The 56621-nt window shown below is 71.8% G+C and carries 56 protein-coding genes and 1 pseudogene (1 of these 57 cut by a window edge); 25 read left to right on the forward strand and 32 right to left on the reverse strand.

Annotated features, from left to right (window positions below; genetic code table 11):
* Positions 1–123: 123 nt before the first annotated feature.
* Entirely contained in the window at positions 124–1416 is a 1293-nt protein-coding gene (locus tag ABZS40_RS14155; RefSeq protein WP_354943690.1) for a hypothetical protein, read from the reverse strand.
* Between the two features lie 166 nt (positions 1417–1582).
* Here ABZS40_RS14155 and ABZS40_RS14160 point away from each other — a divergent pair, with 166 nt between their 5' ends.
* A complete protein-coding gene (locus ABZS40_RS14160; protein ID WP_354943691.1) occupies positions 1583–2110 on the forward strand; it encodes an SRPBCC family protein in 528 nt (175 codons plus the stop codon).
* 12 nt (positions 2111–2122) lie between these two features.
* On the opposite strand, the gene ABZS40_RS14165 is transcribed toward ABZS40_RS14160, so the two are convergent.
* The gene (locus ABZS40_RS14165) at positions 2123–2827 is read right to left on the reverse strand and encodes a DUF2786 domain-containing protein (RefSeq protein ID WP_354943692.1); all 705 of its coding nucleotides are present in this window, start codon (positions 2825–2827) and stop codon (positions 2123–2125) included.
* A gap of 129 nt (positions 2828–2956) precedes the next feature.
* Here ABZS40_RS14165 and ABZS40_RS14170 point away from each other — a divergent pair, with 129 nt between their 5' ends.
* Positions 2957–3397 carry a hypothetical protein gene (locus tag ABZS40_RS14170; protein ID WP_354943693.1) on the forward strand — a complete coding sequence of 147 codons (441 nt, stop codon included), beginning with the start codon at positions 2957–2959 and terminating at the stop codon, positions 3395–3397.
* Between the two features lie 57 nt (positions 3398–3454).
* Here the strand turns inward: ABZS40_RS14170 and ABZS40_RS14175 are convergent, their stop codons facing one another.
* A complete protein-coding gene (locus ABZS40_RS14175) occupies positions 3455–3844 on the reverse strand; it encodes a hypothetical protein (RefSeq protein WP_354943694.1) in 390 nt (129 codons plus the stop codon).
* A gap of 156 nt (positions 3845–4000) precedes the next feature.
* Here ABZS40_RS14175 and ABZS40_RS14180 point away from each other — a divergent pair, with 156 nt between their 5' ends.
* Positions 4001–5344: an ABC transporter substrate-binding protein gene (locus ABZS40_RS14180; RefSeq protein WP_354943695.1), complete on the forward strand. Its 1344-nt coding sequence runs from the start codon at positions 4001–4003 to the stop codon at positions 5342–5344.
* Positions 5345–5412: 68 nt separating this feature from the next.
* On the opposite strand, the gene ABZS40_RS14185 is transcribed toward ABZS40_RS14180, so the two are convergent.
* Both ABZS40_RS14185 and ABZS40_RS14190 read right to left on the reverse strand, forming a co-directional pair.
* Entirely contained in the window at positions 5413–6156 is a 744-nt protein-coding gene (locus ABZS40_RS14185; protein ID WP_238678742.1) for an enoyl-CoA hydratase/isomerase family protein, read from the reverse strand.
* Positions 6157–6264: 108 nt separating this feature from the next.
* The gene (locus ABZS40_RS14190; RefSeq protein ID WP_354943696.1) at positions 6265–7122 is read right to left on the reverse strand and encodes a 3-hydroxyacyl-CoA dehydrogenase family protein; all 858 of its coding nucleotides are present in this window, start codon (positions 7120–7122) and stop codon (positions 6265–6267) included.
* 177 nt (positions 7123–7299) lie between these two features.
* Here ABZS40_RS14190 and ABZS40_RS14195 point away from each other — a divergent pair, with 177 nt between their 5' ends.
* Positions 7300–7587, forward strand: a complete 288-nt coding sequence (locus ABZS40_RS14195) for a hypothetical protein (RefSeq protein ID WP_354943697.1) — start codon at positions 7300–7302, stop codon at positions 7585–7587.
* A gap of 49 nt (positions 7588–7636) precedes the next feature.
* Here the strand turns inward: ABZS40_RS14195 and ABZS40_RS14200 are convergent, their stop codons facing one another.
* Positions 7637–8416, reverse strand: coding sequence for a class I SAM-dependent methyltransferase (locus tag ABZS40_RS14200; RefSeq protein WP_354943698.1), 780 nt, complete (start codon positions 8414–8416; stop codon positions 7637–7639).
* A gap of 54 nt (positions 8417–8470) precedes the next feature.
* On the opposite strand from ABZS40_RS14200, the gene ABZS40_RS14205 reads away from it, so the two are divergent.
* The gene (locus ABZS40_RS14205) at positions 8471–8860 is read left to right on the forward strand and encodes a PPOX class F420-dependent oxidoreductase (RefSeq protein ID WP_124853500.1); all 390 of its coding nucleotides are present in this window, start codon (positions 8471–8473) and stop codon (positions 8858–8860) included.
* 86 nt (positions 8861–8946) lie between these two features.
* Here the strand turns inward: ABZS40_RS14205 and ABZS40_RS14210 are convergent, their stop codons facing one another.
* Positions 8947–9156, reverse strand: coding sequence for a BldC family transcriptional regulator (locus ABZS40_RS14210; protein WP_007073996.1), 210 nt, complete (start codon positions 9154–9156; stop codon positions 8947–8949).
* 250 nt (positions 9157–9406) lie between these two features.
* Positions 9407–10246, reverse strand: coding sequence for a hypothetical protein (locus ABZS40_RS14215; RefSeq protein ID WP_238678788.1), 840 nt, complete (start codon positions 10244–10246; stop codon positions 9407–9409).
* Between the two features lie 193 nt (positions 10247–10439).
* On the opposite strand from ABZS40_RS14215, the gene ABZS40_RS14220 reads away from it, so the two are divergent.
* Positions 10440–11522, forward strand: a complete 1083-nt coding sequence (locus ABZS40_RS14220) for a Glu/Leu/Phe/Val dehydrogenase dimerization domain-containing protein (protein WP_354943699.1) — start codon at positions 10440–10442, stop codon at positions 11520–11522.
* Between the two features lie 300 nt (positions 11523–11822).
* Positions 11823–12038: a DUF3073 domain-containing protein gene (locus tag ABZS40_RS14225; protein WP_354943700.1), complete on the forward strand. Its 216-nt coding sequence runs from the start codon at positions 11823–11825 to the stop codon at positions 12036–12038.
* Between the two features lie 135 nt (positions 12039–12173).
* Here ABZS40_RS14225 and amcA read toward each other — a convergent pair whose 3' ends face one another.
* From amcA to ABZS40_RS14250, 5 genes are all read right to left on the reverse strand, one after another.
* Positions 12174–12401: a multiple cyclophane-containing RiPP AmcA gene (gene amcA / locus ABZS40_RS14230; protein WP_354943701.1), complete on the reverse strand. Its 228-nt coding sequence runs from the start codon at positions 12399–12401 to the stop codon at positions 12174–12176.
* Complete coding sequence (gene amcB / locus ABZS40_RS14235; RefSeq protein ID WP_354943803.1) at positions 12370–13473, reverse strand: cyclophane-forming radical SAM peptide maturase AmcB; 1104 nt, start codon at positions 13471–13473, stop codon at positions 12370–12372. The genes amcA and amcB overlap by 32 nt, the downstream gene beginning before the upstream one ends.
* Before the next feature lie 130 nt (positions 13474–13603).
* Positions 13604–14758 carry a phosphoribosylformylglycinamidine cyclo-ligase gene (gene purM, locus ABZS40_RS14240; RefSeq protein ID WP_354943702.1) on the reverse strand — a complete coding sequence of 385 codons (1155 nt, stop codon included), beginning with the start codon at positions 14756–14758 and terminating at the stop codon, positions 13604–13606.
* A gap of 57 nt (positions 14759–14815) precedes the next feature.
* Complete coding sequence (gene purF / locus ABZS40_RS14245; protein ID WP_354943703.1) at positions 14816–16354, reverse strand: amidophosphoribosyltransferase; 1539 nt, start codon at positions 16352–16354, stop codon at positions 14816–14818.
* Between the two features lie 168 nt (positions 16355–16522).
* Positions 16523–16876 (reverse strand): sterol carrier family protein, encoded by a 354-nt coding sequence (locus ABZS40_RS14250; protein WP_354943704.1) that lies wholly within the window; start codon positions 16874–16876, stop codon positions 16523–16525.
* 161 nt (positions 16877–17037) lie between these two features.
* Here ABZS40_RS14250 and ABZS40_RS14255 point away from each other — a divergent pair, with 161 nt between their 5' ends.
* A complete protein-coding gene (locus tag ABZS40_RS14255) occupies positions 17038–19059 on the forward strand; it encodes a hypothetical protein (protein ID WP_354943705.1) in 2022 nt (673 codons plus the stop codon).
* Between the two features lie 173 nt (positions 19060–19232).
* On the opposite strand, the gene ABZS40_RS14260 is transcribed toward ABZS40_RS14255, so the two are convergent.
* From ABZS40_RS14260 to purS, 4 genes are all read right to left on the reverse strand, one after another.
* Complete coding sequence (locus ABZS40_RS14260; RefSeq protein WP_354943804.1) at positions 19233–19988, reverse strand: 2-phosphosulfolactate phosphatase; 756 nt, start codon at positions 19986–19988, stop codon at positions 19233–19235.
* 4 nt (positions 19989–19992) lie between these two features.
* Complete coding sequence (purL, locus tag ABZS40_RS14265; protein ID WP_354943706.1) at positions 19993–22662, reverse strand: phosphoribosylformylglycinamidine synthase subunit PurL; 2670 nt, start codon at positions 22660–22662, stop codon at positions 19993–19995.
* A 67-nt stretch (positions 22663–22729) separates the two neighbouring features.
* Positions 22730–23413, reverse strand: a complete 684-nt coding sequence (gene purQ / locus ABZS40_RS14270; protein WP_091396055.1) for a phosphoribosylformylglycinamidine synthase subunit PurQ — start codon at positions 23411–23413, stop codon at positions 22730–22732.
* The gene (gene purS / locus ABZS40_RS14275) at positions 23410–23673 is read right to left on the reverse strand and encodes a phosphoribosylformylglycinamidine synthase subunit PurS (protein WP_350854676.1); all 264 of its coding nucleotides are present in this window, start codon (positions 23671–23673) and stop codon (positions 23410–23412) included. The genes purQ and purS overlap by 4 nt, the downstream gene beginning before the upstream one ends.
* A 358-nt stretch (positions 23674–24031) precedes the next feature.
* Here purS and ABZS40_RS14280 point away from each other — a divergent pair, with 358 nt between their 5' ends.
* Both ABZS40_RS14280 and ABZS40_RS14285 read left to right on the forward strand, forming a co-directional pair.
* Positions 24032–24712, forward strand: a complete 681-nt coding sequence (locus tag ABZS40_RS14280; RefSeq protein ID WP_354943707.1) for a trypsin-like serine protease — start codon at positions 24032–24034, stop codon at positions 24710–24712.
* A 24-nt stretch (positions 24713–24736) separates the two neighbouring features.
* Positions 24737–25300, forward strand: coding sequence for a YbjQ family protein (locus ABZS40_RS14285; protein ID WP_354943708.1), 564 nt, complete (start codon positions 24737–24739; stop codon positions 25298–25300).
* A 67-nt stretch (positions 25301–25367) separates the two neighbouring features.
* Here the strand turns inward: ABZS40_RS14285 and purB are convergent, their stop codons facing one another.
* The 5 genes from purB to ABZS40_RS14310 form a co-directional block, all read right to left on the reverse strand.
* The gene (gene purB, locus ABZS40_RS14290; protein ID WP_354943709.1) at positions 25368–26792 is read right to left on the reverse strand and encodes an adenylosuccinate lyase; all 1425 of its coding nucleotides are present in this window, start codon (positions 26790–26792) and stop codon (positions 25368–25370) included.
* A 110-nt stretch (positions 26793–26902) separates the two neighbouring features.
* Positions 26903–29311, reverse strand: coding sequence for a hypothetical protein (locus tag ABZS40_RS14295; protein WP_354943710.1), 2409 nt, complete (start codon positions 29309–29311; stop codon positions 26903–26905).
* Positions 29304–30335, reverse strand: coding sequence for a glycosyltransferase family 2 protein (locus tag ABZS40_RS14300; RefSeq protein ID WP_354943711.1), 1032 nt, complete (start codon positions 30333–30335; stop codon positions 29304–29306). The genes ABZS40_RS14295 and ABZS40_RS14300 overlap by 8 nt, the downstream gene beginning before the upstream one ends.
* A 184-nt stretch (positions 30336–30519) precedes the next feature.
* Positions 30520–31248 (reverse strand): GntR family transcriptional regulator, encoded by a 729-nt coding sequence (locus ABZS40_RS14305; protein ID WP_354943712.1) that lies wholly within the window; start codon positions 31246–31248, stop codon positions 30520–30522.
* Positions 31249–31259: 11 nt separating this feature from the next.
* Positions 31260–31802 (reverse strand): UTRA domain-containing protein, encoded by a 543-nt coding sequence (locus tag ABZS40_RS14310; RefSeq protein WP_354943713.1) that lies wholly within the window; start codon positions 31800–31802, stop codon positions 31260–31262.
* 201 nt (positions 31803–32003) lie between these two features.
* On the opposite strand from ABZS40_RS14310, the gene ABZS40_RS14315 reads away from it, so the two are divergent.
* Both ABZS40_RS14315 and ABZS40_RS14320 read left to right on the forward strand, forming a co-directional pair.
* Positions 32004–32351, forward strand: a complete 348-nt coding sequence (locus ABZS40_RS14315) for a hypothetical protein (RefSeq protein ID WP_354943714.1) — start codon at positions 32004–32006, stop codon at positions 32349–32351.
* The gene (locus ABZS40_RS14320; RefSeq protein ID WP_354943715.1) at positions 32348–32836 is read left to right on the forward strand and encodes a hypothetical protein; all 489 of its coding nucleotides are present in this window, start codon (positions 32348–32350) and stop codon (positions 32834–32836) included. Before ABZS40_RS14315 ends, ABZS40_RS14320 begins: the two co-directional genes overlap by 4 nt.
* A gap of 263 nt (positions 32837–33099) precedes the next feature.
* Here the strand turns inward: ABZS40_RS14320 and ABZS40_RS14325 are convergent, their stop codons facing one another.
* Positions 33100–34392 carry an acetyl-CoA C-acetyltransferase gene (locus ABZS40_RS14325; RefSeq protein WP_354943716.1) on the reverse strand — a complete coding sequence of 431 codons (1293 nt, stop codon included), beginning with the start codon at positions 34390–34392 and terminating at the stop codon, positions 33100–33102.
* 55 nt (positions 34393–34447) lie between these two features.
* On the opposite strand from ABZS40_RS14325, the gene ABZS40_RS14330 reads away from it, so the two are divergent.
* The 7 genes from ABZS40_RS14330 to ABZS40_RS14360 all read left to right on the forward strand — a co-directional run bounded on the left by ABZS40_RS14330 (position 34448) and on the right by ABZS40_RS14360 (position 41504).
* Positions 34448–35818 carry a 3-oxoacyl-ACP reductase gene (locus ABZS40_RS14330; protein ID WP_354943717.1) on the forward strand — a complete coding sequence of 457 codons (1371 nt, stop codon included), beginning with the start codon at positions 34448–34450 and terminating at the stop codon, positions 35816–35818.
* Positions 35818–36684, forward strand: a complete 867-nt coding sequence (locus ABZS40_RS14335; protein ID WP_354943718.1) for a MaoC/PaaZ C-terminal domain-containing protein — start codon at positions 35818–35820, stop codon at positions 36682–36684. Before ABZS40_RS14330 ends, ABZS40_RS14335 begins: the two co-directional genes overlap by 1 nt.
* Positions 36685–36759: 75 nt before the next feature.
* Positions 36760–37515 carry an NUDIX domain-containing protein gene (locus tag ABZS40_RS14340; protein ID WP_354943719.1) on the forward strand — a complete coding sequence of 252 codons (756 nt, stop codon included), beginning with the start codon at positions 36760–36762 and terminating at the stop codon, positions 37513–37515.
* Positions 37512–38483: a serine/threonine protein kinase gene (locus ABZS40_RS14345; RefSeq protein ID WP_354943720.1), complete on the forward strand. Its 972-nt coding sequence runs from the start codon at positions 37512–37514 to the stop codon at positions 38481–38483. The genes ABZS40_RS14340 and ABZS40_RS14345 overlap by 4 nt, the downstream gene beginning before the upstream one ends.
* 9 nt (positions 38484–38492) lie before the next feature.
* Positions 38493–39452, forward strand: a complete 960-nt coding sequence (locus ABZS40_RS14350; protein ID WP_354943721.1) for a hypothetical protein — start codon at positions 38493–38495, stop codon at positions 39450–39452.
* Positions 39449–40711: an adenylosuccinate synthetase gene (locus ABZS40_RS14355; protein ID WP_354943722.1), complete on the forward strand. Its 1263-nt coding sequence runs from the start codon at positions 39449–39451 to the stop codon at positions 40709–40711. Before ABZS40_RS14350 ends, ABZS40_RS14355 begins: the two co-directional genes overlap by 4 nt.
* Before the next feature lie 160 nt (positions 40712–40871).
* Positions 40872–41504 carry a DedA family protein gene (locus tag ABZS40_RS14360; RefSeq protein ID WP_354943723.1) on the forward strand — a complete coding sequence of 211 codons (633 nt, stop codon included), beginning with the start codon at positions 40872–40874 and terminating at the stop codon, positions 41502–41504.
* A 6-nt stretch (positions 41505–41510) separates the two neighbouring features.
* Here ABZS40_RS14360 and ABZS40_RS14365 read toward each other — a convergent pair whose 3' ends face one another.
* Positions 41511–42152 (reverse strand): response regulator transcription factor, encoded by a 642-nt coding sequence (locus tag ABZS40_RS14365; RefSeq protein WP_354943724.1) that lies wholly within the window; start codon positions 42150–42152, stop codon positions 41511–41513.
* The gene (locus ABZS40_RS14370) at positions 42149–43300 is read right to left on the reverse strand and encodes a histidine kinase (protein WP_354943725.1); all 1152 of its coding nucleotides are present in this window, start codon (positions 43298–43300) and stop codon (positions 42149–42151) included. The genes ABZS40_RS14365 and ABZS40_RS14370 overlap by 4 nt, the downstream gene beginning before the upstream one ends.
* Positions 43301–43467: 167 nt before the next feature.
* On the opposite strand from ABZS40_RS14370, the gene ABZS40_RS14375 reads away from it, so the two are divergent.
* A complete protein-coding gene (locus ABZS40_RS14375; RefSeq protein ID WP_354943805.1) occupies positions 43468–44136 on the forward strand; it encodes a DedA family protein in 669 nt (222 codons plus the stop codon).
* On the opposite strand, the gene ABZS40_RS14380 is transcribed toward ABZS40_RS14375, so the two are convergent.
* A complete protein-coding gene (locus tag ABZS40_RS14380; RefSeq protein ID WP_354943726.1) occupies positions 44111–44749 on the reverse strand; it encodes a TetR/AcrR family transcriptional regulator in 639 nt (212 codons plus the stop codon). The genes ABZS40_RS14375 and ABZS40_RS14380 overlap by 26 nt on opposite strands.
* Positions 44750–44816: 67 nt before the next feature.
* On the opposite strand from ABZS40_RS14380, the gene ABZS40_RS14385 reads away from it, so the two are divergent.
* The 3 genes from ABZS40_RS14385 to ABZS40_RS14395 all read left to right on the forward strand — a co-directional run bounded on the left by ABZS40_RS14385 (position 44817) and on the right by ABZS40_RS14395 (position 48231).
* Positions 44817–45269, forward strand: coding sequence for an SCP2 sterol-binding domain-containing protein (locus tag ABZS40_RS14385; RefSeq protein ID WP_354943727.1), 453 nt, complete (start codon positions 44817–44819; stop codon positions 45267–45269).
* Between the two features lies 1 nt (position 45270).
* Entirely contained in the window at positions 45271–46485 is a 1215-nt protein-coding gene (locus ABZS40_RS14390; protein WP_354943728.1) for an acyl-CoA dehydrogenase family protein, read from the forward strand.
* Positions 46486–46668: 183 nt separating this feature from the next.
* Positions 46669–48231: an AMP-binding protein gene (locus ABZS40_RS14395; RefSeq protein ID WP_354943729.1), complete on the forward strand. Its 1563-nt coding sequence runs from the start codon at positions 46669–46671 to the stop codon at positions 48229–48231.
* 19 nt (positions 48232–48250) lie between these two features.
* Here the strand turns inward: ABZS40_RS14395 and ABZS40_RS14400 are convergent, their stop codons facing one another.
* From ABZS40_RS14400 to ABZS40_RS14425, 6 genes and pseudogenes are all read right to left on the reverse strand, one after another.
* Positions 48251–49042: a hypothetical protein gene (locus ABZS40_RS14400; RefSeq protein WP_354943730.1), complete on the reverse strand. Its 792-nt coding sequence runs from the start codon at positions 49040–49042 to the stop codon at positions 48251–48253.
* Positions 49035–49556, reverse strand: coding sequence for a SigE family RNA polymerase sigma factor (locus ABZS40_RS14405; protein ID WP_354943731.1), 522 nt, complete (start codon positions 49554–49556; stop codon positions 49035–49037). Before ABZS40_RS14405 ends, ABZS40_RS14400 begins: the two co-directional genes overlap by 8 nt.
* Before the next feature lie 61 nt (positions 49557–49617).
* Positions 49618–50868: a phosphoribosylamine--glycine ligase gene (purD, locus tag ABZS40_RS14410; RefSeq protein WP_354943732.1), complete on the reverse strand. Its 1251-nt coding sequence runs from the start codon at positions 50866–50868 to the stop codon at positions 49618–49620.
* Between the two features lie 93 nt (positions 50869–50961).
* Positions 50962–51531, reverse strand: coding sequence for a DUF559 domain-containing protein (locus ABZS40_RS14415; RefSeq protein WP_354943809.1), 570 nt, complete (start codon positions 51529–51531; stop codon positions 50962–50964).
* 228 nt (positions 51532–51759) lie between these two features.
* A pseudogene (locus ABZS40_RS14420) lies at positions 51760–51918 on the reverse strand (type IV toxin-antitoxin system AbiEi family antitoxin domain-containing protein); the annotation flags it as partial.
* A 166-nt stretch (positions 51919–52084) separates the two neighbouring features.
* Positions 52085–53374 (reverse strand): adenylosuccinate synthase, encoded by a 1290-nt coding sequence (locus ABZS40_RS14425; RefSeq protein WP_354943733.1) that lies wholly within the window; start codon positions 53372–53374, stop codon positions 52085–52087.
* 124 nt (positions 53375–53498) lie between these two features.
* Between ABZS40_RS14425 and ABZS40_RS14430 the strand changes: the two genes are divergently transcribed.
* Positions 53499–54572: a diacylglycerol kinase family protein gene (locus ABZS40_RS14430; RefSeq protein ID WP_354943734.1), complete on the forward strand. Its 1074-nt coding sequence runs from the start codon at positions 53499–53501 to the stop codon at positions 54570–54572.
* A 91-nt stretch (positions 54573–54663) separates the two neighbouring features.
* Positions 54664–56621 carry the 5' portion of a chromosome partitioning protein gene (locus ABZS40_RS14435; RefSeq protein WP_354943735.1) on the forward strand. 481 nt of this gene lie beyond the right edge of the window, so only the first 1958 of its 2439 coding nucleotides appear in the window; its start codon is at positions 54664–54666; its stop codon lies beyond the right edge, outside the window.

Consider the following 56621-nt stretch of genomic DNA (forward strand, 5'->3'; position numbering starts at 1 on the left):
CCTGATGTCGGGGTATCCCAGCGTTCGCAACACCGCGATTTCAAGGAAACCGAGTCGATCACGCTGGTACGACGGCCGCGTGTCAGCGGCCGCGCGGCAGACGTGACGCACGACAGCGCGGCGTCAGTGGTCGCGGCGACCCTGCGGGCGGTGCTGCGCCACGCTGCCCTGGATCGCCTCCCACACGCTGCGTCCGGCCTGTCGCAGCGTCTCCCCCGCCTGCTCGGCGAGTTGCGCCGCGCTCTGGGCTGCGCTCTGCGCCGCGCCCGGCAGACCACCGTCACCATGCCCGGACGGGCTCGGGCTGGGCCCAGCCGACCGACCGGGCTGGTTCGCGGTCGGCCCTCCCGGCGGCCCCTCGGGGCGCTGCTGGTCCCGGCCTGCCGCTCCCGGGCGCTTCCCGTCGCCCGAGCCTTCGGGCCGCTTCTCCTCGTCGTGACGCGGCCCCTCGTGCCGCTGGCCTTCCGGGCGGTTGCCACCTGGCGCGCCGACCTCCGGCTCACGGCCCTGCGGCTGCCGTCCATCTGGCTGCCGTCCCTGAGGATGCTGGCCCTGCGCATGCGGACCCTCAGGACGCCGAGCCTCCGGCTGCGGGCCCTGCGGCTGCGCCTGGTCACCTGACCCCGGGCCGCCAGTTCGCGGCCCGGGTCCTCCAGCACCTCGGTCCGAGCCGGCCATGCCTGCCCCGGACCGACCCCCATCCGGCTGACCTGGATCCGGCCGACCAAGGCCCGGCCGACCAGGATCCGGCCGACCAGGATCCGGCCGACCAGGGCCCGGCCGGTCGAGACCCGGTCGATCGGGGCCCGGCCGGTCGAGACCCGGTCGATCGGGGCCCGGCCGATCGGGGCCCGGCCGATCGGGGCCCGGCCGACCCGGGCTCGGCCGATCGGAACCCGGTAGACCTGGATCCGGCCGAGCGAAAGCCAGTCGGTCGCGGTCGGCCACCGGACTGGCCGCGCCGACCTGGCGGCCCGGCTCGTCGCGTACGCCGTCCGAGCGTCGACTCGATGCCTTGATCTCCGCTGCGCCCGCGGTCGACTGCTGGGCGCTGCGGTTCACGTCGTCGACAGCGGTGCCGGCCGTACGCGCGAGCGCCTCGATGATGTGTGGGTTGTGGTCGAGCGTGTCGAGCGCGCGTCCCAGGATTCTGGTCAGCTGCTCCAACCGCACCCGCAGCTGCGCCTCGGCGTTCACCCCGTCGATGTTCAACTCGCCGCCGTTGAGGTGCACGCGTACGCCGGCGTCGACCTGGAGCAGGTTGGCCACCCGTGCCCGCAGCGACAGGTCGGCCTCCAGACCGTCGACCGCCAGCCGGATGGAGTCGACGGAGACCTTCGGAATGTCGAGCAGGACGTCGGGGTTCCCGCTGTCGACGTTCCGGTCCGGTTCCCGCTGCTGCCCGCTGTCGCTCATGCTCTCCCGCCCCACCTGCACACCGGCCCGGTCGTCCGAGCCGTTGGGCGCGGTTACCCGCTTTCCGGCGGGCCATCCCGTCCGTGACGACTCGACGACCCTCTGTCTGGAACCGGGCACCGCGCGAAGCTGCACACCGAGGCATCAGCCGGTATGGTCCGGGCCTATGGGACAGGAATTGACTGATCCGGCCGACATCCGGCAGGACGTCGGCCAGTTCTCTCTCCGGTGCAGCCTCCTCGTCCCGGGCTCCGTCGAGCACGCGTTCGCGGTCTTCACCGACGAGCTGACCGAATGGTGGGTCACCGAATACACCTGGTCCGGCCCGGACGCGCTGGCTGAGCTGGGCATGGAGCCTCGGGCCGGCGGCATGCTCTACGAGTTGGGCCCGTACGGCTTCCGCGCCGACTGGGGTCGGGTGCTCACCTGGGATCCGCCCCGCCGGCTGGTCTTCGTCTGGCAGATCGGCCCCGACCGGGCGCCGGTGCCGGACCCGGCCCGCGCGAGCGAGGTCGAGGTGCTGTTCCATGCCGAGGAGCCGGAACGCACCCGGGTCGAGCTGGAGCACCGGCACTTCGACCGGCACGGCGAGGCCGCCGAGGGTTACCGCAAGGCGCTCACTGCCGGCTGGCACGAGTTGCTCACCCGCTACGTCGCCACGGTGTCGCGCCACCGCCCCACCACGACGGCCTGACGACCCACCGGGTCAGCGGCCGAGCCGCCGACCGGCAGCGGCGCCGCCGAGGTCCCGACCACCAAGGTTCGCGCGTTGGCCGGCCTCTGCCCCCGAGCCGAAGCCGGTGCCTCCCAGCCGCCGTGGCGGTGCGGTACGCAGCCGTGGGTACTCCTCGCTGAGCCGGCGCTGCACCCGGTCGGACCGGTCGGTCAACACCAGCGCCATCGACGGTGCGCCCGACTCGCTGGCCGCCGCCGACTCGGCCGCCCAGAGTCGGCCTCCGACCACCTCCGCGAAGCCGGCCAGCCAGGAGCGGCGGAAGGCGGCGGGGTGGTCGTCCGCGGGCACCTTGATGGCGGCCAGGCCGTGTGCCGCCTGCACGAGCAGTGAGGTGAAGAGCAGGTCGACCCGTTCCAGGTCGCTGGCGAACCCGAAGAGGTGCAGGGCGAAGCCGTTGCCCTGCCGACGGCGTACGCAGCGGCAGCGCAGCGGCTCGGCGACCGCAGCGAGCAGGCCTACCTTGTCTCGGGCGTACGGGGCGACGACGTCCAGCACGCGATCGCCGACCGGGTCGGTGGTCGGGTCCCGGGCGGCGAGCAGCGCCCTGTCGACGCCGTAGCGGGCGATCAACTCGGTGGCCTTGGCGGTGAACGCGGCGGACTCGGCCAGCGTGCAGGCCGGGTCCTCGGCCTGGGCCAGCAGCTTGCGCACCTTACTGAGCATGGCCTCGGACATGCCTACAGAGCTACCACACGGGCCGGACATCATCGGGGCCGCGCCGCAATCGATCGAAACGTATCATCGTCACGGCCAGATGATCAGTCCAATACGGACGGTCAGTCAACTGTTTGGAGGAACGACCGGATGCCATCCCCGACCGCTCGTCTGCTCGCCGTCGCCACGGCCACCGCACTGCTCTCCGTCGGTACGCCCGCGCAGGCGGAGCCGATCACACCGACCGCGCCGGTCAGCTCCGGGCCGAACGCGTTCGCCCCGCTCGCCACCTGTTACGGCGGGGCGGTCCGGTCGTACTTCGAGACCGGCCGCTACGGCGGCTCGGCCGGCCAGTACCGCACCACGACGCGCTGTCGCGACATCAACGTCCGCAACGCGAGCGTGTACGCCACCGAGGCGTGCGTGATCTTCGTCGACAAGACGAGCGCCTGCAACTACTGGACCTACCTGCCGGCCAACTCGGGCTGGATCACGGTGGCGACCAACGTCCGGGACGGCGTCAACTTCCGGGTCCGCTTCGAGAACCTGCGGTACGAGTACGAACCGCTGATCGCGGACCACGCGTTCTGACCGGCCCGCACGGTCGCGGCGTCCGCCCCCCGACGGACGCCGCGACCCGGCAGTGCGTCACCCGGCGCGGCTGCGCAGGGTGGCGATCGTCGAGCCGGCGAGTGTGAGCAGGCAGTCGGGGAGCAGCCCGTCGGCGGCCGCCGCGCCGAACAGCGCCTCACCGGTCGGTTCGTCCTGGTTCGCGTACGCACTGACGAAGCGGGCTACCCAGCGGGTGTCGTACCCGGCCTGATCGATCCCCGGAAAGTCGAGCGCCGCCCCGCTGGCCGCCGGCGCGTCGCCGAGCATGGTCGCTGCCAGGCACCAGGCGACGCCGTACGCGCCGTTCAGGCCGGCCCGGTCGACGACCGCGTCGAACGCTCCCACCACCGCGTCTCCATCGCCGGTCAGCGCCGAACGGAGCACGGCGGCCGCGTCATCGAACGTCTGCTGTGGTAGGTCGGTCACGCAGCGCACAGTAGGACGGGTGGTCAAGCGGCCCCCGCAATCGTCACTGTCCGTGTTCAACGCGAGCTACCTGCGCATTACGCCACCTCCACGGTCCCGCCGCCGGCCTCGGCACGCTAATGTGCGCAGCGGACCTTCGCCGGAGGAAGGACGACCATGTTCGAATCACGCCGCTCGCGGGTAGCCACACTGGCTGCCTGCGCGACGATCCTGCTCGCCACAAGCGCTTGCGGGGATGACAAGCCTGAGGAGGCAAGCGCCCAACAGGTGCGCCTCTACGGCACGGACGGCAACATGCTCAACTCCTATCCTGCGGAGTTGAAGGAACGGGCGAGTCTCGTCGACGGGATGAAGGGCACCACGCCCCTCGTTCCGCTGCCCGAAGACTTCAAGGGCCGGCTACGGGCCGTCAATCCGGCGCTGACGGACTACTTGTACTCCGCCGAGACGTACGACGCGGTGGTGATCGCCGTGCTCGCCGCCCAGCTGGCCGGCAGCACCGACCCGGCTGCCATCGCGAAGCAGATCGTCGCCGTGACCAACGACGGGCAGCGCTGCGAAGACCCGGCGAGCTGTCTCGCGCTGGCCCGCAACGGGCAGGACATCGAGTACCGCGGCGTCTCGCTGAGCAGGGCGGGCTTCACCGACAAGGGCGAGCCGGCCACCGCGAGCTACGCCACGCTGACCTTCGACGGGCAGCAGATCAACGACGGTAAGACCGAGTTCGTCGGCGCGGGCATCGAGTCGGCGGCGAGCACCAAGACGCCGCCGAAGCCGAAGAAGCAGCGCCCGGGTGGCGCCGCAGACCAGGAGCCGCTGGTCCTCGGCGGCCTGCTGCCGAAGACCGGTGACCTCGCGATCGCCTACCCGCCGATGGCCGCCGGCGCCGCGCTGGGGATCAAGGAGATCAACGCCGCCGGCGGCGCACTGGGCAAGCCGGTGACGTGGCTGGACGGCGACGACGGCACCAACCCGACGGTGGCCAAGGCCACGGTGGCCAAGCACGTGACGGGCGGCGTCAGCGTGATCATCGGCGCCGGTGGTTCAGGCATCTCCCGGGCGGTCCTGCCGGACGTGGTGCAGGCCGGGAAGATCCTCTTCTCCCCGTCCAACACCGACAGCAGCCTGACCGACGTGGAGGACCAGGGCCTCTACTTCCGTACCGCCCCGCCGGACAGCCTCCAGGGCCGGGCGTTGGCCGACGTGATCCTCCGCGACGGGTCGCAGAAGATTGTCATCGTCGCCCGCAAGGACTCCTACGGTGAGGGCCTCCAGGGCACCGTCCGCGACGAGCTGGAGAAGGCCGGTATCGCCAACGACCGGCTCAAGCTGTTGACGTACGAGCCCCCGGCCGACGCCAAGGCCGCGCCGGTCGACTTCAGCAGCGGCGCGAAGGAGATCAAGGCATTCGGCGCGGACGCCGTACTGATCATCGGCTTCGGTGAGTCCGCCCAGGTGATCCGCGGGCTGGCCGACGCCGGGGTGCAGATCCGGCAGTAGGCAGGACCCGAAACCACGACGGCCGCACCGGCTTCCCGCCGGTGCGGCCGTTTCTGGTACGCGGGGGATCAGCGCGGCCGGCGGCGCTCCAGGAACTCGGTCATCCGGCGGTGCTTCTCGTCGTCCTCGAAGAGCACCGCCTGGCTGACCAGGTCGAGATGCGGGTGCGCGGCGGCCGGCGCGTCCACCGCCAGCTTGGTCAGCCGCACCGCCAACGGTGAGCCCAGGGCGATCTCGTCCAGCAACGCGTCCGCCACCGCCAGCAGCTCGCCGGGCTCGTCCACCACCCGGTTCACCAGGCCGATCCGCAGCGCCTCGGTGGCGTCCACCCGCCGGCCGGTGAAGAGCAGCTCCTTGGCCCGGCCCTCGCCGATCAACGCGGGCAGCCGGTGGGTCGCGCCGGCACCGGCCAGGATGCCCAACCGGACCTCCGGTTGGCCGAAGACCGCCCGCGCCGTGCACACCCGAAGATCGCAGGCGTACGCCAGCTCCGCGCCACCGCCCAACGCCGGGCCGTCGACGGCCGCCACGGTCGGCATCGGCAGCGCCCTGATGCGGGCGAAGGCGGCCGAGTTGATCGCGGCGAGAGCGTCGGTGCGACCGCGTTCGCGGAGCTGGCCGATGTCGGCGCCACCGGCGAAGATGCCCGCCGCGCCGCCGGTGAGCAGCAGCAGTCGCGGACGCGCCTCCAACTCGGCGCAGACCTGGTGCAGCTCGGCGATCAGGTCAGCGTCGATGGCGTTGCGCTTCTCCGGCCGGTCCAGGGTGACCACCAGCCGGTCCGGCCGCTCCTCGATCCGCAACCCGCTCACCGTTCCGACCTCTCGTTCGCGACTGCGGGGCTCGCAAGCTCACTCCTCGCGCTCACCGGGTCGACCTTCGTTTCGCGACTGCGGGGCTCGCAAGCTCACTCCTCGCGCTCACTGCTTGCCCCCGGCTTCCCAGCGGTAGAAGCCCTGCCCGGACTTCTTACCCAGCCGCCCGGCGGCCACCATCTCCTCCAGCAGCGGCGGGGGCGCGAAGCGGTCCCCGTACGCGGCCTGGAGGGTGCGGGCGATGTCCAGCCGCACGTCGAGGCCGACCAGGTCGGTGAGCTCCAGCGGCCCGATCGGATGCCGGTAGCCGAGCACCATGGCCTTGTCGATGTCCGCCGGGCTGGCCACCCCGTCGGCGACCATCCGGATCGCCTCCAGCCCGAGGGTGACCCCGAGCCGGGAGGTGGCGAAGCCGGGCATGTCGCGTACGACGACGGGGTCCTTGCCCAACCGGCCGGCGAGCGTGACGGCCGCGGCGGTGGTCTCCTCGGCGGTGGCCGGGCCGACCACGATCTCCAGCAGCGCCATCGCCCAGACCGGGTTGAAGAAGTGCAGGCCGACGAAGCGCTCGGGCGCGTCCAGCTCGGCGGCCAGCGCGCCGATGGCGATGCTGGAGGTGTTGCTGCCCAGCAGCGCCGGGCGCAGCGCGGAGGCGTCCCGGAGCACCGCACGCTTCGCCTCGAGGCGCTCCGGCACCGCCTCCACGATCACATGGGGGGCGGGAGCGACCTCGGCGAGGGTCGGACGCAGCGTCACCCGCTGCCGGTTGGTGGCGGCCTCGTCGGCGCTCAGCTTCCCGCGCTGCACCGCCCGCTCCCACAGCTCGGCGAGCCGGTTCAGCGCGGTCGCGCCCCGCTCGGGGTCCACCTCGACCAACTCGACGTCGTGCCCGGCGCCGGCCGCCACGTACGCGATGCCAAGCCCCATCGTGCCGGCACCGACGACCACGAAACGATCGCTCATCACGCCTCCCTGTCCCGCCCGCCGACACGCGGGGTCCCCGCAACGCCGGCCCGGGTGTCCCGCCCGCTCCGCTCGCTCATGGTGCGACCCTAGACAGCGCGACGACCCGGCCCATGCGTGGGGGAGCGCCGGATCGGGTAATGACGGCCCGTCAACCGAGGGAAGGACCGCATCGAGATGAGCCAGGCACCGGAGAGCGTCACCGGCGGGGAGATCGTGGAGACCCGAGGCGACGAGCGGGTCGAACTGCTGCGCGCCGACACCAACAACGACGGCAAGACCGACGTGTGGGTGGTGGACACCGACGGCGACGGCAAGGCGGACCTGTTCCAGTTCGACACCGACGGTGACGGCAAGGTGGACATCACCATGGTCGACATCGACGAGGACGGCCAGCCGGACGAGGTGGTCGACGGCGACGGCGGCCTCCCGCCCGAGCAGCTCCCCCCGACCGTCCAGGTCTGAGACGTACGACGGCCCCCACCCTCCGCCGGAAGGAGAGTGGGGGCCTCGCTCAGTCCGCGAGGCGCAGGGTGGCCAGGTAGTAGGGGGCGTCGCTGTCGTCCACATCGGTGAGCCGCCAACCGGTGCCGTGCACCAGGCCGGCGAACTCGTCCGCGGAGCAGACCAGGTAGTCGAACCACTCGGTGCTCAACTCGCGGTAGCGCAGCCGTAGCCGCAGCTGACCACCGAGCCGGCCGCGCCGACGGTTGCGCTCGTGGTAGCCGGTGTGCAGCGGGTCGCGGGTGCCGTACGGGTCGGTGCCCTGCGCGATGATCTGCGCCCCCGGTCGGGCCAGCGCGGCGAGCGCGGCCAGGAACTCGGGAGCCCGCTCCCGCCCCTCGAACAGCCCGAGGTTGTTGCCGAGCAGCAGGAACGTGTCGTACCGCGACCCGTCGGCGACGTGCGTGTCGACGGTGCCGTGCACCAGCCGCCGGACGCCGCGACGCCGGCTCACCTCCAGCGCGCCCGCGGAGGTGTCCAGCCCGGTGACCGGTACGCCGCGCTCCTGGAGCCGCAGCGCGATCCGGCCGGCCCCGGTGCCGATGTCCAGCGTCTCGCCGCGCGACCGGTCCACCGCGCGGTGGTCGTACGGCTGCCACTCCGTCGGCCCGTCCAGGTAGTGCGCGGCCGGGGCGCCGTTGATCAGACCGTCGTCGCGTTCGATGATCTCGATGACCGGTCGCGGCAGTCGACCACCGACCAGGGGTCGGGGGCCGACCCCGGTGGCCACGGCGAGCGTGTCTCGCAGCAGTTCGCCGACCACGTCACCGATTAGGGGCTCAACCGTCACGACGTTCACGCTATCCGGCCACTCAGTGGCCCACGCCGGCCGTATCCTGGCGGCGTGACCATGCTGGACCGGCTGTCGGCTGAGAAGTACATCCTGCTCACGACCTTCCGCAAGGACGGTCGGGCGGTGCCGACCCCGGTCTGGGCGGTACGCGACGGCGAGGCGTTGGCGGTCTGGACCCGGGCCGACTCGGGCAAGGTGAAGCGGATCCGCCGCAACGGCGAGGTGACGGTGGCCCCATGCGACGTGCGGGGTCGCCCACACGGGGCGGAGGTGCCGGCTCACGCGACGATCTACGGGGGTGGTGACACCGGTCGGGTCCGCGACCTGCTCAAGCACAAGTACCGCCTGATCGGTCGACTGAGCCTGCTGGGCAGCCGGTTGCGTCGCGGCGAGGGCGGCACTGTCGGCATCCGGGTGACGTTGGCCGAGCCACGCCGCTGAGCCGCGGCCGACGTCGTGCTCGGCGGTGCATACGAAAGGGGCGGCGGATCGAGATCCACCGCCCCTGACGAAGAACTGTTGCCGGCTCAGTCGCCCTGCCGCTGCTGCGGGATCTGGCCCTGAAGCAGCGCCCTGACCTCCGACTCACGGTACCGACGGTGGCCACCCAGAGTGCGGATGGCACTGAGCTTGCCAGCCTTGGCCCACCGGGTCACCGTCTTCGGGTCAACCCGGAACATCGACGCCACCTCGGCCGGCGTGAGTAGCGGCTCTGGTTCGTGCGTTCGCGATGCCATCGGTCACTCCTCCACATGTATAGACATCGGCCGGGGTCCCGCCGGCCGACGCGTCTCCCATGGTCCGGCTAGTCCCCGATGTCCGACATGGGCCGAACGGATGAAGGTCCCTAGACGGACGGATGAACCATGCCCGATTTTTACGACTTTTACACGGCAGAAAGTACCTTATTCGGACTCATGATCACGGTTCGTGATGCGTCAACTACGAGCACACCTCACCTTGGGAGCGCTCCTAGGGTGATATGCCCTAGTTGCACCGCTCCAACAGCTGCACCGCGCGCCACCGAGCCACCAACTTGTCGTACGCGGCCGACGCCTCCTCGGCCTCGCCGCGCGACAGCCCCGCGAGGCCGCCGGCGACCAGTTCGGGCGAGTCGTCCGCGGCGAGCGTCTCGTCGGAGAGCAGGTCGACCAGACCGCCGTAGTCCAGCTCCACCACGGACCGCGGATGGAACTCCTCCAGCCAGCGGGCCGCCTCCTCCACCGCCTCGGTGATCGGCGCCTCACCCACCGACTTGCGCAGCACCGACAGCGCCCGCGACGAGCGGCGTCGAGCCTTGGATATCTCGGTGCGGTAGCGCAACGCCCGCCGTCCCGGCTGGGTGACCAGGTCCCGCTCCGCCGGGTCGAAGAGCACGAACCACCGCAGCGGTACGCCCCAGGTGGCGATCTGCTCGTGCACCCGGGGCACACCGTGCTCCAGCACCCTGGCGCCACTGCGCCAGTCGTCCACCACCGCCCTGGCCTGCCCGGCGAGCACCGGCGGCACGAAGGCGTCGGCGAGCACCGAGGGCACCCCGTCGCGGGCGCTGAGCGCCGCCTCAGCGACCCGGATGCGCAGGTTCCACGGGCAGACCAGCAGGCCGTCGTCAGTCTCCAGGACGTACGCCTCCTCCGGCAGGTCCGGCAGCCTGGTCCAGCCGGCGCCCAGCGCCTCGATCACCGCCGTCCGCTGCCGACCGGGCCCCTCGACCGGGGCGACCGCGCGCCCCTCCGAGACGTAGCGGCGCCAGTAGCTCTGCCGGTCTCGATCGAAGGCGGCCAACGGTTCGTACACGCGCAGGTAAGAAGCGAAGAGCGACGGCACCGCGCGATCCTCCCACGAACCACGCCCCTACGCGGTCAGCGGCTGGAGCACGCGCGCCGCACCGTGAGACGGCGGCGGCGCGTCGAGCGCCCGCCCGGCGGCCGATACTAGGCTCGATCACACCGGCAGCATCCCCGCCGGGGTCCACCAGGTCCGCGTCTCACAAGGACGCACACCACAGTAGGAGCCAACCATGGGCGTATTCGCGAGCACCGACGACCCGGTATCGACCGGTCACGAACAGGTCGTGTTCTGCCAGGACAAGCAGAGCGGCCTGAAGGCGATCATCGGGATCTACTCCACCGCGCTGGGCCCGGCGCTCGGCGGCACCCGCTTCTACCCGTACGCGAGCGAGGACGACGCCCTCGCCGACGTGCTGGACCTGTCCCGCGGGATGGCATACAAGAACGCGCTCGCCGGTCTGGACCTGGGCGGCGGCAAGGCAGTCATCTGGGGCGACCCAGAGCAGATCAAGAGCGAGCCGCTGCTGCGCGCGTACGGCCGCTTCGTGGAGTCGCTGGGCGGTCGCTACTACACCGCCTGCGACGTCGGCACGTACGTGGCGGACATGGACGTCGTGGCCCGGGAGACCCGCTACGTGACCGGGCGCAGCGTGGAGCACGGCGGCGCCGGCGACTCGTCGATCCTGACCGCCTGGGGTGTCTTCCAGGGGATGCGGGCCGCGGCCGAGCACGTGTGGGGCACCCCGAGCCTGCGCGGCCGGCGGGTCGGCGTGGCCGGCCTGGGCAAGGTCGGCAAGTACCTCACCGGGCACCTGCTGGAGGACGGCGCCGAGGTGGTCGCCACCGACGTCAACCCGAAGGCGCTGGCGTGGGTAAGCAGCAACCACCCGCAGGTCACCCTCGTCGACGACTCCAGCGCGCTGGTCGCCGCGGACATCGACGTGTACGCGCCGTGCGCCCTGGGCGGCGCCCTGAACGACGACACGGTGCCGGCGTTGCGCGCCAAGGTGGTCACCGGGGCGGCGAACAACCAGCTCGCTCACCCGGGCATCGAGAAGCTGCTGGCCGACCGGGGCATCCTCTACACCCCGGACTACGTGGTCAACGCGGGCGGCGTGATCCAGGTGGCCGACGAGATCGAGGGCTTCAACTTCGACCGGGCCAAGCTTCGGGCGACCCGGATCTACGACACCACCCGCGAGATCCTGCACCTGGCCGACGCGGAGGGCGTGCCGCCGGCGGTGGCCGCCGACCGGCTGGCGGAGCGGCGGATGGCGGACGTCGGTCGGTTGCGCGCGATCCACCTGCGCTGAACGATCCCGGGGGCGGGTCGGCGAGATCCGCCTCCGGGCCCCGGGCCGGGCGCGGCTGGGTAAGCTGAGGCCGGATCAAATTTTGATGCGGTTTGTCCGGTGTCACGGGTGCTAACCGTTCCGCTCCTTACCCGGTACACTGGGTGACGGCCGGATCGACGCGACGCGCAGAGCCGGCTGACGGTAACCCGAGGTGCCGAACGGTGGCATCCCCATGTACCGTAAGAGCCACGAGAGATGCCTGACGTCATCGGGGCCCGCCTTCGGGCTGCCCCGCATTCTGTGCGAGGGGGTCGAGCCATGGGGCGCGGCCGTGCTAAGGCCAAGCAGACAAAGGTGGCCCGGGAGTTGAAGTACCACTCCCCGAACACCGACCTCACTGCCTTGCAGCGGGAACTGGGTGGTGCTGGTAAGTCTGAGCACCACTTCGACGACGACTCTAAAGAGTTCGTCGGCGACGATGATGAGGATCATGCGGACGACGACCCAGATCCCTGGGTCCGTCCGACCCGCTGACCTCTCGACGCAGCTGAGCACGCGGTAACCCCGCGTGCTCACGCACGTCCCGTGCAGGTTCAGCCGCCGACGATCAGGGGCCTGGCCCGACCGGATCCACTCCGGCCGCTCGACAGGCCCCTGACAACGGTGTCCTCAGCGCGGGCGATTGTTCCAGTTGTAGAACGTCGGGATGTTCTCGAAGTGGTTCCAGGCGCAGACCGCGCTGGAGCCCTCTCCGCCCAACACCTCCGAACGCAGCCGCCGTGCGTCCTCGGCCTCCTGAAGCAGTGCGACGAGCGCGGGAGCCGCGTCTCGCACCCGTTCGGTGACTCCGTTGTCCGCTTCGCGCTCAGGCCGCCGGTGACTGGTGGTCTCGGGCATGCTCCAACACTCCCTCCAATAGGCGGATCTTGCTGTTGCGGCAGTGCTCGGTCTCCGTACCGTCAAAACGCCCCAGTTCGAAGTAACGGTTGGCGGCGTGGCCGCCACCGCAGAAGCCGAAGTACGGGCAGGACGCTCGACACGCCTCCACACCGGCCAGGAACTCCCCCACCCACGGCGTGGTCGGCGCGTTGCCGAGGATCTGCGCCAACGGGGTCGCCAGCACGTTGCCGCTGCTGAAGTCGCCGTAGCGGGGGTCGGTGAACCCGGCCAGCTCCGGGGAGAGCACGATCACCGAGCCGTCGTGCCCGATGGTCGGGATCGGGTCCAGTTGGCGGGGCAGCACCGCGTCCGCCGAGTTGTCGAGCACCGCCGCGGCGTAGCGCAACGACCACTCGATCTCGCGGAGATGGATCCGGGGCTCCCGGCGCCACGCCCCGACCAACTCCGCCCAGAACGCGGACACGGCCGACGGGTCGTGGCGGTTGTCGCGGGTGTTGACTCCCTCGGTCTCCTCGATGTTGATGCCGAGCACGTCGCAGCCCAGCTCGAGGAAGTAGTCGTACAGCTCGGTGGCGAGCCCCGGCTCCGGCCGGGACACCACGGCCAGCGCGGAGAAGGGCAGACCGCGCCGGCGCAGCACCGAGATGCCGTGCAGGATCCGGTCGTACGCCGGCTGACCACCCCGGTTGACCCGGTCGCCGTTGCGCGCCCGGGGCCCGTCGACGCTCACGCTCACCCGCATTTCGTGCCGGGCGAAGAAATCGCACCAGTCGTCGTCGATGAGAGTGGCGTTTGTCTGCACGTGGTGCTCCACCTCAGGCCCGAACGGGGCGATCAGCTCGGCCAGATGCTCTCGACCGGTGGCCAGGGGCTCGCCGCCGTGCCACACGACGGAGAACCGACCGTTCGCCGCCCAGGGCTTGACAGCGGCCGCGACCGCCGCGGCCACCGCCACCGGCATCCGGCGGTCGGCGGCCCGAAAAGGCAGATAGCAGTACGCGCAGTCGAGGTTGCAGAGGGTGGTGGGCTGCATGACGACGTACGACGGGACGGCGGCAAGACCGCGCATCCCGCTGAACGACTGTCCCCGAGCAGCCATCGCCCTCCTCCGCCTAGCCTGAGGGTGCCCTTCAGGCTAGGCGGCATTGGCCACTCGGGTGAAGCCCTGATCAGGTGCCCGTACGATCACCAGAGGGTGATCAGCCCCGGGTGTGCTGACCGACCATCTGCACGTTGCCGGTGCCCTCGATGATCTCGCCGGCCTGCCACGCCTCGACCCCACGGCCGGTCAGGGTGGCCAGCGCCCGGTCGGCGTCCTCGGCCGACACGATCGCGAACATGCCGACGCCCATGTTGAAGGTCGACTCCATGTCGTGGTCGTCGATCCGACCCTTCGTCTGGATCAGGTCGAAGATCGGCTGCGGCTTCCAGGTGGACCGGTTGACCACCGCGTCGACGTGCTCGGGCAGCACCCGGACCAGGTTGCCGGGGATGCCGCCGCCGGTGATGTGGGACAGCGCCCGCACCTCAGCCTCGGCGATCAGCTTGAGGCAGTCCTTGGCGTAGATCTTGGTCGGGGTGAGCAGCTCCTCGCCGAGGGTCCGCTGCCGACCGAAGTCGTCGATCACGATGTCCAGACGCATCCGAGCCGCGCCCAGCAGCACGTGCCGGACCAGCGAGTATCCGTTGGAGTGCAGGCCGGAGGAGCGCATGGCGATCACCACGTCGCCCACCTCGACCCGCTCGGGGCTGAGGATGTCGGCTTCCTCGACCACGCCCACGCCGGTCGCGGAGATGTCGTACTCGTCCGGGCGCAGCACGCCGGGGTGCTCGGCGGTCTCGCCGCCCAGCAGCGCGCAGCCGGCGTAGCGGCAGCCGTCGGCGATGCCCGCGCCGATCTCGGCGACCTTGTCCGGCACGACCTCGCCGGTGGCGATGTAGTCGAGCAGGAACAGCGGCTCGGCGCCGCAGGCCACCAGGTCGTCGACGACCATCGCGACCAGGTCGATGCCGACCGTGTCGTGAATGTCCATCTGCTGGGCGATCACCAGCTTGGTGCCCACCCCGTCGGTGGAGGACGCCAGGATCGGGCTCTTGTACTTCTTCGTGTCCAGCCGGAACAGGCCGGCGAAGCCACCGAGGTCACCGAGCACCTCGGGACGGCGGGTCTGCCGCACCTTCGACTTGAGCAGCTCCACAGCGCGGTCACCCGCGTCGATGGAGACGCCGGCGTCGGCGTACGAGACCGAGCGTTTGCGCGCCTGGCGGCCCGCACCGCCCGTCCACGGCTGGCGGTCGCCGCCGGCGCCGGTCGGGCTGCTTCCTGCGCCGTTGCGCTCGGACACGTGCGTCACGGTTCTCCCCTTTGGTTCTCGGTGCCGCCGGCGGTAGCCGGGCCGCGCCGGTTGGTGCTACGGGCGGTTTGCGGTAACGCCACCCGGAGTGGCGACGGACGAGCCGTTTGTGGGCGGGGCCTCCGGCGCCGAGTTGCCGACGCGTCGGCCCACCCCTTCGAGCACGTGCTTGCCGATCAGGTTGCCGGCCGGCAGCTCGATCGGGTACTCCCCATCGAAACACGCCCGACACAACCGGGTCTTCGGCTGCTCGGTCGCGGCGATCAGGCCAGGAAGGGAAACGAAGCCCAGCGTGTCGGCGCCGATGGAGCGCCGGATGCCGTCGTTGTCCAACCCGTTGGCCAGCAGCTCCGCCCGGGTGGCGAAGTCGATGCCGTAGAAGCACGGCCAGCTGACCGGCGGGGAGGAGATCCGGACGTGCACCTCCAGCGCCCCCGCCTCACGCAGCATCCGCACGATGGCGCGCTGGGTGTTGCCGCGCACGATCGAATCGTCCACTACCACCAACCGCTTGCCGCGGACGTTCTCCCGCAGCGGGTTGAGCTTGAGCCGGATGCCGAGCTGACGCAGGGTCTGCGACGGCTGGATGAAGGTACGACCCACGTACGGGTTCTTCATCAGGCCGGCGCCGTACGTGATGCCGGACGCCTCCGCGTACCCGATGGCGGCTGGGGTGCCCGACTCGGGCACCGGGATCACCAGGTCGGCCTCGACCGGGTGCTCCTTGGCCAACTGTCGGCCGATCTGCACCCGCGCCGAGTGGACGTTGCGCCCGGCGATCGTGGCATCGGGGCGGGCGATGTAGACGTACTCGAAGAGGCAGCCCTTCGGCTCCGGCGCGGCGAACCGGGTGGAACGCAGCCCGTTCTCGTCGATCGCGATCAGCTCGCCCGGCTCGACCTCGCGCACCACGCTGGCGCCGACGATGTCCAGGGCAGCCGTCTCGCTGGCGACGACCCAGCCGCGCTCCAGGCGGCCGAGCACCAGCGGGCGGACGCCGTGCGGATCGCGGGCCGCGTAGAGGGTCGACTCGTCCATGAAGACGAAGCTGAACGCGCCGCGCAGCTGCGGCAGCACCTCCAGCGCGGCCGCCTCGACCGACAGGTCCGGTCGACTGGCGAGCAGCATCGTCACCAGGGAGGTGTCGTTTGTCGAGCCGTCCGCGATGAGGCCGCGCTCGGCGACCTCCTTCTCCAGCTCGGCCGTGTTGACCAGGTTGCCGTTGTGGGCCAGCGCGATGGTCGTGCCGGAGGTGGTCGACCGGATCGTCGGCTGGGCGTTCTCCCAGTTGGACGCACCGGTGGTGGAGTATCGGGCGTGCCCGATCGCCAGGTGACCACGCAGGCTCGCCAGGGTGGGCTCGTCGAAGACCTGTGCCACCAGGCCGAGGTCCTTGTAGACCACCACGCCGGAGCCATCGCTCACCGCGATGCCCGCCGCCTCCTGGCCGCGGTGCTGCAGGGCGTAGAGGCCGAAGTAGGTCAGATTGGCAACCTCTTCGCCGGGGGCCCAGACGCCGAAGACGCCGCAGGCATCCTGGGGGCCAGGTCGTTGGGGGTCAAGGTCGTGGCTCAGCCGGCCGTCGCCTCGGGGCACCTACCGCTCCCTCATGCTGGTCTGGACCGGCCGGGCGGGGATCACGGGCGGATCCACTGTCCTCTGCCGGGACCACTGTCGTCGCCTGACAGTGTACGCGAATCGACGTCAATACAGAAAGTCACGATCCCCCTGCTCAGCGTTACGGTGAGTGGGACATCGGGACGACTAGAGGGGCAGATAAGCCGACAGGTCGGCCCGGATACCACTCATCTGGACGCGACCGTCGGTGACCGCCTCGGCCCAGGCAACCCTGCCGGTTGCCAACTCCAACCAGGTGTTCGGGGCCATCTCGACCACGTTTGGTGGATTTCCTCTGGTGTGTCGAGGCCCCGGTACGCATTGGATCGCCCCGTATGGTGGGACGCGCACCTCCACCGATCGGCCGGGGGCGCGCTCCGCGAGGACGGCCAACAACGACCGGACCGCCTCTCGGTACACCGGCCGTTCGGGTGTACGCCCCTCGTCGAGCGCCGACAACGCGGCCGTAACGGCAGCGGACTTACTGTGCGGAGAGGACACGACGGGACGATACGACCCCCAGGCCAAACACGCGACGCTGGCCCTGGGTCGCGCTCATGCAGTCGGACAAGGCATAGTTGCCGACGGCGTATTCGTACCGTGATGATCCCCGGCCCGGCGCCCCGCCGGTCAGAGGGAAGTCAGCCCGGAAGGCGGTGGACGTGTCAACACACCGACGTGCCTGGAAGCAGCGGGCCGGTGTGGTCGTAGCGCTGGTTGCCGGCGCTCTGCTCGCCGTCCCCGCCACACCAGCCATGGCCGCAGAGGTCAGCGTTTCCCCCGGCTCGATCACCGTAAACGCCGGCAGCGACGCCACAATCACCGTGCGCGTCACTGGGGGTAATGGCGACGAGTCGGCGAAGGTCAGCCTCTCCGGCCTGCCGTCCGGCGTCGGCTGCGCCAGTGGTTGCGGCGATGTCAAACTCTCCGGCGGCGGCCTGGGCAACCCGACAGGGTCGCAGCTGGTCAGGATCGCGGCCAACGACAACGCCGGCGACGCGACAGCGACCATCACGGTGGCGGTCGAGGCCGAGTCCGGCCCGGACACCGCCACCGTCTCGCTGACCGTGAAGGGCAAGGCCGCTCCTCCGCCGCCGCCGCAGAACCAGACCGTGCGGTCGGTCGCCGGCAAGGTGGTCGCGCAGGACGACGGCAAGGCCGTGCCGAACGCGTTCGTGGTTCTCCAGGACACCGCCGGTCACCGCTACGACGCCACGAGCGACGGCGGCGGCAACTTCCGGTTCACCGGCACCACCGAGAAGCCGATCGCGCCCGGACGGATCGACCTGGGCGCGTCCTTCGACAACATCAAGGCGTTCAAGTCCTTGAACGCCAACGCCGGGCAGGCCATCACCGGGCAGCGGCTCAGCCTCGCGATCAAGGCCGAGGCGACGCCCAGCGCCACCCCGTCCGCCACCCCCGAGGCCACCCCCACCGACGAGGCGACCGAGGAGGGCACCGAGGAGGAGCCCACCGAGGAGGCCAGCCAGGGTGCTCCGGCGAACGCCGCGAACACCGAGGACGGCGGCGGCCTCAGCTCGTACCTGATCATTTTGCTCGGTGGTCTTCTGGTCGCCGCCGGTGTCGGCACGATCGTGCTGCTCTGGATGAAGCGCAGGGAGAACGGCGGCGACGACGACGCTCCGGCGGCTGCCGGCGGCGGCGGTGTGGTGCCGCCCTCGCGGGGCGGGTTCCGCGGTGCGGACGACCACACCCGGGTGGTCGGCGGTCGTCCCGGCGGCGGACCGGACCCGACCATGGTCGGTGGCGCCGCGCTGAGCGAGGCACCGACGATGATGCACCGCCCGGTGGTCGACGACGTTCCGCCAGACCCGTACGGTGCGCCTGCCCAGGCGTACGGCGGCGCGGGTCAGCAGGGCTGGGGCGGTGCCGGCTACGGCGAGGAGCCAGCGTCCGCTGGGTACGGTGCCGGCGGCTACGGCAACGCTCCCGCTTCCGGCGGCGGCTACGGCGCTCCGGCCGGCCCGGAGGGCGGGTACGGCGCCGGCGCGGCCGGTGACGGTTACGGTGCCACGCCCGGTGCCGGTTACGGCAATGCTCCGGCCTCCGGTGCCGGCTACGGGAACGCCCCAGCCTCCGGTGGCGGCTACGGCGGTCGTGACTACGACGCCCCGGGCGGCACCGCCGCCTACCCGCCGGCTCCCGCTGGCGGAGCGGCCTACGGCGAGCGGTTCGACGAGCCGACCGGTCGGTACACCGGCGACACCCAGTACCCGGCCCCGGCCGACCCGTACGCCACCGGCGTCTACCAGCCGGAGCAGGGGCAGGGGTACGGCCAGCCCGATCCCGCCCCGTACGGCGGTCGCGCTGCCGAGCCGACCGCAGGGTACGGCGCTCCGGAGGCTGGCGGCTACGACCAGGGCGGCTACGGCCAACCGGCCGGCGGATACGACCAGGGCGGCGCCTACGGCCAGGAGCCTCCGCAGCAGCGCGGCGGTTACGACGACCGGGGCTACGACCAGGGCGGCTACGGTCAGCCCGCCGGCGGATACGACCAGGGCGGCAACTACGGCGGCCAGGAGCCCCCGCCGCAGCGCGGTGGCGGTTACGACGACCGGGGCTACGACCAGGGCGGCTACGGCCAGCCCGCCGGGCGGAACCGACCGGAGACCCCGCCGCCGACCGAGCGCGGCGGTCGCCGCCTCGACTGGCTGGACGACTGACCCCACCACAGAGCACGGAAACGGCCACCCGGGAGATCCGGGTGGCCGTTTCGCTGCAAGAGCGACTCGGCTTTCAGGAAGTCGGACCATCCTGCAGCCCAGGACACCCCGACTTCCTGAAAGCCGAGTCGATCACGCGCTGCCACCAGGCGGTCAGGCGCGGCCAGGCGCGGTCAGGCGGCGGAGAAGACGCCCTGATGAAGCACCGGCACGACGTCCGACACGCCGATCCGGACGGCGACGTCCACGTCCGCGGCGAAGCCGCTCTCGGTCAACTCTCGCCCGGAGACGCTGCCGCGCACCGCGGCGGGCAGATCCGGAGTGCTCGCCAGCGCGGCGAGCGCCATGGCCGCCTCCACCGAGAGCCCACCGGGCACACCGGAGAGGGCGTCCAGCACCGAGGCGGCGCCGAGTTGGTCCTCCACGGACGGGCGCAGCGACCCGTCCGGCCACCGCTCCCCCGAGGCGATCACGCCGATCGGGGCCTCCAGCGTGCCGTACCCCTGGCGGCGCAGCCAATGCCCGACGGCGCGTGCGTTGCGCAGGCACGCCGCTACCACCGGCAGGCCGGTGGCGCTGGCGGCGGCGCTGATGGCGGAGCCGTTCGGTGAGGGCAGCACGAGGTCCGCCACCACGGGAGCGCTGCTCAGCGCGGCGGGCGAGAGCGACCACGGATGGTCAGCGGTCGTCTGCCGCCGACCGACGGCAGCGGTAGCACCCACCCGGACGGCGTACTCGGCGGCCTGCTCACCCCAGGGGAACGGGTGCACCCGCATGCCCCGGGCGACCGCCACCTCCACGGCGGTGGTGAACGAGAGGACGTCCACCACCACCAGCGCCGCGCAGACCCGGCCGAGTTCGGCCGCCCCGGTCAGCCCCCAGTCGAACCGGGCACCCGATCCGGGTTGGCCGTAGACGGCGGCCGTCAACGCCTCAGCGCTCGTCAGGCGACGGTTCGGTGACACCGGAGTCAGACTCGGACGCCCCGCCGGGCTGCTCCGACCCGATCGGCTCGACCGCGCCGGTCTCCGGGGATGGACCCGAGGAAGCGATCGGCTCGGAGACCACCTCGGCCGCGTCGAGCGGCTCGGCCTGCGCGACCGGCAGCGGGACGGCCTCGACCGCACCCGCCACACCGGCAGCCGGCGCGGGCACCTCGACGGCCGCCGAGGCCCCGAAGAGGCGCGGCAGCGTCTCGGTGTGCGCGGTGCGCAGCTCGTCCAGGCCGATCCGGAACTGGCCGTGCACCTCGAGCGCACCGCCGGACGGGTCGGTGACGCCGATCAGCTCGAACGGCACGCCCCGCTCGGCGCAGAGCGCCGCGAACGCCTTGTCGTGGCCGCGCGGCACCGAGACCAGCGCCCGCGTGGCGGACTCGCTGAACAGGTAGACGAACGGCATCGAGCCCTCGGTGAACTGCTCCGGCACCGCGACCCGGGCACCGACGCCGCGACGCAGGCAGGACTCGACCAGGCTCTGGGCGAGCCCACCATCGGAGAGGTCGTGTGCCGAGGCCAGGTGGCCGACACGGGCCGCCTCGGCCAGCAACTCGGCGAGCGCCTTCTCGCGGAGAAGGTCGACCTGCGGCGGAATACCGCCGAGGTGCTCGTGCGTCACCCAGGCCCACTCCGAGCCGGACAACTCCACGTTCGTCTCGCCGAGCAGGTAGAGCTGGTCGTGGTCGCCACCGGCGCGCGGCACGAAGCCCATCGGCACCCGGTCGGCGACGTTGTCCAGCACGCCCAGCACGCCGACCACAGGGGTCGGGTGAATGGCCGCCGCGCCGGTCTGGTTGTAGAAGCTGACGTTGCCGCCGGTCACCGGAATGCCCAGCTCCAGGCAGCCGTCCGCCAGGCCGCGCACGGCCTCGGCGAACTGCCACATCACGCCCGGGTCCTCCGGGGAGCCGAAGTTGAGGCAGTTGGTCACGGCGATCGGCTTCGCACCGGTCACCGCGACGTTCCGGTACGCCTCAGCCAGGGCCAGCTTGGTGCCGTTGTACGGGTCCAGTCGGGTGTACCGGCCGTTGCCGTCGACCGACAGCGCCACGCCGAGGCCGGTCCGCTCGTCGATCCGGATCACGCCGCCGTCCTCCGGCTGGGCGAGCACTGTGTTGCCCAGCACGTAACGGTCGTACTGCTCGGTGACCCAGCTCTTGTCGGCAAGGTTGGGCGACGCGATCATGCGCAGCACGGTCTCCCGCAGCGCCTCCGGGTCGGCCGGGCGGGGCAGCGTCTCGGCCCGGTCGGCCTGGAGCAGGATCAGGTCGGCCGGCTCACGCATCGGCCGGGCGTAGACCGGGCCGTCGTCAACCAGCGAACCCGGCGGCACGTCGACGACCAGGTGGTCCTGCCAGGTGATCAGCAGGCGACCCGGGCGGCCGTCCGGCTCCGGTGCGGTGACCTCACCGATTGCGGTGGCGAGGACGCCCCACTTCTCGCAGGTCTTGAGCACCGCGTCGAGCTTGTCCGGCTCGACAACCAGCAGCATCCGCTCCTGCGACTCGCTGGCCAGGATCTCGTGCGGGTCCATCGAGGGCTCGCGCAGCGGCACCCGCTCCAGCCAGACCCGCATGCCGGTGCCGGCAGCGGCGGCGGTCTCGGTCAGCGCGCAGGTCAGGCCGGCGCCGCCGAGGTCCTGGATGCCGACGACCAGCTGGCCGTCGTACAGCTCGAGGCAGGCCTCGATCAGCAGCTTCTCGGTGAACGGGTCGCCGACCTGCACGGCGGGTCGGCGCGCCTCGCTGCCCTCGTCGAAGGTCGCGCTGGCCAGCACCGACACGCCACCGATGCCGTCCCGGCCGGTCTTGGCGCCCATCAGCACGACGACGTTGCCCGGGCCGGCGGCGGCCTTGTTCTGGAGTTGGTCGACGGGCAGCACGCCCAGGCAGAGCGCGTTGAGCAGAGGGTTGCCCTGGTAGGAGGGGTCGAAGACCAGCTCTCCACCGATGTTGGGCAGGCCCAGGCAGTTGCCGTAGCCGCCCACGCCGGCGACCACGCCGGTGAGCACCCGGGCGGTGTCCGGGTGGTCCGCGGCACCGAAGCGCAGCGGGTCCATCACCGCGACCGGGCGGGCGCCCATGGCGAGGATGTCCCGGACGATGCCGCCGACGCCGGTCGCCGCGCCCTGGTACGGCTCGACGAAGCTCGGGTGGTTGTGCGACTCGACCTTGAAGGTCACCGCCAGCTCGTCGGAGATCTGCACGACACCGGCGTTCTCACCGATGCCGGCGAGCAGCCGGTCGCTGTGCGGGGCCTTCTCGCCGAACTGGCGCAGGTGCACCTTGCTCGACTTGTAGGAGCAGTGCTCGCTCCACATGATCGAATACATCGCCAGCTCGGACTGCGTGGGCCGGCGGCCGAGGATCTGCCGGACCCGGTCGTACTCGTCGTCGCGCAGCCCCAGCTCGGTGTACGGCTGAAGCTCGCCCGGGGTGCCACCGGCGCGCGGCACGGTGTCCACGCCCTCGGTCCAGACGGCGGCGGCCGGCTGGGCGGGAGCGGTCGCCGGTGCGACCGGCTGCGCCGGGGTCGGCTCGGCCGGCTGCGCCGGGACGGAGTACGCCTCCGGTGTGTCCCTTACCGGGTCCGGATGGGTGGTCATGACCTCTCCTCGCTGCGCTCGTGCCCGCCAGGCCGGCGGTTGAGCTGACCGATGATCGTGCCGCCGGTCATGCCGGCGCCCCCACCAGGTGCTTGAGGACCGACGTGAAGAAGCCGAGGCCGTCCAGCGAAGGACCGGTGAGCGCCTCCACCGCGTGCTCGGGGTGCGGCATGATGCCGACCACGTTGCCGGCGGCGTTGGTGATCGCGGCGATGTCGCGCTGGGACCCGTTGGGGTTGCCGCCGACGTAGCGGGCGACCACCCGGCCCTCGGCTTCGAGCTGGTCCAGCGTCGCGGTGTCCGCGACGTAGCAGCCCTCGCCGTTCTTGACCGGGATGAGCACCTCCTGGCCGGGCTGGAACGCGTTGGTCCACGCCGTTCCGGCCGACTCGATGCGCAGGACCTGGTCCCGGTTGCGGAAGTGCAGGTGCTGGTTGCGGGTGAGCGCGCCGGGCAGCAGGTGCGCCTCACACAGGATCTGGAAGCCGTTGCAGATGCCGAGCACGGGCAGACCGCCCCGGGCGGCGTCCACGATCGTCTCCATCACCGGGGCGAACCGGGCGATGGCGCCGCACCGCAGGTAGTCACCGTAGGAGAAACCGCCGGGCAGGACGACAGCGTCGACGCCGTGCAGCTCCGGGTCGCCGTGCCAGAGCCGGACCGGCTCAGCGCCGGCGATCCGGACGGCCCGGGCCGCGTCCCCGTCGTCGAGCGAGCCGGGGAAGGTGACCACACCGACCCGGGCGGTCACGAGCGGGCGTCCGCAGTCTCGTCGGCCTCGACCACGCGGACGGTGAAGTCCTCGATGACCGGGTTGGCGAGCAGTTTGTCGGCAATCTCCCGAGCGCGGTCCAGGTCCGGTTCACCGGTGAACTCGATCTCGATCCGCCTGCCGATCCGAACCGAGGCGACGTCACCGACGCCGAGCCGGGGCAGCGCGTTTGCGACGGCCTGGCCCTGCGGATCAAGGATCTCGGGCTTGAGCATGACGTCGACGACGACGCGAGGCACTGGGCACTCCTGACTGTGTACGCAGTTGGGTGCCGACCCACAATGGGCGAGCGCAGCCAGCGTACCTGGCAGATATCGCCGCGGACGCACCGGCCGGCCGCAGTTCAGGCAGTGATCGACATTACTGACGCTCAGGCGGACCCGCCAGGCGCGACAGGTGGCCTCAGCAGGACATATGCGGCGCAGCGGGTGGCCGAATCGTTACATTGGGCAACCTCGATCACTCCCTTGATAACGACCGCGTCGGGCCCTACTCTACATCGACGTAAGTCGATTCCGCCGGCGCCGGGAACCCCCGCCGCCCGGCCCCATCCGCACCCGGCGACCCCGGGCCCGCCCCGTCCAAGGAGTCCACCCGATGCGCATCCGCCCCCTGCTCGCCGTACTCAGCACCGCGCTGGTCGGCGCCCTCGGCGTCACGTCCGCCGCGTCCGCCTCCCCGCCCAGCCCGAACATCATCGGTGGCGGCACCGTCTCGTCCGCCCCCTGGGCCGCCGCAGTGCTCAGCAACGGCTCGTTCACCTGCTCCGGCAGCGTCATCGCCGCGCAGTGGGTGCTCACCGCCCGGCACTGCATCAACGGCACGATGTCGGTGCGGATCGGCAGCGTCAACCGCACCTCGGGCGGGGTCACCCGCACAGTCAGCGCCACCTACACCCGCAGCGACCTGGCCCTGATGCGGCTCTCCACCAGCGTCAGCACCTCGACCGTGACCCTGGCGAACAGCAACCCACCGATCAACTCGACGAACTCGATCTACGGCTGGGGCATGACCTGCTACAGCGGCTGCTCCGCGTCCACCCAGCTGAAGACCGCCACCGTCCGGGTAACCAGCAACAGCGCCACCGACGCGTACGGCGGCCAGGCGATCCGCAGCACCCGGATCAACGGCAACGCCTGGCGCGGTGACTCCGGTGGCCCGCAGTTCTACAACGGTCAGCAGGTCGGCGTCGCCTCCACCGCCGACGGATCGAGCATCCAGAACTACGGCAGCGTTGCGTACAACCGGGCCTGGATCACCTCGGTGGCCGGTGTCTGACGGTTAGCGCCCCGCTCGGCGCGGATGGTCGGCCACGTGCCGGCCGTCCGCGCCGCGTCGTTTTGCAGCATCCGATCAGGTGAACAATGCACACGATCGGGTCGCGCCACTCCTGACAGCATCGGAACCGTGCTGGTCGTGACGACAGAGCAACTGCCCGGCTACGAGATCCGCCAGATTCTCGGTGAGGTGGTGTCATCAATGGCCAGGACGCGCAACCCGTACCGCGAGGGTGTGAAGAACCTGCGCGGTGGCGCGTACGACCCGATGGCCCCGGACAACCTGACCCGGTGGCGCACCGACTCGGTGGCCCGCCTCGGCGAGGAGGCCCTACGACTCGGCGCGAACGCGGTGATCGCCATGCGGTTCGACAGCCGGGACTGCGGTGAGATGTGGATGGAGATCTGCGCGTACGGCACGGCCGTGGTCGCCGTACCCAAGATGCCCGAGGTCATGCCGGCCGACCAGCCGGCGGTCGCCGCGGAGACCGCGGAGGTCGCGGGCATCACGGAGTCGCCCGGCGGCATCGCCGAACCGGCCAGCGCTCCCAACCTGAGAACCGCCGCCGAAACCCCAACCGGCGAATAACCCACCCACGCCAACCCCACCCCCCCCACCGGGGGGCAGGGTGGGGTGGGGTGGGTGGGTGGGTGGGTTAGAGGATGGGGGGTGGGCTGTAGGTGGCGGCTTCTGGGTGAGCTGTGACCACCTTGGTGATGCGGCTCGTTACCGCTGCCACCTGGGCCTGGGCGGCGCCTACGAAGGCGTTGCGGTCGGCGACCAGGGTGTCGATGTCGGCGCGGGACAGGCCGAGTCGGCCGTCCGCCGCCAGGCGGTCGAAGAGGTCGTTCTCCGGTGAGCCCTTCTCGCGCATCGCCAGGGCCACCGCCACCGCGTGCTCCTTGATCACCTCGTGGGCGACCTCCCGGCCGACGCCCCGCCGGACCGCCGCTACCAGGATCTTCGTGGTGGCCAGGAACGGCAGGAAGCGCTCCAGCTCCCGGTTGATCACCGCCGGGTACGAGCCGAACTCGTCCAGCACGGTGAGGAACGTCTGGAACAACCCGTCGGCGGCGAAGAACGCGTCCGGCAGTGCCACCCGGCGGACCACCGAGCAGGACACGTCCCCCTCGTTCCACTGGTCACCGGCCAGCTCGCCGACCATCGACAGGTAACCCCGGATGATCACGGCGAAGCCGTTCACCCGCTCCGAGGAGCGGGTGTTCATCTTGTGCGGCATCGCGCTGGAACCGACCTGACCCGGCTTGAAGCCCTCGGTCACCAGCTCCTGACCGACCATCAACCGGATCGTGGTGGCCAGCGACGACGGCGCGGCGGCGGTCTGGGCCAGCGCGGCCAGCACGTCGAAGTCGAGCGAGCGCGGGTAGACCTGCCCGACGCTGTCCAGCACCCGGGAGAAGCCCAGGTGCTCGGCGACCCGTCGCTCCAGCTCGGCCACCTTGTCGGCGTCGCCGTCGAACAGGTCGAGCTGGTCGGCGGCAGTGCCGACCGGTCCCTTGATCCCCCGCAGCGGGTAGCGGGCGATCAGCTCCTCCAGCCGCTCGTACGCGATCAGCAACTCCTCGGCCGCCGACGCGAAGCGCTTGCCCAGCGTGGTGGCCTGCGCCGCCACGTTGTGCGAACGGCCGGTCATGACCAGCTCGGAGTGCTCGTGGGCCAGCCAGGCCAACCGGGCGAGGGTGGCCACCACCCGGTCGCGGATCAGCTCCAGCGAGGCGCGCACCTGGAGCTGCTCGACGTTCTCGGTGAGGTCCCGGGAGGTCATCCCCTTGTGCACGTGCTCGTGCCCGGCGAGCGCGCTGAACTCCTCGATCCGGGCCTTCACGTCGTGCCGGGTGACCCGCTCCCGCTCGGCGATCGAGGCGAGGTCGACCTGGTCGAGCACCCGCTCGTACGCCTCGACCACGCCGTCCGGCACCGGCACGCCCAGGTCGCGCTGAGCGCGGAGCACGGCGAGCCAGAGCCGCCGCTCCATCCGGACCTTCTCCTCGGGAGACCAGAGGGCGACCAGTTCGGGCGAGGCGTACCGGTTGGCCAGCACGTTGGGGATCGTCGTCACGTACCTCATTGTCCCGCACCCGCTGGTCGACACCGGGACCGGGCCGGAGGTCGACCAGCGGGACCGGGCCGGGGGTCGATCAGCGGGACCCGGGCGGGTTGGTCAGGTCGTCAGGGGCGGTTCAGCTCGTAGACGGTGACCGAGCCGGCGACCAGCCGGACCTGGGTCAGCGCGGCCAGCTCCGCCGACACCGCACCCGCCCTGGTGTCGGCGAACAGCCACCTGACCCCGTGCTCCGTGCGGAGCCGGTCCAGGTCGGCCTGGGTCGGCGCGCTGAACACCCCGTCGTTGAGCGCCAACAGCGCCGGGTCGGGGAAGCTCTGTCGGGCGTACCCCAGGTTCTGGACGCCGTGCGCGGCCACGACCGCGTCGGTGTAGCCCCAGCTCTCCACCACAGTGCGGTGCCCACCCAGGCCGGTCACCCAGAACGCGCGGGCATCGCAGTGCGGGGTGGTGCGCACCGGCCGGCAGTGCACGTTGGTGGCGACCACGTCGTCGTCGGCGGCGTTGTCGTCAAGCCACAGCGCGGCGCGCATCTCGTCGGCGGTCAGCGCGTACGGCTGCGGCCCGGTCGCCGGCACCGGCTCGGTCAGCACCGAGCGGACGGTCCCGCCCACGACGACGGCGGCGCTGGCGCCGAGCATCGCCGCGGTGACCCCGGCCAGGGCGATCGTCGCCGCGCGCCGACGGCCTCCCGAGCCCGCCGCCGAAGCCGCCGGCACCGGAACCGGCGCCTGGACGCGGCGCCGCCACAGGGCGGCCACCCCGACGGCGAGCGCGGCGGCCACCGCCACGAACAGCACGTACCGGGCGGCCGAGAGACCCAGCACCCGCAGCCACCCCTCGACCGTCGAGGTGGTGGGGGTGCCGGGACGGCTGATCCTCGGCACGGCGAAGCCCACCACCGTGCCGGCCGTGGCGAGCCCTGCCAACGCGCCGGCCACGGCGGGCACCACCAGCGCCGGCCAGGGCGCTCGGGCCTGGGCGAGGGACCAGGTGGTCAGCACGACGCCGACCGGGATGACGCCCATCCAGAAGTAGATCTGACTGATCGACGGGTGCTGGAACACCCAGGTGGTGGCCGCGCCGGCCAGGACCGTGCCGGCGAGCAGCCAGACGGCCGGGTCGGCCCGGTGCCCACCGTCGACGAGCAGGCTCATGCCCACCCACCGGGGCGCCTGACCCAGCACCCACCAGGCGACCACGGCGAACGCCAACAGCCACCCGACAAGGCCACCGTCGTTGATGCCCGGTGGCAGCGGCGCGCTCGGCCAGATTCCGTCGCCCGTCCCGAGGGTCTCGGAGTACGGGGCGATGAAGTGCAGCAACGCCAACGCCTGCACGCGCAGCGTGGAGGCCCCACCACCGGCGAACAGCCGGAAGCCGAGCGCCATCGCCGCCACGAGGCAGGCCAGCGCCAGCAGGGCCGGTCGCGGGGCCTGCCGCTTCCGCCACCAGAACACGACGGCGGTGAGACCCAGGCCGGCGATCAACGGCGGCAACGCGCTGGACTTCGCCCCCGCACAGACCAGCCCGAGCGCCGGAACCAGCGGCCAGGCCCGACCGAGGGAACGCCCCCGCGCCACGTCGACGATGAGCCCGGCGAGCAGCAGCAACGGCACCAGCACGTACGTCTGGGAGGGGCTGCCGTACGACAGCGGCATCTCGCCGGTCGCACCCACCGGCGAACCGAGCGTGACCCCCGCTCCGATGAAGGCGGCGAGGGCGGCCACCGGACCGGCCCAGACGGCCCCGCTCAGGTCGCGGGCGAGCCCGGCCGCGAGCAGCACCGCGGTACCGATCACGGGCACCAGCCAGAGCCGCAGCAGCACCACCGCCGGCGGAACTCCGGTGATCATGCTGCCGCTGGCGATGTGCGCGTCGGACAGGTAGTGATAGCGCAGGGCCTCCCCGGCGACGTGCGGCAACTCGAACGGCATCGCCCGGGTCAGCTCCTGCACCAGACCCAGGTGGTAGAGCACGTCCTGGTAGTAGCCGCCGTACACGGGAGGCAGCGGGACCATCCGCCACTGGGTGTATCCCCAGGCGAGCACCACCAGCAGCGCCGCGCCCATCCCCCAGTGCCAGGCCAGTGGCAGCGGACGGCGCTCGCCTACCCGCCAGTGTCGGCGCAGCCCGGGGACGGCGGCGAACGCGACGAGAACGGGCAGCGGCCACCACCGCAGCAGGGACTGCTGACCGGTCGCGGCGGCCAGCGCCCAGGCGATGATCTCCAGCAGCAGACCGGTGGCCGCGCCGTAGCCAAGGTCCTCCGGGAGGTTGCCCCGGCTGCCGCGCAGCGCGCGGTGCACCAGGGTTCCGGGGAGCACCAGCGCGAGGACCCAGTACGCGGAGAACCGCGCAAGATCCGGGGTGGGCACGCTGCCGCGGGACCAGACCACGAGCAGCGCGGCGATCACGAGCACCCACGGGAGCGTGCTGAGGACCGGCACGAGAGCATTCCGACGCGACGTCGTGGCCGGGGCATCGATCCGCTCGGCCAACAGGGTGTCAGCCACGGAGGCCGACCACCGAATCGAAGCCCGGCGTACGGGAGACGTCATCGCTGCTGGCGACCGGCTCCGCCCCCGGGGCCTCGTCCCGGGAGTCGAACCCGATGTGGAACGCGGGCCGGTTCTGCACTGTGGCGTAGATCCTGCCGACGTACTCGCCCAGCAGGCCGAGGCAGACCAGCTGCACCCCACTGAGCAGCAGTACCGCGACGAACATCGAGGTCCAGCCGGGGATGGTGGTGCCGGAGACGTGGGCGACCATGCCGAACACGATCAGCGCGAGGCAGAGCAGGAAGCTCGACATCCCCAGCCAGGTGGCCAGGCGCAGTGGCGAGGCGGAGAAGTTCGCAGTGCTCTCCCAGGCCAGGGCCACCATCCGGCGCAGCGGGTACTTCGTCTCGCCGGCGGCGCGGGCCTCGCGGTCGTAGCGCACCTCGGCGCTGGGGAAGCCGAGCGACGGCACCAGCAGCCGGTAGACCGGGGAACGTTCGGGCAACCGGCGCAGGACCTCGATCACGTCCCGACTGAGCAACCGGAAGTCGCCGGCCTGCGCGGGCAGGTCGACGCCGACGAGCCGGCGCATCGCCCAGTAGTAGCCACGGGCGCTGTTGCGCTTGAAGACCGTGTCGGTGCTGCGGTCGGCGCGAACGCCGTAGACGACATCCACCCCGTCCTCGCGGGCCACGCGGAGCATCTCGGCGATGGTCTCCGGCGGATCCTGGAGATCGGCGTCCAGGCTGACCACCCACTGGCCGACGGCCCGGTGCAGGCCGGCTGTCAACGCCGCCTGGTGGCCGCTGTTGCGCCGCAGCCGGAGCACCCGCAGCTGCGGCCAGTCCCGGCCGTGGTCGAAGAGCACCGACACGGTGTCGTCCCGGCTGCCGTCGTCGACGGCGACCACCTCGTAGTCGACGCCGAGCGCGTCGAGCACCGGCCGCAGCCGGGCGACCAGAGCCGGAATGACAGCTGTCTCATTGAACATCGGGATGACCACCGAGAGGGCGGTCGTCCGTGGAACGACGGACTCCATGGTGATACGGCCCCGTTCCGCACGCAGGAGTGATCGAATCCGAGCCAGCGGCGCGGCAACGAACACCATTGCGCGGTAAACCCTCCACCAGCCGGCCGACTCCTGAACGGCTCGTTAACGCCCGTTGGCCGATGCCTCGATATCTCCGCCCGACCTACAAACCCGGCACCGCGTCACGTCTGCGCTACCCGCCCTCGGGCCGAACCTGCTGGTGATATTGCAGCTCATGCAGGTGACCACCCTTGATAAGGACTGCCACCTCGACCGGCTGCCCATGCACCGAGCGGATCACCCGAAACTGGCGGATCACCGGCACCTGCGCCGGCAGCGACAGGATCTCCAGCTCGTGGGTGGTCGGCATGCGGACAGACAGCCGGTCGACGAAGTCCCGCTGCGAATGACCCAGCTCGGCCAGTGCCCGAGGGGCGCCCCCGACGAGCTTCTGGCGCGAGGAGATTGCAGTGCCTCGGCCGATCGAGACCGGGTAGTACGACCACGACACCTCCACCGGCTCGCCGTCGTACGAGAGCAGGCGATGGCGGAGGATCGCGGGCTCGTCGTCGGCAACACCGAGTGCCAGCGCCACGTCGGCGGGCGGTTGAACCTCGGCCACGTCGAGCAGTTGGTAGGCGTACCCACCGGGGCAGGGCGGGACGTAGGCGTCAACCTCCATGACCAACGGCTGACGATCCCGTACGTAGACCCCCTTGCCCACCCGGCTGTGGAGATACCCCTCCTCCTTGAGCGCGGCGAGGGCCCGCTGCACGGTCGCGTTCGCGACGGAGTACTGGCTGATCAACTGCGCCGTCGATGGCAACTGCGATCCGGACGGCAGTTCACCAGCCATGATGCGCGCGCGAATGTCGGCAGCGATCTGCTCATGCCGAGGCCGATCGTCGCTCCTGCGAGCCAAGACGGCCTCCCCTACGCAATCGACGATTCGTAACGGAGGCGACGGCCTCCGGCAGTCATGCTCATCACGCTCAGCTCGACCGGCAACCCGTCATCGGTGCTGAGCACGCGAGTCAGCCCGAGCACCCAGTCGTCTTCGCCCAGTTGAAGTAGCGACCGCTCGGTATCGGTCGCCCGACGTGTGTAGACGTCTTCGCTCACCCGCCGTGGTCGGTACCCCAGCTCCGCCAGCAGAGTAACCGCCCCACCACGGATCTTGCGGGGCTCGGCAAGGCCGGTGCCGCGAGCGATGGTCGCCGGATAGAGGGATGTGGTTACTTCCACCGGCCGTTCATCCAGCAACATCATTCGGCGGCGCTGGATCACCTGCTTACCGGGATCAAGCTGCAGCGCCTCGGCCAGTTCCGCCACCGGAACGATCTCGGTGACGTCGAGCAGACGTTGTGACCCCACTCCGCCGTTCTGCGCAGCCTCCGCTCTCCAGGCTTCAGCCTCGCCGGGCAGCCTCGGCGTCACGTAGGGGGTGGAGACACTGATCCATTCGAGGTGCTTCAAGATCCACTCCTTCACCCTCACCCAGGCCCCGCATCTCGCACCCACAGTAGATCCCCGCGCGCCCACTTTCGCACCTTGATGCCTTACGCATAAGGCAGTAAGGTAGCTGTCAAGCTGATGCCGACCGCACCGCTGACCCGCACCTCCCCCGCAGTCTCGTGGAACTGCCGTGGGCCGCCCCGTCGCTGACAGGAGCGAGAGATGAGTGTCTACCGAGCTACCAGCCAACTCTGGCATCGCGACGAAGCGGAGGCCGAAGCTGCCCGAGAGATCCTGACCAGCCACGTACCCGATGGTGAGACCGGCCTCTGCGCGATCTGCCTGGTTCCCGGGCCGTGCCGTCCGGCAAATGCGGCGGCCAACCGCCTCGTCGATCTGGGTCGACCGGTGCTCCCGGCGGATCGGCCGAGGCGTCGGCGCGGCTGGCGGGGCTGGTTTGATCCGCACCGCCGGGTGCTGCCGCGTACCGCGCCACTACTGACACTCGCTTGGTGCCGCCGACTCGGTGTGCCCACCGCGGCCGGGCTGGCGGACTGGATCGCGCCGTGACCCGCCGTCGGCAGTCCGCTGTCCGGGTGGGTGATGTCGTCACCATCGACGGCCAGCACTACTGCTTCGGGCTGGGCCGACTGGCCCTGCGGGTGATCGAGGTGGGTCGGCGCGAACGGCACAGCGACGGCGTCTGGATCCACCTGCGCGGCGTCGAGTTGGGCAGACCCAACGGCCCGCGTCAGCGCCGCGTGCTGGTGCGCTTGGCGTCCCTGCGAGTTCGTCGCGCCGCACAGCCCGCGAATCTTGAGGTTCCTACGCCGCATGTGCCCGTAAGACCGCCATGGACCTGCGCCGGCTGCGGACAGGAGTGGCCGTGCCCGGACCGTCGGCGCCGGCTGCTCATCGAGTACGCAGACGACCGGCTTTCGCTGGCGTTCTACCTGGGTCTATACCTGGCGGACGCGGCAGCCGACCTGCCAGACCTCTCCGCCGACAGGCTGCACGACCGCTTCCTCGGCTGGGCGCGGTTCCGCCCACCGTGATCGAGCCCGGGTGCGGACGTCAACACCGTCGCATCAGCGGAGTGGCCGTTCGTCAACCCCGCACCGCCTAGCCGATCATGGAGTTGTGGTGGGTGACAAAGTGCCCGCACAGCAGCAAATCAGGCACCACGACTTCATGATCGGCGAGGTTGGACTGCCCCCACCCCCGCGATCTTGCGATTACTGTCCGGAGATAAGGAGCATACCGCCCATATCGATAATCAAAAGTGCAAGATCGACGCGGATCTCGAGCATGGCCGAGGTCAGCGCTCCAGGACGGCTGTCACACCCTGGCCGCCCGCCGCGCAGATGGAGATCAGCCCGCGCCCGCTGCCCCGCTCGGCAAGCAGCTTGGCCAGGGTCGCCACGATCCGCCCGCCGGTGGCGGCGAACGGATGCCCGGCGGCCAGCGACGAGCCGTTGACGTTGAGCCGGTCGGTGTCGATCGCGCCCAGCGGGGCGTCCAGGCCGAGTCGGTCCTTGGCGAACTCGGGCGACTCCCAGGCGGCGAGGGTGGCCAGCACCTGCGACGCGAACGCCTCGTGGATCTCGTAGTAGTCGAAGTCCTGCAACGTCAGCCCGGCACGGGCCAGCATCCGGGGCACCGCGTACGCGGGTGCCATCAGCAGCCCCTCGTCGCCGTGCACGAAGTCCACCGCCGCCGTCTCCGACCAGCTGAACCAGGCCAGCACGGGCAGATGGTGCGCCGCCGCCCACTCCTCGCTGGCAAGCAGCACAGTGGACGCGCCGTCGGTGAGGGGTGACGAGTTGCCGGCCGTCATGGTGGCCTGCTCGGCGTCCGGGCCGCGGGTGCCGAAGACCGGCTTCAGCGAGGCGAGCTTCTCCAGGCTGCTGTCCGGGCGGAGGTTCTGATCCCGGGTGAGCCCCAGGTACGGCGTCATCAGGTCGTCGAAGAAACCCCTGTCGTACGCGGCGGCGAGGCCCTGGTGTGAGCGCAGCGCCAGCTCGTCCTGGGACCGCCGGTCGATCTGCCAGCGCACTGCGGTGCGGGCGGCGTGATCGCCCATGGACAGGCCGGTACGTGGCTCGGCGTTGCGCGGGATCTCCGGCTTGAACGGCTGGAGCGGGCGCAGCTTCGCCGCGATCTTGAGCCGTTCGCCCAGCGTGCGGGCCGAGTTGAGCTTGAGCAGCGTGCGGCGCATCTCCTCGTTGACGGCGAGCGGGGCGTCGGAGGTGGTGTCGACACCACCGGCGATGCCCACGTCGAGCTGACCGAGGGCGATCTTGTTGGCGACCAGGATGGTCGCCTCCAGGCCGGTGCCGCATGCCTGCTGGATGTCGTACGCCGGGGTGTGCGGGTCGAGCCGGGAGCCGAGGACCACCTCGCGGGTGAGGTTGAAGTCGCGGGAGTGCTTGAGCACCGCCCCGGTGACCACTTCGCCGATGCGCTGCCCGGCCAGCCCGTAGCGGGCGATCAGGCCGTCGAGCGCCGCGCCGAGCAGGTCGGCGTTCGACGCGTCCGCGTAGCGGGAGTTGGAACGGGCGAAGGGGATGCGGTTGCCCCCGATGATTGCGACCCGCCGGGTGCTCTGCACGATCCGCCTCCTCGACATGTGTTGCTCGAACCCTACTCGCCAGTAGGCTACGCCCATGACCGACAGGTACGCGAGCTTCGTCCAATCGGCCGCCGGCCGCGCGCTGGTCAAGCGCCTCGGGCTGCCCGACCCGCCCCGACTGCGCCGGCACCACCCCGGCGACCCGCTGCTGGCCGGCCCGGCCCTGCTTGGCGCGGCCACCGACGGCCGGCTCGCCGAGCCGATCGCCACGATCCTGACCGCCGCCGGGGTCGAGCTGGCCGACCCGAGCGCCGCCAACCCGCAGCGGTACGGGGCGCTGCTCTTCGACGCCACCGGGATCACCGACTCGACCGAGCTGCGCCAGCTCTACGACTTCTTCCACCTGCGGGCCCGGGCCGTGCTGCCCAGCGGCCGGGTGATCGTGCTGGGCACCCCGCCGCAGGAGTGCCCGACACCCCGCGAGGCGACCGCCCAGCGCGCCCTCGAAGGGCTGGTGCGCAGCATCGGCAAGGAGTTCGGCCGGGGCAGCACCGCGCAGCTCGTCTACGTGAGCGGTGACGCGGCGGACGACCCGGCCCACTCCGCTGGCACGATCACGAGCCTCGAATCGACACTCCGGTTCCTGCTGTCCGGCCGTTCCGCGTACGTGTCGGGGCAGGTCATCCGGGTCGGCGGCGGCGCGGCGAGCTTCCCGGCCGACTGGGACCGCCCGTTGGACGGGCAGGTCGTGCTGGTCACCGGCGCCGCGCGGGGCATCGGCGCGGCGCTGGCGAAGGTGCTGGCCCGCGACGGCGCGAAGGTGGTGGCCCTGGACATCCCGGCCGCCGGTGACGCGCTCGCGGCGGTGGCGAACGACATCGGCGGCACCGCCGTCCAACTCGACCTGACCGCGCCGGACGCGCCGACCCGACTCGCCGAGCACCTGGCCAGCCGGCATGGCCGGGTCGACGTGGTGGTGCACAACGCCGGCATCACCCGGGACAAGACGCTCGGCCGGATGGACGCCGACCGGTGGGACCAGGTGATCGACGTCAACCTCTCCAGCCAGGAGCGGATCAACGACGTACTGCTGGCGCGGGAGCTGATCCCGGCCGGCGGGCGGATCATCTCGGTCTCCTCGATCGCCGGGATCGCCGGCAACCGGGGGCAGACCAACTACGCCACCAGCAAGGCCGGCGTGATCGGGCTGGTCGACTCACTCGCGCCGGCCCTGCTGCAGCACGGGATCAGCGTCAACGCGGTGGCCCCCGGCTTCATCGAGACCCGGCTGACCGCGCGCATCCCGCTGGTGGTCCGCGAGGCGGGCCGGCGGATGAACAGCCTGGCCCAGGGCGGGCTGCCGGTGGACGTGGCCGAGACGATCGGCTGGCTGGCCTGGCCGGCAAGCGGCGCGGTCAGCGGAAACGTGGTCCGGGTCTGCGGCCAGAGCCTGCTGGGGGCGTGATGGGCGCGCGGCCGGAGTCGGGCAGCCGTACCCCTGTCGAACTGGCCCGGATGCCGGCGGCCGGGGCGCTGCACCGACGGGCGTTGCTCGGCGCGCTACCGGGCCTCGGCGGTGGGCGGCGCGGGCCCGACCTGCCGGCGGTCGAGCTGACAGTGGGCGGGGTGAGCGTCGACCGGGCGCAGTTGGCCGACTACGACCGGGTGTGCGGGTTCCGGCTCAGCGATCGGCTGCCCGCGACGTTCCCGCACGTCATGGGCTTTCCGCTGGCCCTGCGCCTGATGACCGCGCCGGACTTCCCCATCCCGCTGATCGGCCTGGTGCACGTCGGTAACCGGATCACCACGCACCGCCCGATCACCGCCGACGAGAAGCTCGACTTCTCCGCGTACGCGGAGAACCTGCGCCCCCACGACCGGGGGCGGCAGGTGGACGTGGTGCTCATCGGCTCGGTCGACGGGGAGGAGGTGTGGCGCGGCGTCTCGACGTACCTCGGTCGGGAGCGCAAGCCGGGCGGGCGCGACCCGGGCGAGCGTCCCGCCGCGCCGACGGCCACCGCCCGCTGGCCTGTGGAACCGCGTGTCGGTACGGAGTACGCGCGGGTCTCCGGCGACCACAACCCGATCCACACCTCCCGCCTCGGGGCGCGGCTGTTCGGCTTCCGCAGGCCGATCGCGCACGGCATGTGGAGCAAGGCGCGCTGCCTGGCCGCGCTGGAGGCCCGGCTGCCGGACGCGTACACAGTCGAGGTCGCCTTCAAGCTGCCCGTGCCGCTGCCGAGCACCGTGAGCTTCGCGCTCCTGCCCGACGGCGGGTTCGCCCTGCACGACTCGCGCGGCCGACCGCACCTGTCGGGTCACCTGCGCTGAGTCACCCCCCTTGGCAGCGGCGTTCTCGTGCGCTAAGTTGTTCTCACAGCGAGATGTTCTCAGAGTGAGAGAGACATGATGAACGAGCAGGAGTTCCTGGCCGCGTACGACCCTCGGGCCTACCCGTCGGTCGCCGTGACCGTCGACGTGGTGGCGCTGACCATCCGCGACGGCGCACTGCACCTGCTGCTGATCCGGCGTGGCGAGGCACCCTTCGCGGGGCACTGGGCGCTGCCCGGGGGTTTCGTCCGCCCCGACGAGGACCTGACCGCCGGCGCCCGACGGGAGCTGGCCGAGGAGACCGGGCTCGGCGGCGAGGCGCTGCGCCGCGTACACCTGGAGCAGTTGGGCAGCTATGGCGCTCCCGACCGTGACCCGCGCATGCGGGTCGTCTCGATCGCCCACCTCGCGTTCGCCCCCGACCTGCCGGACCCGGCCGCCGGCAGCGACGCCGACGAGGCGATCTGGCTGCCGGTGACCGCGTTGACCAGCCGACAGCTCGCCTTCGACCACGGCCGGATCATCGACGAGGCGTTGGAACGGGCCCGGTCCAAGCTGGAGTACACCCCGCTCGCCACCCGCTTCCTCGCCGCCGAGTTCACGATCAGCGAGCTGCGTGCCGTCTACGAGACGGTCTGGGGGCACCCACTGCACGCCGGCAACTTCCACCGCAAGGTGCTCTCCGTGCCGGGCTTCGTGGAGAGCACCGGCGCCAGCACCGAGCGCGGTGGCGCCCGAGGCGGCCCGCGCGCCCGGCTCTACCGGGCCGGCGACGCCCGCCTGCTGCACCCGGCGCTGCTGCGCCCCGCCCACGAGGAGACGGTGCGGTGAAGGCCGCGGAGGCCATCCGCCTGGTCGCGGCCGCCCGCACCGACGCGGACCTGTTCGGCGCCGACCAGCCGGCCCACCGCTACCGCGAGCTGGTCGCGGCCCTGCACCCCGACCGCCTGCCGACCGACCCGGCGGTACGCGCCGAAGCCCTCGACGCGTTCATCCACGTCACCACCCGGTGGCAGGCACGGCAGATCACCGTCCTCGGCGACTACCGGCTCGGCGCGCCGGCCTACTCGGGTGACCTGGCCGACCTCTACGACGTCGGCGACGACCGGCTACTCAAGCTTCCCCGACGGCCCACCGACAACGACCTGATGGCCCGCGAGGCGCACGCCCTGCGCACCATCGCCGAGCGCGGTGACCCGCGCTACCTGCCGTACGTGCCCCGGCTGGTCGACGAGCTGCGGCACCGCGACGCCAGCACCGGCGCGGAGCGGCGGATCAACGTGCTCGCCACAGCACCCGGCCGCCTGCACGACCTCGACGAGGTGCGCCGCGCGTACCCCGACGGGCTGGACGCCCGGGACGTGGCCTGGATGTGGCGGCGGCTGCTGGTGGTGCTCGGCCTGGCCCACCGGGCGGGCATGGTGCACGGCGCGGTCCTGCCCCGACACGTGCTGATCGAGCCGGACGCCCACGGCGTGGTGCTGATCGACTGGTGCTTCTCCGCGACCGTCGGGAGCACGATCCCGGCGGTCGTCCCCGGCCACGGCTGGGACCCGGAGGAGGTCCTCAAGAAGCAGCAGTGCGGGCCGGGCACCGACATCGCGATGGCCAGCCACTGCATGAGCTGGCTGATGGGGCCACGCGCACCCCGCGAGCTGCACACCTTCGCGCAGGGTTGCCGGCAGCGCTCCCTGGACGCCCGGCCCGACGACGCCTGGCGCCTGCTGCGCGAACTCGACCAGGTGCTGGACCGGCTCTACGGGCCACGCACCTTCCGACCCTTCACCCTCACCCCGTAAGGAGCTGTCATGGGCAGTGGAATCTGGTCCACCGACGTGTACGACGCCGCCGACCGCTACCGCCGGTCCACCGGCAAGAGCGCCTTCTCCTACAGCGACAGCGGGGCGCGCACCGTGCACCCCGCGCTCGACCCCAGGGACACGACCCGCGAGAGCCGCGACTCCGACGAGCACCCCCGGTCGACGCCCGTCGCGGTGCTCTTCGACGTGACCGGCTCGATGCGCACGGTGCCGCGGGTTCTCCAGACCAAGCTGCCGCAGCTGCTCGGTCTGCTGCAACGGCAGGGCTACGCCAGCGACCCGCAGATCATGTTCGGTGCCATCGGCGACGCCACCTGCGACCGGGTGCCGTTGCAGGTGGGCCAGTTCGAGTCGGACAACCGGATGGACGACGACCTCGGCCGGATCGTGCTGGAGGGCGGTGGCGGCGGGCAGATGAGCGAGTCGTACGAGCTGGCCATGTACTTCATGGCCCGGCACACCGTCACCGACAACTGGGAGAAGCGCGGCCGGCGCGGCTACCTGTTCATCATCGGCGACGAGCTGGCGTACCAGCGGGTGAAGGCCCGGGAGGTGGCCAGCCTGATCGGGGACGACCTCTCCGAGGACGTGCCGCTGCGGCAGGTCGTCGACGAGGTGACAGGCCGCTGGGACACCTACTACCTGCTCCCCGCCGGCAGCCACTACGCCGGCAACGCCACGGTGCTCGACTTCTGGCGGGACCTGCTCGGGCAGAACGCCGTCGTGCTCGACGACCTCGACGCGGTCTGCGAGACCATCGCGCTCACCATCGGCCTCGGCGAACAGGCCATCAACCTGGACGAGGGCCTACGCGACCTGGACCGCGCCGGCTCCGGCGCCACCGGCACCGTGTCGAAGGCACTGGCCCGCCTCGGCCGGGACCGGCGGGCCGAGGTGTCGACGCTGCCGGCGTTCCGTGACACCGCCAGCGGGGTGACCCGGCTGTGAACCACGTGGCGGTGGTCGACCTCGGCTACGGCGACGCCGGCAAGGGCACGGTGGTGGACTGGCTCTGCGCCACCCGTCCCGTGCACACGGTGGTCCGCTTCAACGGGGGCGCGCAGGCGGCACACAACGTCGTGCTGCGCGACGGGCGGCACCACACGTTCGCGCAGTTCGGCGCCGGCACGTTCCATCCCGGTGTCCGTACGCACCTGGCCCGGCACGTGGTGGTGGACCCGTTGGCGTTGGCCGCCGAGGCCGACCACCTCGCCACGGTCGGGGTGCCCGACGCGCTCGACCGGCTGACCGTCGACGGGGACGCGCTGCTCGCCACCCCGTACCACCGGGCCGCCAACCGGGCCCGCGAGATCGCCCGGGGAGCCGACCGGCACGGCTCCTGCGGGCTGGGGGTGGGCGAGGCCGTCGCGTACGGTCTCGCCCATCCCGACGACGCGCCCCGGGTCGCCGACTGTCACCACCCGGCACTGCTGCGCCGCAGGCTGACCACAGTGCGGGACCGGCTGACCGCCGAGCTGGGCCCGCTGGACGCGCCACCGATCGAGGACTGCCTGCCCGCGTTCACCGGGTTCGCCGGGCGGGTCGGCATCGTCGACGGCAGTTGGCTCGCCGAGGCGCTGCGCACCGGGACCTGCGTCTTCGAGGGCGCGCAGGGGGTGCTGCTCGACGAGTGGCACGGCTTCCACCCGTACACCACCTGGAGCACCACCACGTTCGCCAACGTCGACAGCCTGCTCGCCGAGGCGGGCCGGCCCGGCGACGTGACCCGGATCGGGGTGCTCCGCGTGGTCACCACCCGGCACGGGCACGGCCCGCTGGTGACCGAGGACCCGAGCCTGCCGTTCACCGACGCGCACAACGCCACGAACCCGTGGCAGGGCCGGTTCCGGTTCGGCCACTTCGACGCGGTCGCCCACCGGTACGCCCTCGCCGCGGCGGGAGGCGTCGACGGCCTGGCGCTGACCCACCTCGACCTGGCCGGCCCCGACCTGCGGATCTGCCGCCGCTACGACACCAAGGACCGGCTCACCCCGGGCCCGCCCGGCGACCTGGACCGGCAGGCCGCGCTCACCGCCCGCCTGCTGCGCTCCCGCCCGGTGTACGACGAACCGCCGACGGACTGGGCCGACGCGGTACGCGCGGAGCTGAACACCCCAGTGGTGCTCACCTCGCGCGGCCCCACCGCCGACGACAAGACCCCGTACGGTCCGCTGCTAGCCCCAAGGGCCCTGGCCCGCACGGCCTGACCCACCCACCCAACCTCGTCGATCTTGCACTTTCGGTTGTGGTTCTGCGGCTTTTGCAGAGGTTGGTACGGACACAAAGTGCAAGATCGACGCGGGGAGAGGTGGGGGTTATCCAGCGGCTTCGGCCACCGGGCGGGTCGCACCCGGCGAGCATGGGGGCATGGACTCCGCGCTCGACCTGCTCCGACAGCTGGTCACCTCACCGTGGGTGTACCTGCTGATCTTCGGGCTCACGGCGGTCGACGCGTTCTTTCCGGCCGTACCCGGCGAGGCGGCCGTCATCACCGCTGCCGTGCTCTCGACCAGCGGAAATCCCAAGCTGGCGGCGGTGATCGCCGCCGCCGCGCTGGGCGCGTGCGCCGGTGACCACGTCTCGTACGCCATCGGGAGCGGTGGCGGCGCGAGACGCCTCGCCGGGTTTCCCGATGGCAGCCGCCGACGAGCCAGCTCGGAGTGGGCCCGGCGCGCGCTGAACCGGCGCGGCGGGCTGATCCTGACCACCTCCCGGTATCTGCCGGGCGGGCGGACCGCCGTCACCCTCACCATGGGCGCGGTGCGCTATCCCCGCCGGTCGTTCCTGCTGTACGACGCGATCGCGGCGGTGACCTGGGCCCTGTACTGCGGGCTGCTCGGTTACTTCGGTGGGCTGGCCTTCGAACGGCACCCCGTCAAGGGCGTCCTCGCCGGGATCGGCCTGTCGGTGATCGTCACGCTGGGCATCGAGGGCATCCGTTGGCTGCGCCACCGGGCGCGCCGCCGCGCCGCCACCACCGACCGGGCCGGATCGACCTGACACCCGTCACAGCAGGTCGGCGTCGTGCACCAGGATGGCCACCTGCACGCGGTTGCCGGCGTGGAGTTTCGCCAGCGCCCGGCTGACGTGTGCCTTGACGGTGGCCTCGCTCATGGTCAGCCGCCGGGCGATCTCCGCGTTGCCGTGCCCGCGCGCCACCTCCCGGACGATCGCCAGCTCCCGCTCGGTCAGCGGTGCGAGCCGCTCACGGGCCGCGTCCCGGCGGGCCGGACCACGCTCGGCGAACGAGCTGATCAGGCGGCGGGTCACCGTCGGGGCGAGCATCGCGTTCCCGGCGGCCACCGTACGAACGGCGGCGGCCAACTCGCGGGGCGGGGTGTCCTTGAGCAGGAAACCGACAGCGCCGGCCCGCAGCGCCCGGTGCACGTACTCGTCGAGGTCGAAGGTGGTCAACATGATCACTTTCGGGCCGGCGGCGACCACGTCGGGCGCGACGGTCAGCCCGTCGACGCCCGGCATCCGCACGTCGAGCAGCACCACGTCGGGGCGTAACCGCTGGGCCTGCTCCAACGCGCCGGCGCCGTCCGCGGCCTCACCGACGACTGTGATGTCCTCCGCCGCCTCGAGGATCAGCCGCAGCCCGGCACGGATCAACTGCTCGTCGTCGACCACCACCACCCGGATCACGCCGCACCCGCAAGCGGGATCAGGGCCCGGACCAGGAAGCCGCCGTCCACCGGAGTCGCCTCCAACCGGCCGCCGAGCAGCTCCACCCGTTCACGCAGCCCGAGCAGCCCCTGGCCGGCGCCGGGCAGCGCCGACCCGCCCTCGGACGGGCCGTTGCGGACCAGCACCTCCAGCCCGTCGGGCAGGTAGCGCAGGCAGACGGTCGTCTCGGCGTCGGCCGCGTGCTTGCGCACGTTGGTCAGCGCCTCGCGGACCACCCGGTACGCGGTACGCCCCAGCGTCGCGGGTAGTGCCGTCGGCACGCCCTCGTCCTGCCGGGACACCCGCAGCCCGGCGGCACGGGACTCACCGATCAACTCGTCCAACGTGTCGAGCCCTCGCTCCGGCGTCACGGTCGACCCGGCCTGGCGCAGCACACCCAGCACCTCGCGCAGGTCGGTGAGTGCCTGCCGGCCGGTCGTCCGGATCAGCGCGGCGGCCTCGACGGTCGCCGGGTCAACGGCGGTCACCTCCAGCGCCCCGGCGTGCACCACCATCAGCGAGACCCGGTGCGCCACCACGTCGTGCATCTCCCGGGCGATCCGGGTCCGCTCCTCGGCACGGACCCGGTCGGCGCGGGCCTCCTGCTCGCGTTCCAGTCGCTCGGCCCGGTCCCGCAGAGCCGCGAGCGTGTCCTGACGGGCCCGCACCCAGAGGCCGAAGACCAACGGAAGCCCCACCAGACAGGCGGCGAGCAGCAGCACGTTGCCGGTGGTGGCGGTGGTGATCCGGCGTACGCCACCCACCGCCAGCCCGACCAGCACCCCGCCCGTCAGCACCACTGTCGCCCCGGCGAGGTAGCCGGCGAGTCGGCGACCACGCAACCGCAGACCCGCCTGGTACGAGGCCAGCACCCCGGCGGCCGCCGCGGCGAGCACCAACCAGCCGACGGCCGCAGCCAGGAACAACGGCCAACGGCGGGTCCGGACCGTGCCGGCGGCCCACGCGGAGCCCACTGCGATCAGCAGCACGACAGCGCCCGGTAGCGGTGAGCGGACCCCGATGTCACCTGTCGCGCTGGCCCACACGGCCGCGGCGACCAGGACGGCGAGCAGCGGCGGGGCGTACCGATGGACGACCCGTCGGACGGCGACGGCGCTGGAGGCCACGCAGCGAGCCTAGAGCCCTGCGGGCGCAAGGGGCCGCCCCGCGCCCGGGGACCCGGGCGAGCTGGGGGAAGACCCCTACCCGCCGTCCGGGCCGGTCGCTACCAAAGTAGTGGCGCCCACCTGACCACTGGCCGATGGCGGGAACCGCCGCCCCGACCAGCATCGGGATCATGGATCTGCTCGACCTGCTGCACGACACGATGTCCTCGCCCTGGGTGTACCTGGCGATCTTCGCGATCGCGGTGATCGACGGCTTCTTCCCGGTGGTGCCGAGCGAGACGGCGGTGATCACCGCAGGGGTGTTCGCGGCCTCCGGAGCGCCGTACCTGCCGGCGGTGATCCTGGTGGCCGCCGCCGGGGCGCTGGTCGGCGACCACATCTCGTACGCCATCGGGCGGGGCGGCGGCACCCGGCTGCTCGACCGGCTGCCGCCCCACGGTCGACGCAGAGCCGCCATCGACCGGGCCCGTCGGGGGATCGCCACCCGGGGCGGTCTGATCCTCACCGTGGCCCGCTACATTCCGGGCGGCCGGACCGCTGTCACAGCCACCATGGGTGCTGTGCGTTACCCCCGGCGACGGTTCCTGGCCTTCGACGCGCTGGCCGCCAGTTCGTGGGGGCTCTACTCCGCGCTGGTCGGCTACGTCGGCGGGCTGGCCTTCGAGCAGGACCCGCTGCGTGGTCTCCTGCTCGGTCTGGGCCTCGCCCTGACGGTGACCGTGGTCGTCGAGCTGGTCCGTTGGCTCCGCAACCGCCGCCGGGCGGCGCGGACCGGCGAGCCGGGCACCGACGCTCTCTCCGCCCGGGCCGTCAGTCGGCCGGCGGACGCCAGGTGACGCCGTGCAGCAGTTGGGCGGCACCGAGCCAGGCCACGTTCATCATCCGGGTGGCCGTCTTCTCCGGGTCGGCGTCCGGGTGGTCAGCGAGCCAGTCGGCCAACGACTCGGTCGCGCCGACCAGGGCGAACGCGACGACCTCCAGGTCGATGGCGGCGATCTCGCGGCCCTCGGCACGCAGCGCGTGGTCGAGCATTCCGGCGACCACCTCGACCAGCCGGGCCCGCATGGTGGCCAGCTCGCCGGCGAACGGCTGCTCGCCCCGGGCCTGCCGGTAGAGCACCGCCCAGCCGTCCCGGTGGGCGCCCACGAAGCCGAAGAACGCCCTCAGCCCGCGCCAGAGCCGCTCGTCGGCCGGCAGGTCGGGGGCCGCCGCCCCGGCGATGGCCTGCATCATCCGGGTGCCCTCCCGGTGCAGGCAGGCGACGAAGAGCTCCTCCTTGGTGCCGAGGTACGCGTACACCATGGGTTTGGAGATGCCGGCGTCCTCGGCGATCTCGTCCATGCTGGCGGCGTGGAAGCCACGTCGGGAGAAGACCTTGACGGCCGCGTCGAGCATCTGCTGCTCGCGGACGGCGCGAGGCAGGCGCTTGAAGGCGGGGACGCTGGACACCTTGCGAGCATACCTACTCGTGCGTAAGGTTACGCGCGAGTAGCCAATCTTCCGGAAGGCGCACCTGATGACTGACTTCGACCCGGCCACCTTCGCCAACGTGGGCCCCAAGGAGTTCGCCCAGCTGGTCAAGTCCACCCCGGACGACAAGATCGCCCAGGTGATGTCCGGCGACCTGCGCGGCAAGGTCCTGGGCGAGGTGTTCGGCCGGATGCCGTCGCTGTTCCGCGCGGACCGGGCCGGCTCCACCAACGCGGTCATCCACTGGATCATCACCGGTCGCCCCGACGGCGGCAGCGACACCTACGAGGTGGCCATCGCCGACGGCACCTGCGTCGTGAACGAGACCCCGCAGCACGACCCGAAGCTGAGCCTCACCATGGGCCCGGTCGAGTTCCTGAAGATCGTCTCCGGTGGCGCCAACCCGGTGATGATGTTCATGACCGGCAAGTTGAAGGCGAAGGGCGACCTCGGCCTCGCCGCCAACATCGCCAACCTGTTCGACATCCCCAAGGCCTGACATGGCTGAGTTCTCGCTCGACCTGAACGAGGAACAGCGGGATCTACGCGACTGGGTGCACGGCTTCGCCGCCGAGGTCGTGCGCCCGGCCGCCGCCGAGTGGGACGAGCGCGAGGACACCCCGTGGCCGGTGATCCAGGAAGCCGCCAAGGTCGGCCTCTACGGCTTCGAGTTCCTCGCCACCTGCTGGGCCGACCCGACCGGGCTCTCCCTGCCGATCGCCAGCGAGGAACTCTTCTGGGGTGACGCCGGCATCGGCATGAGCATCTTCGGCACCTCGCTCGCCGTCGCCGCCATCTACGGCGCCGGCACCCCGGACCAGATGGTCGAGTGGGTGCCGCAGTGCTTCGGCGACGTCGACTCGCCGGCCGTCGCCGCGTTCTGCAGCAGCGAGCCGGAAGCCGGCTCCGACGTCAGCGCGATGCGCACCCGGGCCGTCTACGACGAGGCCACCGACGAGTGGGTGCTCACCGGCCAGAAGGCGTACGCCACAAACGGCGGAATCGCCGGAGTGCACGTGGTCACCGCCTCCGTCGACCCCGCGCTCGGCTCCCGCGGCCAGGCGGCGTTCGTCGTACCGCCGGGCACCCCCGGCCTGGCCGCCACCCGCAAGCTGCGCAAACTCGGCCTCCGCGCGTCACACACCGCGGACGTCTTCCTCGACGGGGTACGCGTCCCCGGCCGCTGCCTGCTCGGCGGACGGGACGCCCTGCTGGCACGCCTGGACCGGGCCCGCTCCGGTCAGCGGGCCACTGGACAGGCCGCGATGCGCACCTTCGAGCTGTCCCGACCCACCGTCGGCGCCCAGGCGCTCGGCGTGGCCCGGGCCGCCTACGAATACTCCCTGGACTACGCGAAGGACCGGGTCCAGTTCGGACGCCCGATCATCGAGAACCAGGCGGTCGCGTTCGCGCTGGCCGACATGCGGATGGAGATCGACGCGGCGCGGCTGCTGGTCTGGCGGGCCTCGTGGATGGGCCGCAACAACCGCCCGTTCACCGCCGGCGAAGGGTCGATGTCCAAGCTCAAGGCCGGCGAGGTGGCCGTGTCGGTCACCGAGAAGGCCGTGCAACTGCTCGGCGGAGCCGGCTTCCTGCGTGACCACCCGGTCGAGCGCTGGTACCGGGACGCCAAGATCTACACCATCTTCGAGGGCACCTCGGAAATCCAACGACTGGTCATCTCCCGGGCGATCTCCGGGATGCAGATCCGCTGAGTCCTCGGTCCGGCTCCTCTCACAGGGGGCCGGGCCAGGCTCCACGATCTGTGCCGTCTTCATCACTCCTCGCCGACGCCAACTGGGCCTTCAGCCGCGCCCAGTGCATGATCAAGGAAAGAAGCCCTGACGGACGGGCCGGCGACCGCCCCGTCCGCGCACCACCCCGAGGAGGTCTGCGGCATGGACCTGCCGTTCATCGTTGCCACGCTGACCCGTCGCGGGCTGCTCACCCCCGGCAGCCCGGTCCGGGTCGCCTCGCAGCTCAACGCGGTGCGGACGTGGGGATGGAGCCTGGCGGGCGAGCTACGCCAAGCAGCCGCCCGGGACCCGGGCCGTCCCGCCGTCATCGATGAGAACGGCGTCGAGCTGACCTACCACGACCTGCTCGACAGGGCCGAACGGATGGCCCGCTCGATGCGGGCCGGGCTCGGCGTACAGGCCGGCGACCGGATCGGCGTGCTGTGCCGCAACCACAACGGGCTGATCGAGACGATCGTCGCCGCCACCCTGCTCGGCGTCGACGCGGTACTGGTCAACACCGGGCTCAGCGCCGCCCAGCTGGGCACCGTTGCCGAGGAGCAGCGGCTGCGGCTCCTCGTGCACGACGACGAGTTCGCCGAGCGGGTCCTCGGCCTCCCCGCCGAGCTGCCCCGGCTCGACGAACGCGCCCGCGAGGAGTTGGTGGCCGGAGCACTGCCTGGTGACCTGCACCCGCCCGAGCGCGACGGCCGGATCATCGTGCTCACCTCCGGCACCACCGGCACGCCCAAGGGCGCTCGCCGACCGACGCCCAGCGGCTTCGGCCCACTGGTGTCCATCATCGACCGTATTCCCCTGCACGCCCGGGACCGGGTGATGATCGCCGCGCCGATCTTCCACACCTGGGGATTCGCCGCCCTCCAGGTCTGCCTGGCACTACGGGCCACCATCGTGCTGCACCGCCGCTTCGACCCGGCCGCCACGCTCGCCGCTCTGAGCGCGCACCGGTGCAACGCGCTCTTCGCCGTACCGGTGATGATGCAGCGGCTGCTGGAGGTGCCCCCGCCGGACCCCCGCCCCCCGCTCACTGTCGTCGCGGTCAGCGGCTCCGCCCTGCCCGGCGGGCTGGCCCCGAAGTTCATGGACGTCTACGGCGACGTCCTCTACAACCTCTACGGCTCCACCGAGGTTTCCTGGGCCTCCATCGCCGGCCCGCAGGACCTGCGTCAGGCACCCACCACCGCTGGTCGTCCGCCGCACGGCACCCGGCTGGAGCTGCTCGACGACGACGGCCAGGCCGTACCCGACGGACGGGTCGGGCGGATCTTCGTCGGCAACGAGATGCTCTTCGAGGGCTACACCTCCGGTGCCAGCCGGGAAACCCACGACGGCCTGCTCGACACCGGCGACCTCGGCCGACTCAACGCCGACGGGCTGCTCTTCGTCGACGGCCGCGCGGACGACATGATCGTCTCTGGCGGCGAAAATGTCTTCCCGTCCGAGGTGGAGGACCTGCTCGCGCAACTACCGCAGGTCCGCGAGGCCGCCGTGATCGGCGTGCCCGACCCCGAGTACGGCCAGCGCCTCTCCGCGTTCCTCGCCCTGCATCCCGGCGAGACCCTCGACCCCGAGGCGGTTCGCGAGTACGTCCGGCACTTCCTGGCCCGGTTCAGCGTCCCCCGGGACGTGGTCTTCGTGAAGTACCTGCCCCGCAACGCCACCGGCAAGGTGCTCACCCGGGAACTGCGCCGCTACTACGGCTGACCGTGACCAACCGTGTCGCTCACTCGTAGAGGCTGAAAGCCGGCCACCGGCCGATGGTCACCAACTGGTCCATGGACAGCAACAGCTCGTCCACCGACGCGCCGGGCTGGACCAGACCGACCCCCACCGCCGTCGAGTCGGGGCGCAGCACCATCGCAGAGCGGCGGCTGGTGCCCGCCGCCGGGTCGACCTCGGTGCCCAACGCCATCTGGGTGCCGTCCGGGAGCTGATCTGTTGAGCAGTCTTCCATTGGAAGCTTGACGAGCCTGCAGGCAGGCACCGCCCCGAGGCTCGGATTCAGCCTGATGGCCAGATCGCCACGAACGCCATCCCGGGACAGCTTGACCGTCACCCGGTACTCGTACCCCGTCACCGTGCGCTCGTACGACAGCTGCGGCAGCGGACACCCGGGCACCCCCGAATCGACAGTCAGGTCCCGAGGCAGGTTGACGCTCAGGGCGTCGCGCAGCGCCACGGTCAGCCGGACCGCCGCGGCGGCCGGCTGCTCCGACGGGAACGGGGGCGCCGAGCCGTACCGCTCGAACGGTTGCACGGGCCCGCTGGGAGACGCGTTCAGCCCCGCACAGAGCGACGGGCCGGTGTTCGCCGTCGGCTCCCGCGAGTTCCGATACGGCCCGGTGACCAGTGTCGACGTCAGTGCGATCACCGCCACCGCCACCCCGGAGCCGGTCAACGCCCACGCCCGGTGCTGGCGGCGGCGCCGGTCGGCCAGGATCAGTTCGTCCACGTCGATCCGAGTCGGCGGCGCCTGGGCTACCGCCGCACGCAGCTGGTCGTAGAGCTCATCCATCGTTGCGTACCTCCTCGACTCGATCCGGCATCGGGGCGAGGCGGGCTCTCATCGCCTCGATGCCACGCGCCGACTGGCTCTTGACGGTGCCTGGAGTGCAGCCGAGTTCCCGCGCGGTCTCCTCGACGGACAGGTCGCAGAAGTAGCGCAGCACGAGGACCGCGCGGCGGCGCGGCGGCAGCTCGGCCAGCAGAGCGAGAAGAGTCAGCCGGTCAGCCGCGCCGTCGGTGCCGGTGGCCGCGACCGGGCGATCGGGCACCTCGGCCCAGGCGGCCTCCCGCCGCCAGGGCCGACGCCGCTCGTCCAGCCAGACCCGCAGCAGGATCCGCCTGGCGTACGCGTCCGGGTTGTCCATGACGGACACCCGCGACCAGTGCCGGAGCACCTTGACCAGCGTCGCCGACACCAGATCGTCCGCCGTGTGCCAGTCACCGCAGAGCAGGTACGCCGTGCGGCGCAACGGCTCCAGCCGCGCACCGACGTAGTCGCGGTAACCCTCGACATCGACCGGCATTCCGGCCACCCCCTCGTCTCACCGGTCAAACGGCGGCGGGACGGCCGGGGGTTGCCTGAGTTCAGCCAGGAATCGTGATCCGATCCTCGATCGCGGCGGCGGCGATGTCGGTGCGGTGCTGCGAGCCGGCCAGCTCCACCCCGTCCACCAGCGCGTACGCGGCGTCGCGCGCGGCGGCCAGGTCGGCGCCGGTGGCCGTACCGCAGAGGACCCGGCCGCCGGCGGAGAGCAACGCGCCGTCGCCGGCCCGGCGGGCGGTGCCCGCGTGGATGATGCCCGGACGCTCCGCGCCGGTGATCACGTCGCCGGTGCGCGGCGCCGCCGGGTAACCCGCCGAGGCGAGCACAACGGTCACGGCGCTGCCGTCGCGCCACAGCAGCGGCGGGTGCTCGGCCAACGAGCCGGTGGCCGCCGCGTGCAGCAGCCCACCCAACGGGGTCTCCAGCAACGCGAGCACCACCTGCGTCTCCGGGTCACCGAAGCGCGCGTTGAACTCGATCACCCGAGGGCCGGCGGCGGTGATCGCGAGCCCGACGTAGAGCAGGCCGGCGAACGGGGTGCCCCGGCGACGCATCTCCGCGAGCGTCGGGTGGACAACATCGCGCATGACGTCGTCGACCAGGCCGGACGGGGCCCAGGCCAGTGGCGCGTACGCCCCCATGCCGCCGGTGTTCGGCCCGGTGTCGCCGTCGCCGAGCCGCTTGAAGTCCTGTGCCGGCACCAACGGCAGCGCCGCCTCGCCGTCGGTGACCACGAAGAGGCTGACCTCCGGGCCGTCGAGGAACTCCTCGACCACGACACGTCCACACTCGTTGGCGTGTGCCAGCGCGGCGGCCCGGTCGTCGGTCACCACCACTCCCTTGCCGGCGGCGAGCCCGTCGTCCTTCACCACGTACGGCGCGCCGAACTCGTCCAGCGCCCGAGCGGTGCTCTCCTCGTCCGTGCAGACGTACGCCCGGGCGGTCGGCACGCCGGCGGCGGTCATCACATCCTTGGCGAACGCCTTGGAGCCCTCCAGCTGCGCTGCCGCACCGGATGGACCGAACACGGCGATGCCCTTGGCGCGTACCGCATCGGCGACCCCGGCGACCAGTGGCGCCTCGGGCCCGACCACCACCAGGTCGGCCGCCACCTCCACGGCCAACGCGGCCACCGCGGCCGGGTCTGAGGCATTGACGGCCCGCAACTCAGCCACGCCAGCGATCCCCGGATTACCCGGCGCCGCAAAGAGCGCGGAAACCTCCGAGTCGCCAATCAACCCGAGCGCAAGCGCATGCTCCCGCCCACCACCACCCACCAGAAGAACCCGCACGCCCGAGATCCTACTGTCCCCCTCCCCCGTAGGGCCTCGGTGATCAAGAGGTTTGCGTCAGCGGTGGGCTCGTTCTTGACGGAAGCCTCTTGATCATCTCCGCTGGGCGTCCGCAACCGCGATCGCTTGGCGGACCGTGTGGGGGATGTAGGTGGGGTGGAGGGTGTCCTGCCAGGTGAAACGGAGGATGGTCCAGCCGGCGTTGACCAGGCGATTCTGGCGACGGCGGTCGGCGTACGCGGCCTCCGGGGTGTCATGCGCGTCCCGGCCGTCCGCTTCGGCGATCAGCCTTGGGCCGCGCCAGCCCAGGTCGCCAATGCCGAGCAGATAGCCGTCATTGTCGCGCACCTCCAACTGCAGCGTGTCCGGCGGCACCCGGCCGTCTACGCACCGCAGCCGGCTACGCGTCTCCAGCGGCGACTGCGCCCGCCCGTCCGCTTCGGCGAGACAGGCGCGTGCCATGACCGCGCCCCGACGTCCCCGGATCAGGTTCGGAATGGCCGCCAGATGTGCCGGCTCGATGCAGCCCTGGTTCAGGGCTGAGTCGAGGACAGAAACCGCTGGATAACGATCAACCCGAAGGATGACGTCCGAGACGGTGCGAAGCGGAGAGGTCGCCGGGATGCCCGCAACCTGGACGATGTCGCCGGGGCCGACGGTCACCTGATGCACCGTCAACCACGGCACCAGGGAGCGCTGAGCTCGGGGTCGCTCGACTGGCACCGAGACGTGGACCTGTGCTGTCCGGCGAAGACCCGCGATGCCGTGCAACTCCAACGCGGAGTCCAGAACAGCGAAGGCGCCTGGGCCGAGGCTGGCGACCGCAGCGCGGATTCGCGCCCGCCGACGCGTCGAATCACCTAACTCCGCCTCTGGAACGAAGCACCCACGGAGAACCCGCTGCCACCTGCCGGAACGGTGCAACTGTCGGATCTGGTCCCTGGTCAGGCCGGCACGCAACGCCTGGTCCAGGGTGACCATGCCGTCCTGCCGGGCCGCAATGTGGCGAAGAAGTTGATGTGCACCCACACCCACACCCTGCCCACCCACCCCACCCGAGCGAAGCCCCTGTGGACAACCCTCGAACCCCTGTGGATAACCCCACCGCCCGCCTCGGTGATCAAGAGCTTTACGTCAACCTCGCCGGGAGATCTGACGCAAACTTCTTGATCACCGAGGCGATCGTGCGGGGCTAAGGCGGTGGGGTGGGGTGGGGTTAGGGGAGGAGGGGGTGGAGGACCACGTTTTCTTCTCGGCCTGGGCCTACCCCTACGACGCTGACCTTCGTGTTGCAGAGTTCTTCGACCCTCGCGATGTAGCGGCGGGCGTTCTCCGGGAGGTCGGCGATGGTGCGGGCCTTGGTGATGTCCTCCCACCAGCCGTCGAGTTCCTCGAAGACGGGCTTGGCGTGGTGGAAGTCCGTCTGGCTCATCGGCATGTCGTCGACCCGGACGCCGTTGATCTCGTAGCCGACGCAGATCGGCACCTTGGGCAGGCCGGTGAGCACGTCCAGCTTGGTGATGACCAGGTCGGTGACGCCGTTGAGGCGGCAGGCGTACCGGGCGACGACCGCATCGAACCACCCGCACCGGCGCTCCCGCCCGGTGGTGGTGCCGTACTCCGCGCCGATCTTGCGCAGGTGGTCACCGTTGGCGTCGAACAGCTCGGTCGGGAACGGCCCGGCACCCACCCGCGTGGTGTACGCCTTGCTCACCGCGATGACCTTGTTGATCGCGGTCGGCGGGATGCCCGCGCCCACGCAGGCGCCACCGGCGGTCGGGTTGGACGAGGTCACGAAGGGGTAGGTGCCGTGGTCCATGTCGAGCATGGTGGCCTGGGCACCTTCCAGCAGCACCGTCTCGCCCCGGTCCAGGGCGTCCCAGAGCATCGCCCGGGTCTCCGCGATGTACGGCTTGAGCCGCTCCGCGTACGCCAGGTACTCCTCGACGGTGGCCTCAAGGTCGATCGCCTTGCGGTTGTACACCTTGAACAGGATCTGGTTCTTCTCGCGCAGCGCGAGTTCCAGCTTCTTGCGCAGGATGCCCGGGTCGAGCAGGTCCTGGAGGCGGATGCCGATCCGGGCGACCTTGTCGCCGTACGCCGGGCCGATGCCGCGGCCGGTGGTGCCGATCCGGGACGAGCCGAGGTAGCGCTCGATGACCCGGTCCAGCGCCCGGTGGTGCGGCATGATCAGGTGCGCGTCACCGGAGATCCGCAGCCGGGACACGTCGACGCCGCGCTCCGCCAGGCCGTCGATCTCGGCGAGCAGCACCTTCGGGTCGACCACCACACCGTTGCCGATGACGATCATCGCGTTCGGTGAGAGCGCGCCGGACGGCATCAGGTGCAGCGCGTACTTCTGGCCGTCCGGGGTGATCACCGTGTGCCCGGCGTTGTTGCCGCCGGAGTAGCGCACGACGTAGTCGACCCGCTCACCCAGCAGGTCGGTAACCTTGCCCTTGCCCTCGTCGCCCCACTGAGCGCCGATGAGCACGATCGCTGGCATCTTTTCCGCCTCCAGAAGGCTCGGGTGCCAGGTGGCGACCGCTCGGCGAGCCCGGGGTGTCAGGTTAACAAGTAGTGACGGCGCGGCCGGCAGGGGTCGCGTCGAGAGGCAGGAGGCTCCTTCCGTGTACGACGTGGTGCTGCTCACCCTCGGTTCGGAGCGGGACGCTCCCGGGGGCTGTGGCAGCGGCGGGGCCTGCTGCGGCGGCGCGACCGGGGCCGACACCGCCCCGACGAGCCAGACCGACACCGGCCGGGCCAACACCGACCAGGCCAACAGCAACCAGGCCAGCAGCGGCCAGACCGATACCGAGCAGTGCGCGACGGAGCGGCCACGGGTGCCGGTGCTGGCGTGCGCCGACGCGCTGAACGCCCGGGGCGCCCGGGTGGAGACGGTCACCGCCCGCTCCGACGCGGAGATCGACGCGGTGTTGGCCCGGCTCGACGGTCCGGCCCGCCCGGACGGCCTCACCTGGCCGGACCCGGACAGCAAGATCCGGCTGGTCGTCGCCACGGCCAGCGACGGGCAGTTGCGCGCCGTGCTGCGCCGGCTGGTCAAGCGGTACGCCCCGGCGCCGAGCAAGCGCCCGGCAGACCTGCCCGGCAACCGGACCCTGCCCGACCTGCCGCCGGTGGCCGTACTCCCGCTCGACCCGGCTCGTGGCGGCACCCACCGGGACCTGGCCGCGCAGCTCGGGCTGCCCCGCGACCCGGCGGCGGTGGCCGCCGCGGTGCTGGACGGCACGCCGCGTCGGCTGGACCTGCTGCGCAACGACGGCGGCTCGGTGACCCTGGACGGCGCGCTCCTCGGCGCGGCCGACGACGCCGGCCGGCCACTGCACTGGCGCGCCCGGGTGGAGGTCGACGACACCATTCTCACCGACGGTGAGGAACCGCTGCTGGCCTGCGCGGTCGGCAACGCCGGCGGGTACGCGACGCTCAACGACGTGACGCTGCTGACCGCGCCGGACCCGGCCGACGGCCAGGTCGAGGTCGCGGTGGCCGTGCCGGTGGTCGTCCGCTCGGGGTGGGGGCGCAAGCGGGTACGCCTCGAAGTTCGGCGGGCCCGTGGGCGGGCGGTGTCGGTGCTGCCCAGGGAGGGCAAGGTGCCGTACCTCGACGATGGTGTCGAGGGCGAGCTGACCCGCAAGCGTTCCTGGTGGGTCGAGCCGGGCGCCTGGGCGGTCTGGTCGATCTGACGCGACCGCACCGACCGGCCGAGCTGCCTGCACCGATCGGCCCTGTTGGGCGATTGGGCCTATCCTCGCAGGAGGACTGGGGAGGGCCGTAATGGACGAGAACGCCGACCGGGCGCAGGTGCCCGGCCAGCAGCCGGTGCCGGAGCGGGACGTCGAACCACTCTGGCCACCAGATCCGGGCGACCGGGGCGCGGTGCCGCCGTGGGCTGCGGTGGCCGAGCAGCGGGGTGGGTCGTCGTCGGTCACGCCACCGGTCACGCCACCGGTGGCCGCGCCGCCGACCGGGCGACCGCCGGTCCCCGGCCAGCCCGGCGCTGCGGCCCAGTCGCCGCCCTCGCCGTCGGACTACCCGTCGCTCACCGGCGCCGTCCCGGCGCCCGGGGGGTGGGGGGTCAGCGGCCCGTCCGGCCCCGGGTCGGGTTGGGCGCCGGCGCAGCCGAGTTGGCCGCCACCGACCGCCCCGGCCGCTGCGTCACCGCCGCCCGCTCCGCCGGCGACCGACGCCCAACCGACGCCGCCGGCGACCGGCCCGAGGAGCAACGGCGGTCCAGCCGTCCCCGGCATCCCCGCTGCCGCCGCGGCAGCGAGCACCACATCCGCGCCGAGGGACGGCCGGTCCGCCGCGAGCGACGCGGGCAGTGCCGCACCCGACGCGGCCAGTCAGGCCGGCGAAGCGACTCAGGTGCAGCCCGGCGACAGGGGTCCGACCGCCACGCCGATCGCCACGGGCGGCGTCGACCTGAACCTGCCGTTCACCCTGGACCACCCGACCGTCGCCGACCGCCCCACCGCAGCGGCACCCGCCGACCGCCCCACCACGCCCGTAGGCACCGACCGGCCCGTCCCTGCCGCCGCCACCGCGTCCGCCGCCAGCCCGAGCGCCACCGACAGCCCGACGGCCGCCGGCCCCGCACCGGCCGACTCCCCGGCCGCAGCCCTCGCCGCAGCCGAGCCGGCACCGCAACCTGGCGGGCCGACACCACAGACTGGTGGTCCGGCACCGCAGCCCGGCGGGACCGCGCCGCAGGCTGGAGGGCCGACACCTCAGCCTGGCGGGCCGGCACCTCAGCCTGGCCAGCCGGTGCAGCAGGCGGGCGGGCCCGGTGCGGACGGGTCCGCCGACGGGCCGGCGCGGCCGATCGCCGAGTCGCCGTGGGCGTACCCGCCGCAACGCCCGGCTGGAGCGACCACGCCCGCTCAGGACGAGGCCGGCACCACGCCTCCGATTCCGCCTCCGCCTCCGCCTCCGCCTCCGATCGTCCCGCACGCCGGTCCCGCGCAGGCACACCCCGGGCAGCCGTTCATCCCCGGCCAGGCCGGCCCGGCGCAGATTCCGCCGCCGCCCGACGTGACGCAGTTCAGCAGTCCGCCGCACGGCCTCGCCGCGCCGCAGCACGATCCGGGGCAGGCCGGGCCGGTGACCCCACCGCCCGGGCCGTTCCCACCTTCGCCGGGTTGGTACCCGCCGCCCTGGCAGCAGGGCTCGCCCGGCGGCACGCCCGGGCAGCCGTACCAGGAGGCCGACGGGGTGACCCGGGTGCCGACTCCCGCGTACCCGGACGCGGCCGCGTACCCGGATGCGAGCTGGACGCCGGACACCACCGTCGCGCCGACCGCCGAGGACTTCGCCCGACGCCGCCAGGTTCGACCCGCCGACCCGGTGGCGACAATGGGTGTACGCGCGGTGGTCAACAAGATGGGCCTCCTCCGGCTCTCTCCGGGGCGGCACGAGCAGGAACTCAAGCGGGACATCGAGATGGTCCGCCGCAACTTCGGCGGTCTGCGGCAGGTCACAGTGGTCAACCCGAAGGGCGGCGCCGGTAAGACGGTGGCCATCCTGCTGCTCGCTATGACGTTCGGTCAGAAGCGCGGCGGCTACGTGCTGGCCTGGGACAACAACGAGACCCAGGGCACCCTCGGGATGCGCGCCCAACAGGACTTCCACTCCCGCACGGTGCGGGACATGCTGCGTGATCTCGGGCAGTTCCAGGGCGCGCACGGGCGGGTCGGCGACCTGTCGCAGTACGTCCGCTCGCAGGGCGAGGGGAT

Origin of the sequence: Micromonospora sp. NPDC005324, from assembly GCF_040607155.1 — a bacterium.
GTDB classification, from domain to species: Bacteria; Actinomycetota; Actinomycetes; order Mycobacteriales; family Micromonosporaceae; genus Micromonospora; species Micromonospora trifolii.

What these genes read in the sequence shown, in the direction of transcription:
- ABZS40_RS14155 (WP_354943690.1), bottom strand. Translation starts at nt 1,416, where the DNA reads ATGAGCGACAGCGGGCAGCAGCGGGAACCGGACCGGAACGTCGACAGC.
- ABZS40_RS14160 (WP_354943691.1), top strand. Translation starts at nt 1,583, where the DNA reads ATGGGACAGGAATTGACTGATCCGGCCGACATCCGGCAGGACGTCGGC.
- ABZS40_RS14165 (WP_354943692.1), bottom strand. Translation starts at nt 2,827, where the DNA reads ATGTCCGAGGCCATGCTCAGTAAGGTGCGCAAGCTGCTGGCCCAGGCC.
- ABZS40_RS14170 (WP_354943693.1), top strand. Translation starts at nt 2,957, where the DNA reads ATGCCATCCCCGACCGCTCGTCTGCTCGCCGTCGCCACGGCCACCGCA.
- ABZS40_RS14180 (WP_354943695.1), top strand. Translation starts at nt 4,001, where the DNA reads ATGTTCGAATCACGCCGCTCGCGGGTAGCCACACTGGCTGCCTGCGCG.
- ABZS40_RS14190 (WP_354943696.1), bottom strand. Translation starts at nt 7,122, where the DNA reads ATGAGCGATCGTTTCGTGGTCGTCGGTGCCGGCACGATGGGGCTTGGC.
- ABZS40_RS14195 (WP_354943697.1), top strand. Translation starts at nt 7,300, where the DNA reads ATGAGCCAGGCACCGGAGAGCGTCACCGGCGGGGAGATCGTGGAGACC.
- ABZS40_RS14210 (WP_007073996.1), bottom strand. Translation starts at nt 9,156, where the DNA reads ATGGCATCGCGAACGCACGAACCAGAGCCGCTACTCACGCCGGCCGAG.
- ABZS40_RS14220 (WP_354943699.1), top strand. Translation starts at nt 10,440, where the DNA reads ATGGGCGTATTCGCGAGCACCGACGACCCGGTATCGACCGGTCACGAA.
- ABZS40_RS14225 (WP_354943700.1), top strand. Translation starts at nt 11,823, where the DNA reads ATGGGGCGCGGCCGTGCTAAGGCCAAGCAGACAAAGGTGGCCCGGGAG.
- amcA (WP_354943701.1), bottom strand. Translation starts at nt 12,401, where the DNA reads ATGCCCGAGACCACCAGTCACCGGCGGCCTGAGCGCGAAGCGGACAAC.
- amcB (WP_354943803.1), bottom strand. Translation starts at nt 13,473, where the DNA reads ATGCGCGGTCTTGCCGCCGTCCCGTCGTACGTCGTCATGCAGCCCACC.
- purL (WP_354943706.1), bottom strand. Translation starts at nt 22,662, where the DNA reads ATGACCACCCATCCGGACCCGGTAAGGGACACACCGGAGGCGTACTCC.
- ABZS40_RS14280 (WP_354943707.1), top strand. Translation starts at nt 24,032, where the DNA reads ATGCGCATCCGCCCCCTGCTCGCCGTACTCAGCACCGCGCTGGTCGGC.
- ABZS40_RS14285 (WP_354943708.1), top strand. Translation starts at nt 24,737, where the DNA reads ATGGTCGGCCACGTGCCGGCCGTCCGCGCCGCGTCGTTTTGCAGCATC.
- ABZS40_RS14300 (WP_354943711.1), bottom strand. Translation starts at nt 30,335, where the DNA reads ATGGAGTCCGTCGTTCCACGGACGACCGCCCTCTCGGTGGTCATCCCG.
- ABZS40_RS14315 (WP_354943714.1), top strand. Translation starts at nt 32,004, where the DNA reads ATGAGTGTCTACCGAGCTACCAGCCAACTCTGGCATCGCGACGAAGCG.
- ABZS40_RS14330 (WP_354943717.1), top strand. Translation starts at nt 34,448, where the DNA reads ATGACCGACAGGTACGCGAGCTTCGTCCAATCGGCCGCCGGCCGCGCG.
- ABZS40_RS14335 (WP_354943718.1), top strand. Translation starts at nt 35,818, where the DNA reads ATGGGCGCGCGGCCGGAGTCGGGCAGCCGTACCCCTGTCGAACTGGCC.
- ABZS40_RS14340 (WP_354943719.1), top strand. Translation starts at nt 36,760, where the DNA reads ATGATGAACGAGCAGGAGTTCCTGGCCGCGTACGACCCTCGGGCCTAC.
- ABZS40_RS14350 (WP_354943721.1), top strand. Translation starts at nt 38,493, where the DNA reads ATGGGCAGTGGAATCTGGTCCACCGACGTGTACGACGCCGCCGACCGC.
- ABZS40_RS14360 (WP_354943723.1), top strand. Translation starts at nt 40,872, where the DNA reads ATGGACTCCGCGCTCGACCTGCTCCGACAGCTGGTCACCTCACCGTGG.
- ABZS40_RS14385 (WP_354943727.1), top strand. Translation starts at nt 44,817, where the DNA reads ATGACTGACTTCGACCCGGCCACCTTCGCCAACGTGGGCCCCAAGGAG.
- ABZS40_RS14390 (WP_354943728.1), top strand. Translation starts at nt 45,271, where the DNA reads ATGGCTGAGTTCTCGCTCGACCTGAACGAGGAACAGCGGGATCTACGC.
- ABZS40_RS14395 (WP_354943729.1), top strand. Translation starts at nt 46,669, where the DNA reads ATGGACCTGCCGTTCATCGTTGCCACGCTGACCCGTCGCGGGCTGCTC.
- ABZS40_RS14400 (WP_354943730.1), bottom strand. Translation starts at nt 49,042, where the DNA reads ATGGATGAGCTCTACGACCAGCTGCGTGCGGCGGTAGCCCAGGCGCCG.
- ABZS40_RS14405 (WP_354943731.1), bottom strand. Translation starts at nt 49,556, where the DNA reads ATGCCGGTCGATGTCGAGGGTTACCGCGACTACGTCGGTGCGCGGCTG.
- ABZS40_RS14425 (WP_354943733.1), bottom strand. Translation starts at nt 53,374, where the DNA reads ATGCCAGCGATCGTGCTCATCGGCGCTCAGTGGGGCGACGAGGGCAAG.